53 protein-coding genes (1 of these 53 cut by a window edge) are annotated in these 56,104 nt (G+C 72.8%); 25 read left to right on the top strand and 28 right to left on the bottom strand.

Annotated elements, in window-relative coordinates:
• The 3 genes from AB0K80_RS32170 to AB0K80_RS32160 form a co-directional block, all read left to right on the top strand.
• Positions 1-322, top strand: partial view of an NAD-dependent succinate-semialdehyde dehydrogenase gene (locus AB0K80_RS32170; protein ID WP_365675791.1) — the final stretch only. Its footprint begins 1,166 nt before the window's first position; 322 of the gene's 1,488 nt are visible here — the last part of the coding sequence; its start codon lies beyond the left edge, outside the window; it ends in the stop codon at positions 320-322.
• 152 nt (positions 323-474) lie between these two features.
• The gene (locus AB0K80_RS32165; RefSeq protein ID WP_365675790.1) at positions 475-1,824 is read left to right on the top strand and encodes an aspartate aminotransferase family protein; all 1,350 of its coding nucleotides are present in this window, start codon (positions 475-477) and stop codon (positions 1,822-1,824) included.
• 23 nt (positions 1,825-1,847) lie between these two features.
• Positions 1,848-2,927: a phosphotransferase gene (locus tag AB0K80_RS32160; RefSeq protein WP_365675788.1), complete on the top strand. Its 1,080-nt coding sequence runs from the start codon at positions 1,848-1,850 to the stop codon at positions 2,925-2,927.
• A 269-nt stretch (positions 2,928-3,196) separates the two neighbouring features.
• On the opposite strand, the gene AB0K80_RS32155 is transcribed toward AB0K80_RS32160, so the two are convergent.
• The 3 genes from AB0K80_RS32155 to AB0K80_RS32145 are packed head-to-tail and all read right to left on the bottom strand — an operon-like array spanning position 3,197 to position 6,593.
• Complete coding sequence (locus AB0K80_RS32155) at positions 3,197-3,943, bottom strand: succinate dehydrogenase/fumarate reductase iron-sulfur subunit (RefSeq protein ID WP_365675786.1); 747 nt, start codon at positions 3,941-3,943, stop codon at positions 3,197-3,199.
• Positions 3,940-5,889: a fumarate reductase/succinate dehydrogenase flavoprotein subunit gene (locus AB0K80_RS32150; RefSeq protein ID WP_365675785.1), complete on the bottom strand. Its 1,950-nt coding sequence runs from the start codon at positions 5,887-5,889 to the stop codon at positions 3,940-3,942. Before AB0K80_RS32150 ends, AB0K80_RS32155 begins: the two co-directional genes overlap by 4 nt.
• Positions 5,889-6,593: a succinate dehydrogenase gene (locus AB0K80_RS32145; RefSeq protein ID WP_365675783.1), complete on the bottom strand. Its 705-nt coding sequence runs from the start codon at positions 6,591-6,593 to the stop codon at positions 5,889-5,891. Before AB0K80_RS32145 ends, AB0K80_RS32150 begins: the two co-directional genes overlap by 1 nt.
• Before the next feature lie 83 nt (positions 6,594-6,676).
• Here AB0K80_RS32145 and AB0K80_RS32140 point away from each other — a divergent pair, with 83 nt between their 5' ends.
• The gene (locus AB0K80_RS32140) at positions 6,677-7,561 is read left to right on the top strand and encodes a LysR substrate-binding domain-containing protein (RefSeq protein WP_365675797.1); all 885 of its coding nucleotides are present in this window, start codon (positions 6,677-6,679) and stop codon (positions 7,559-7,561) included.
• A gap of 18 nt (positions 7,562-7,579) precedes the next feature.
• Here AB0K80_RS32140 and AB0K80_RS32135 read toward each other — a convergent pair whose 3' ends face one another.
• The gene (locus AB0K80_RS32135; protein ID WP_365675781.1) at positions 7,580-8,323 is read right to left on the bottom strand and encodes a flavodoxin family protein; all 744 of its coding nucleotides are present in this window, start codon (positions 8,321-8,323) and stop codon (positions 7,580-7,582) included.
• A 125-nt stretch (positions 8,324-8,448) separates the two neighbouring features.
• On the opposite strand from AB0K80_RS32135, the gene AB0K80_RS32130 reads away from it, so the two are divergent.
• Positions 8,449-9,450 (top strand): NAD-dependent epimerase/dehydratase family protein, encoded by a 1,002-nt coding sequence (locus AB0K80_RS32130; RefSeq protein ID WP_365675780.1) that lies wholly within the window; start codon positions 8,449-8,451, stop codon positions 9,448-9,450.
• A 21-nt stretch (positions 9,451-9,471) separates the two neighbouring features.
• Here AB0K80_RS32130 and AB0K80_RS32125 read toward each other — a convergent pair whose 3' ends face one another.
• Together AB0K80_RS32125 and AB0K80_RS32120 are read right to left on the bottom strand one after the other, a co-directional pair.
• Positions 9,472-10,584, bottom strand: a complete 1,113-nt coding sequence (locus AB0K80_RS32125) for a HAMP domain-containing sensor histidine kinase (protein WP_365675778.1) — start codon at positions 10,582-10,584, stop codon at positions 9,472-9,474.
• Positions 10,585-10,586: 2 nt separating this feature from the next.
• Complete coding sequence (locus AB0K80_RS32120) at positions 10,587-11,321, bottom strand: response regulator transcription factor (RefSeq protein WP_365675776.1); 735 nt, start codon at positions 11,319-11,321, stop codon at positions 10,587-10,589.
• 115 nt (positions 11,322-11,436) lie between these two features.
• Here AB0K80_RS32120 and AB0K80_RS32115 point away from each other — a divergent pair, with 115 nt between their 5' ends.
• The 3 genes from AB0K80_RS32115 to AB0K80_RS32105 are packed head-to-tail and all read left to right on the top strand — an operon-like array spanning position 11,437 to position 13,582.
• The gene (locus AB0K80_RS32115; protein ID WP_365675774.1) at positions 11,437-12,126 is read left to right on the top strand and encodes a glycosyltransferase family 2 protein; all 690 of its coding nucleotides are present in this window, start codon (positions 11,437-11,439) and stop codon (positions 12,124-12,126) included.
• A 5-nt stretch (positions 12,127-12,131) separates the two neighbouring features.
• The gene (locus tag AB0K80_RS32110; protein ID WP_365675772.1) at positions 12,132-12,821 is read left to right on the top strand and encodes a DUF2064 domain-containing protein; all 690 of its coding nucleotides are present in this window, start codon (positions 12,132-12,134) and stop codon (positions 12,819-12,821) included.
• Entirely contained in the window at positions 12,818-13,582 is a 765-nt protein-coding gene (locus AB0K80_RS32105; RefSeq protein ID WP_365675770.1) for a class I SAM-dependent methyltransferase, read from the top strand. The genes AB0K80_RS32110 and AB0K80_RS32105 overlap by 4 nt, the downstream gene beginning before the upstream one ends.
• Before the next feature lie 316 nt (positions 13,583-13,898).
• Here AB0K80_RS32105 and AB0K80_RS32100 read toward each other — a convergent pair whose 3' ends face one another.
• Complete coding sequence (locus tag AB0K80_RS32100; RefSeq protein ID WP_365675769.1) at positions 13,899-15,128, bottom strand: molybdopterin-dependent oxidoreductase; 1,230 nt, start codon at positions 15,126-15,128, stop codon at positions 13,899-13,901.
• 114 nt (positions 15,129-15,242) lie between these two features.
• On the opposite strand from AB0K80_RS32100, the gene AB0K80_RS32095 reads away from it, so the two are divergent.
• Both AB0K80_RS32095 and AB0K80_RS32090 read left to right on the top strand, forming a co-directional pair.
• Positions 15,243-16,571 (top strand): hypothetical protein, encoded by a 1,329-nt coding sequence (locus AB0K80_RS32095; RefSeq protein WP_365675767.1) that lies wholly within the window; start codon positions 15,243-15,245, stop codon positions 16,569-16,571.
• A gap of 153 nt (positions 16,572-16,724) precedes the next feature.
• Positions 16,725-17,054 carry a TfoX/Sxy family protein gene (locus AB0K80_RS32090; RefSeq protein ID WP_365675765.1) on the top strand — a complete coding sequence of 110 codons (330 nt, stop codon included), beginning with the start codon at positions 16,725-16,727 and terminating at the stop codon, positions 17,052-17,054.
• 22 nt (positions 17,055-17,076) lie between these two features.
• Here AB0K80_RS32090 and AB0K80_RS32085 read toward each other — a convergent pair whose 3' ends face one another.
• From AB0K80_RS32085 to AB0K80_RS32075, 3 genes are all read right to left on the bottom strand, one after another.
• Positions 17,077-19,218, bottom strand: a complete 2,142-nt coding sequence (locus AB0K80_RS32085) for an EAL domain-containing protein (RefSeq protein ID WP_365675763.1) — start codon at positions 19,216-19,218, stop codon at positions 17,077-17,079.
• Complete coding sequence (locus AB0K80_RS32080) at positions 19,215-20,027, bottom strand: SAM-dependent methyltransferase (RefSeq protein WP_365675761.1); 813 nt, start codon at positions 20,025-20,027, stop codon at positions 19,215-19,217. Before AB0K80_RS32080 ends, AB0K80_RS32085 begins: the two co-directional genes overlap by 4 nt.
• A 246-nt stretch (positions 20,028-20,273) precedes the next feature.
• A complete protein-coding gene (locus AB0K80_RS32075) occupies positions 20,274-21,254 on the bottom strand; it encodes an SCO0930 family lipoprotein (RefSeq protein ID WP_365675759.1) in 981 nt (326 codons plus the stop codon).
• Positions 21,255-21,723: 469 nt separating this feature from the next.
• On the opposite strand from AB0K80_RS32075, the gene AB0K80_RS32070 reads away from it, so the two are divergent.
• Positions 21,724-22,185, top strand: a complete 462-nt coding sequence (locus tag AB0K80_RS32070) for a hypothetical protein (protein ID WP_365675757.1) — start codon at positions 21,724-21,726, stop codon at positions 22,183-22,185.
• An 18-nt stretch (positions 22,186-22,203) separates the two neighbouring features.
• Entirely contained in the window at positions 22,204-22,968 is a 765-nt protein-coding gene (locus AB0K80_RS32065; protein WP_365675755.1) for a hypothetical protein, read from the top strand.
• A 54-nt stretch (positions 22,969-23,022) separates the two neighbouring features.
• Here the strand turns inward: AB0K80_RS32065 and AB0K80_RS32060 are convergent, their stop codons facing one another.
• Positions 23,023-23,427: a hypothetical protein gene (locus AB0K80_RS32060; RefSeq protein ID WP_365675795.1), complete on the bottom strand. Its 405-nt coding sequence runs from the start codon at positions 23,425-23,427 to the stop codon at positions 23,023-23,025.
• 739 nt (positions 23,428-24,166) lie between these two features.
• Here AB0K80_RS32060 and AB0K80_RS32055 point away from each other — a divergent pair.
• A complete protein-coding gene (locus AB0K80_RS32055; RefSeq protein WP_365675753.1) occupies positions 24,167-24,844 on the top strand; it encodes a class F sortase in 678 nt (225 codons plus the stop codon).
• A gap of 31 nt (positions 24,845-24,875) precedes the next feature.
• Here the strand turns inward: AB0K80_RS32055 and AB0K80_RS32050 are convergent, their stop codons facing one another.
• The gene (locus tag AB0K80_RS32050; protein ID WP_365675751.1) at positions 24,876-25,712 is read right to left on the bottom strand and encodes a polysaccharide deacetylase family protein; all 837 of its coding nucleotides are present in this window, start codon (positions 25,710-25,712) and stop codon (positions 24,876-24,878) included.
• A 342-nt stretch (positions 25,713-26,054) separates the two neighbouring features.
• Between AB0K80_RS32050 and AB0K80_RS32045 the strand changes: the two genes are divergently transcribed.
• Entirely contained in the window at positions 26,055-26,516 is a 462-nt protein-coding gene (locus tag AB0K80_RS32045; RefSeq protein WP_365675749.1) for a universal stress protein, read from the top strand.
• Between the two features lie 34 nt (positions 26,517-26,550).
• On the opposite strand, the gene AB0K80_RS32040 is transcribed toward AB0K80_RS32045, so the two are convergent.
• A complete protein-coding gene (locus tag AB0K80_RS32040; RefSeq protein ID WP_365675747.1) occupies positions 26,551-27,366 on the bottom strand; it encodes an alpha/beta hydrolase in 816 nt (271 codons plus the stop codon).
• Between the two features lie 59 nt (positions 27,367-27,425).
• On the opposite strand from AB0K80_RS32040, the gene AB0K80_RS32035 reads away from it, so the two are divergent.
• Positions 27,426-27,899 carry a MarR family transcriptional regulator gene (locus AB0K80_RS32035; RefSeq protein WP_365675745.1) on the top strand — a complete coding sequence of 158 codons (474 nt, stop codon included), beginning with the start codon at positions 27,426-27,428 and terminating at the stop codon, positions 27,897-27,899.
• Between the two features lie 67 nt (positions 27,900-27,966).
• On the opposite strand, the gene AB0K80_RS32030 is transcribed toward AB0K80_RS32035, so the two are convergent.
• Positions 27,967-29,130, bottom strand: coding sequence for a CapA family protein (locus AB0K80_RS32030; RefSeq protein WP_365675743.1), 1,164 nt, complete (start codon positions 29,128-29,130; stop codon positions 27,967-27,969).
• 270 nt (positions 29,131-29,400) lie between these two features.
• Here AB0K80_RS32030 and AB0K80_RS32025 point away from each other — a divergent pair, with 270 nt between their 5' ends.
• The 3 genes from AB0K80_RS32025 (at position 29,401) to AB0K80_RS32015 (ending at position 31,433) form a co-directional block, all read left to right on the top strand.
• Positions 29,401-29,946 (top strand): sigma-70 family RNA polymerase sigma factor, encoded by a 546-nt coding sequence (locus AB0K80_RS32025; RefSeq protein ID WP_365675741.1) that lies wholly within the window; start codon positions 29,401-29,403, stop codon positions 29,944-29,946.
• Positions 29,947-30,081: 135 nt separating this feature from the next.
• The gene (locus tag AB0K80_RS32020; RefSeq protein ID WP_365675739.1) at positions 30,082-30,597 is read left to right on the top strand and encodes a hypothetical protein; all 516 of its coding nucleotides are present in this window, start codon (positions 30,082-30,084) and stop codon (positions 30,595-30,597) included.
• 176 nt (positions 30,598-30,773) lie between these two features.
• Positions 30,774-31,433, top strand: coding sequence for a zf-HC2 domain-containing protein (locus AB0K80_RS32015; RefSeq protein ID WP_365675737.1), 660 nt, complete (start codon positions 30,774-30,776; stop codon positions 31,431-31,433).
• Between the two features lie 3 nt (positions 31,434-31,436).
• On the opposite strand, the gene AB0K80_RS32010 is transcribed toward AB0K80_RS32015, so the two are convergent.
• The 3 genes from AB0K80_RS32010 to AB0K80_RS32000 are packed head-to-tail and all read right to left on the bottom strand — an operon-like array spanning position 31,437 to position 34,946.
• On the bottom strand, positions 31,437-31,925 hold the full coding sequence (locus AB0K80_RS32010) for a hypothetical protein (RefSeq protein WP_365675735.1): 489 nt from the start codon (positions 31,923-31,925) through the stop codon (positions 31,437-31,439).
• Positions 31,926-31,935: 10 nt separating this feature from the next.
• On the bottom strand, positions 31,936-32,799 hold the full coding sequence (locus AB0K80_RS32005) for a DNA-formamidopyrimidine glycosylase family protein (protein ID WP_365675733.1): 864 nt from the start codon (positions 32,797-32,799) through the stop codon (positions 31,936-31,938).
• A 41-nt stretch (positions 32,800-32,840) separates the two neighbouring features.
• Complete coding sequence (locus tag AB0K80_RS32000) at positions 32,841-34,946, bottom strand: SpoIIE family protein phosphatase (protein WP_365675732.1); 2,106 nt, start codon at positions 34,944-34,946, stop codon at positions 32,841-32,843.
• Between the two features lie 174 nt (positions 34,947-35,120).
• Here AB0K80_RS32000 and AB0K80_RS31995 point away from each other — a divergent pair, with 174 nt between their 5' ends.
• Complete coding sequence (locus AB0K80_RS31995; RefSeq protein ID WP_365675731.1) at positions 35,121-36,542, top strand: lipase maturation factor family protein; 1,422 nt, start codon at positions 35,121-35,123, stop codon at positions 36,540-36,542.
• Here the strand turns inward: AB0K80_RS31995 and AB0K80_RS31990 are convergent.
• Genes AB0K80_RS31990 through AB0K80_RS31975 form a run of 4 tightly spaced genes read right to left on the bottom strand, consistent with a single transcriptional unit; the run spans position 36,530 to position 40,444 of the window.
• On the bottom strand, positions 36,530-37,363 hold the full coding sequence (locus tag AB0K80_RS31990) for an amidohydrolase family protein (protein ID WP_365675730.1): 834 nt from the start codon (positions 37,361-37,363) through the stop codon (positions 36,530-36,532). The two genes, AB0K80_RS31995 and AB0K80_RS31990, sit on opposite strands and share 13 nt — an antisense overlap.
• On the bottom strand, positions 37,360-38,346 hold the full coding sequence (locus AB0K80_RS31985) for an aldo/keto reductase (RefSeq protein WP_365675729.1): 987 nt from the start codon (positions 38,344-38,346) through the stop codon (positions 37,360-37,362). Before AB0K80_RS31985 ends, AB0K80_RS31990 begins: the two co-directional genes overlap by 4 nt.
• Entirely contained in the window at positions 38,343-39,098 is a 756-nt protein-coding gene (locus AB0K80_RS31980; protein WP_365675728.1) for an SDR family oxidoreductase, read from the bottom strand. Before AB0K80_RS31980 ends, AB0K80_RS31985 begins: the two co-directional genes overlap by 4 nt.
• Positions 39,095-40,444, bottom strand: coding sequence for an enolase C-terminal domain-like protein (locus tag AB0K80_RS31975; RefSeq protein ID WP_365675726.1), 1,350 nt, complete (start codon positions 40,442-40,444; stop codon positions 39,095-39,097). Before AB0K80_RS31975 ends, AB0K80_RS31980 begins: the two co-directional genes overlap by 4 nt.
• Before the next feature lie 169 nt (positions 40,445-40,613).
• Between AB0K80_RS31975 and AB0K80_RS31970 the strand changes: the two genes are divergently transcribed.
• The 4 genes from AB0K80_RS31970 to AB0K80_RS31955 all read left to right on the top strand — a co-directional run bounded on the left by AB0K80_RS31970 (position 40,614) and on the right by AB0K80_RS31955 (position 44,521).
• Positions 40,614-41,348, top strand: coding sequence for a FadR/GntR family transcriptional regulator (locus AB0K80_RS31970; protein WP_365675724.1), 735 nt, complete (start codon positions 40,614-40,616; stop codon positions 41,346-41,348).
• 55 nt (positions 41,349-41,403) lie between these two features.
• Entirely contained in the window at positions 41,404-42,447 is a 1,044-nt protein-coding gene (locus AB0K80_RS31965) for an alpha/beta fold hydrolase (RefSeq protein ID WP_365675722.1), read from the top strand.
• Between the two features lie 117 nt (positions 42,448-42,564).
• Complete coding sequence (locus AB0K80_RS31960; protein WP_365675720.1) at positions 42,565-43,908, top strand: amidase; 1,344 nt, start codon at positions 42,565-42,567, stop codon at positions 43,906-43,908.
• 199 nt (positions 43,909-44,107) lie between these two features.
• Positions 44,108-44,521, top strand: a complete 414-nt coding sequence (locus AB0K80_RS31955; RefSeq protein WP_365675719.1) for a VOC family protein — start codon at positions 44,108-44,110, stop codon at positions 44,519-44,521.
• A gap of 6 nt (positions 44,522-44,527) precedes the next feature.
• Here AB0K80_RS31955 and AB0K80_RS31950 read toward each other — a convergent pair whose 3' ends face one another.
• The gene (locus AB0K80_RS31950) at positions 44,528-44,701 is read right to left on the bottom strand and encodes a hypothetical protein (protein WP_365675717.1); all 174 of its coding nucleotides are present in this window, start codon (positions 44,699-44,701) and stop codon (positions 44,528-44,530) included.
• 464 nt (positions 44,702-45,165) lie between these two features.
• Between AB0K80_RS31950 and AB0K80_RS31945 the strand changes: the two genes are divergently transcribed.
• A complete protein-coding gene (locus tag AB0K80_RS31945; protein ID WP_365675715.1) occupies positions 45,166-45,600 on the top strand; it encodes a hypothetical protein in 435 nt (144 codons plus the stop codon).
• A 45-nt stretch (positions 45,601-45,645) separates the two neighbouring features.
• Here the strand turns inward: AB0K80_RS31945 and AB0K80_RS31940 are convergent, their stop codons facing one another.
• The 6 genes from AB0K80_RS31940 to AB0K80_RS31915 all read right to left on the bottom strand — a co-directional run bounded on the left by AB0K80_RS31940 (position 45,646) and on the right by AB0K80_RS31915 (position 54,800).
• Positions 45,646-47,139, bottom strand: a complete 1,494-nt coding sequence (locus tag AB0K80_RS31940; protein ID WP_365675714.1) for an SDR family NAD(P)-dependent oxidoreductase — start codon at positions 47,137-47,139, stop codon at positions 45,646-45,648.
• Between the two features lie 104 nt (positions 47,140-47,243).
• Positions 47,244-48,647, bottom strand: coding sequence for a wax ester/triacylglycerol synthase family O-acyltransferase (locus AB0K80_RS31935; protein ID WP_365675713.1), 1,404 nt, complete (start codon positions 48,645-48,647; stop codon positions 47,244-47,246).
• A gap of 146 nt (positions 48,648-48,793) precedes the next feature.
• On the bottom strand, positions 48,794-51,415 hold the full coding sequence (locus AB0K80_RS31930) for a PA14 domain-containing protein (protein WP_365675711.1): 2,622 nt from the start codon (positions 51,413-51,415) through the stop codon (positions 48,794-48,796).
• A gap of 181 nt (positions 51,416-51,596) precedes the next feature.
• Positions 51,597-52,817 (bottom strand): glucose-1-phosphate adenylyltransferase, encoded by a 1,221-nt coding sequence (gene glgC, locus AB0K80_RS31925; RefSeq protein ID WP_365675710.1) that lies wholly within the window; start codon positions 52,815-52,817, stop codon positions 51,597-51,599.
• 50 nt (positions 52,818-52,867) lie between these two features.
• Positions 52,868-54,019 carry a glycogen synthase gene (gene glgA / locus AB0K80_RS31920; RefSeq protein WP_365675708.1) on the bottom strand — a complete coding sequence of 384 codons (1,152 nt, stop codon included), beginning with the start codon at positions 54,017-54,019 and terminating at the stop codon, positions 52,868-52,870.
• A gap of 40 nt (positions 54,020-54,059) precedes the next feature.
• Positions 54,060-54,800 (bottom strand): (2Fe-2S)-binding protein, encoded by a 741-nt coding sequence (locus tag AB0K80_RS31915; RefSeq protein ID WP_365675793.1) that lies wholly within the window; start codon positions 54,798-54,800, stop codon positions 54,060-54,062.
• Between the two features lie 228 nt (positions 54,801-55,028).
• Between AB0K80_RS31915 and AB0K80_RS31910 the strand changes: the two genes are divergently transcribed.
• On the top strand, positions 55,029-56,104 hold a 1,076-nt coding region (locus AB0K80_RS31910), incomplete at its 3' end, for a DMT family transporter (RefSeq protein WP_365675706.1).

The raw sequence follows: 56,104 nt of genomic DNA, 5'->3' as shown, positions 1-56,104 counted from the left end.
CGACCTCGCCCGCAGCGAGATCTTCGGACCCATCGCCGCCATCCAGCGCTTCTCCCACCAGGACGAGGCCATAGCACGCGCCAACGACACCGAGTACGGCCTGGCCGGCTACGTCTTCACCGAGAACCTCGACCGCGCCTTCGACGTGGCCGACCAACTGGCCACCGGCATGGTCGGTATCAACCAGGGCGTCCCGTCGAACGCGGCCGCACCGTTCGGCGGCGTCAAGCAGTCAGGCCTCGGACGCGAGGGCAGCAGCGAAGGACTCGAAGAGTACGAGGAGATCCGCTACTACAACCTCGCCCTGCGCCCCACCGGTTGACCGACGTTCGGGCCAGACGACCGCATCAGATCGCATCGCTGTTGCCCAACGACGAGCATTACCAGTTTCAGGCTGGAACTGAAATAAATTGTGGTAGGGTTGCCGCCGAGGAAGTGAGCAACCCCGGAAAAAGACTGAAGGTGTGCCTGCCGATGACTTCGACACTGAGCCGGGCACTCGCCCACTACCCCAACCGGTTCGACCCCGGGGTGCTGAGCGAACTACCCGAGCACCTCCAAAAGACCATCCAGCGGCGGAACAAGGTCCTGGGCCCTGGGTACACCCTGATCTACAGGGAGCCGGTCGAGTTCGTCTCCGGTCACGGAGCCCATCTGATCGACCGGGACGGCAACGACTACCTCGACGCCTACAACAACGTCCCCTGCGTCGGCCACGCCCACCCCCACGTGGCCGAGGCCGTCGCCCGCCAGATGAAGGCGGTCAACACCAACACGCGCTACGTCCAGGAAGCCCTGGTCGACTACGCGGAGCGGCTGCTCGCGACCTTCCCCGAGGAGCTGTCGAAGCTGAGCATCGCGTGCAGCGGCTCGGAGGCGAACGACCTGGCGGTGCGGGTGGCGAGGTTCCACACGGGCGGCGAGGGCATCATCGTCACCCGCTGGGCCTACCACGGCCTCACCCGCGAGGTCGCGAGCTTCTCGCCGACTCTGGGCAAGGGATCACCGCTGGGCCCGAACGTACGGCTGATCGACCCGCCGGACCCGCGTCTGGCCGCGCCGGGGACCACGCTCGCCGAGCACATGCGCCGGCAGGTGAGAGGCGCGATCGAGGACCTGGAGCGCCACGGTTACCGGCTCGCGGCGCTGATCACCGACTGCGCGTACTCCAGCGACGGCATCTTCACCGACCCCGTCGACTACATGCGGGGCGTCGTGGAGGAGGTGCACGCGGCCGGTGGTGTCTACATCGCGGACGAGGTGCAGTCCGGGTTCGCCCGGCTCGGGGAGTCGATGTGGGGGTTCACTCGCCACGGCGTGCTGCCGGACATCGTGACCATGGGCAAACCGATGGGCAACGGCCTGCCGATCTCGGGTGTGGTCTTCCGCCCCGAGGTCTGCGAGGAGTTCGGACGCAACGTCCGCTACTTCAACACCTTCGGCGGCAGCTCGATCCCCGTGGCCGCCGGGGCCGCGGTGCTGGACGTCTTCGAGAAGGAGAACGTGCAGCAGCGCGTCCTGGAGAACGGCAACGCTCTGCGCGCGGGCCTGCGGGAGATCACGAAGGACTCCCCGTACGTGGCCGAGGTCCGCGGCGCGGGTCTGTACGTCGGCGTGGAGATCGTCAAGGACCGGGAGACCCTCGAGCCCGACCGGGCACGTGCCGAAGACGTCATCAACGACATGCGCGATCGCCGGATCCTGATCAGCGGCACGGGCACGGCGGCGAACACACTGAAGATCCGTCCTCCGCTGGCCTTCGACTCCGCCGACGTGACGCGATTCCTGGACACTTTCGCCGAGGTCGCGAAAAACCGCCTGTGACAGGCCAGCCCAAGGGAGTGACCGTGAACACCTCACCGGTTGCGAGTTATGCTCAGCGCCTCCTCAAGGAGAGCGGCCTGACGTCGTCCCACGAGCCCATCGACGCGATGCCGGTGAGCGTTCTTCTTGACGAGCACTACCGCCTCACCGGGCGCTTGGGGCGGCTGGCGACCGAGAAGGACGACACGTTCAGGCTCAGGACCGACGCGGGCGACTACCTCGTGAAGGTCTCACCGCCGGACGAGGCGGAGGCGGTCGTCGGTCTCCAGACCGCCGTCATGCGCTTCCTCGAAAGCGCCGCCCCGCAGTTGCCGGTCCAGCGGGTGAGGCTGACCGTCGGCGGGGACGACAGCGTGACCATCCGGCTGAACGACGGCAGGACTCGCATCCTGCGGGTGTTCGACTTCGTCGAAGGCCAGGTCCTGGCCGATGCGAACCCGGACGCGGAACGGCTCGCCGAGGCGGGCGAGATGCTGGGGCTGATCGACGTGGCGCTCAGGCCGTTCACGCACCCGGCGGACCGACGAGGTCTGGCATGGGACCTCCGGCATTTCCACCGGATGACCGAACTGGCCGAGCACACGCCGAGCCCCGAGCACCGCCGGCTGGCCCAATCGGTCTTCAGGCTCTTCGGTCAAAACGTCGTTCCGAGGCTGAATGATCTCGAAACGCACGTGATCCACGGCGACTTCAGCCCCTACAACATCGTGGTGGACCCCAAAAGCGATCACTTCGTCACCGGAGTCATCGACTTCGGCGACACGGTGCGCAGTGCGGTGATCTTCGACCCCGCCGTCCCCATGGCGAACCTGCTCGGCCGCACACCCGATCATCCCTGGCGGGACGCCTGCGCCTTCGCCGCCGGGTACCAACGCAGGAAACCGATCCAGGCCTCGGAACTCCCCCTTCTCCCGGTTGCCTCGTTGGCGCGACTCACCCTGCGTGCGCTGATCACCAACTGGCGTGCCAAGCGCGCACCCGAACGGCGCGAGTACCTGCTCGACCACGCCAAGGACGATTGGATCAATATCGAGCGTTCCTTGACCGTGAGCCTGGACGACGTGATCGAGCGCCTCAGGGAAACCCGTCACGGGCATCGCTGAGAAGCCACCCGGCTGCGGGATCACTTTCGCCGTCCCGAGCACTCCCGCGTCTATCCGGGGTGTTCGACGTGGCGGCCGATCCGTTCAGCCCGCCGCAGGCGATCGAGGCCGCCGTCCGGCCTGACCGGTCCGCATCCGGGCGGCGGGTGATCTGGCGGGGCGCCCGGGTGAGGCTGGGGTACTGCTGAATGTGTGGGCGCGGGGAGAGCGAGACGGGACCGGGATGAGCACCCCTCCCGGTCCCGCCCGTCCGCACCCGTTGCGAACGTCTACCTGGCCACCTTCCGCGTGGCCCGCAGCCACTCCCTGTTCATGCGGGTGATGGAGCTCAGCGGGATGCCCTTCGGGCAGGCGGTGGCGCACTCACCGGCCAGCGTGCACCCGCCGAACCCCTCCTCGTCCATCTGCGCCACCATGTCCAGCACGCGGGTCTCCCGCTCGGGCGCCCCCTGCGGCAGCACATTGAGGTGGTTGATCTTCGCCGAGGTGAACAGCATCGCCGCCCCGTTGGGGCAGGCGGCGACACACGCCCCGCAGCCGATGCACTCGGCGTGCTCGAAGGCGACGTCGGCGTCCGGCTTGGGCACCGGCGTGGCGTGCGCCTCGGGCGCGGAACCGGTGGGCGCGGTGATGTAGCCGCCGGCCTGGATGATCCGGTCGAACGCGGACCGGTCGACGACCAGGTCCTTGATCACCGGGAATGCGGCAGCCCGCCACGGCTCGATGTCGATGGTGTCGCCGTCCCGGAAGGACCGCATGTGCAGCTGGCAGGTGGTGGTGCGCTCGGGCCCGTGCGCCTCCCCGTTGATGACGAGCGAGCACGCACCGCAGATGCCCTCACGGCAGTCGTGGTCGAAGGCGACGGGCTCCTCGCCCTGGAGGATGAGCCGCTCGTTGAGGGTGTCGAGCATCTCCAGGAACGACATGTCGGGCGAGACGCCGTCCACCTCGTACGTGGACATGGCACCGTCGGCGTCGGCGTTCTTCTGCCGCCAGACGCGCAGGGTGAGCTTCATGCGTAGCTCCGCTGGGTGGGGTGGACGTACTCGAAGACCAGGTCTTCCCTGTGCAGGACGGGCGCCTGGCCGGTGCCGGTGAACTCCCACGCGGCGGCGTAGGCGAACGCGTCGTCCTTGCGGGCGGCCTCGCCGTCCGGGGTCTGGGACTCCTCGCGGAAGTGGCCGCCGCAGGACTCGGTGCGGTGCAGCGCGTCGAGGCACATCAGCTCGGCGAGCTCCAGGTAGTCGACGATGCGGTTGGCCTTCTCCAGCGACTGGTTGAACTCCTCGCCGGTGCCGGGCACCTTGATGCGCCGCCAGAACTCCTCGCGGATCTGCGGGATGCGCTCCAGGGCCTTGCGCAGGCCGGAGTCGCTGCGGGCCATGCCGCACAACTCCCACATCAGCTCGCCGAGTTCGCGGTGGAAGGAGTCGGGGGTGCGGTCGCCGTCGACGGACAGCAGCAGGTGGAGGCGGTCCTCGGTCTCGGCGAGCGCCTCCTGGACGACCGGGTGGTCGTCGGTGACCTCGTCGCCCCGCGGGGTGCGGGCGAGGTAGTCGGTGAGGGTGGCCGGCAGGACGAAGTAGCCGTCGGCCAGGCCCTGCATCAGGGCACTGGCCCCGAGCCGGTTGGCGCCGTGGTCGGAGAAGTTGGCCTCGCCGATCGCGAACAGGCCCGGGACGGTGGTCTGCAGGTCGTAGTCGACCCACAGGCCGCCCATCGTGTAGTGCACGGCGGGGTAGATCCGCATCGGCACCTCGTACGGATCCTCGTCGGTGATCCGCTGGTACATCTCGAAGAGGTTGCCGTACTTGGCCTGCACGGCGTCCCGGCCCATGCGCCGGACGGCGTCGGCGAAGTCCAGGTACACGCCCTGCCCGCCCGGGCCCACTCCCCTGCCCTCGTCGCAGACGTTCTTCGCGGCGCGGGAGGCGATGTCACGGGGCACCAGGTTGCCGAAGGACGGGTAGAGGCGCTCCAGGTAGTAGTCGCGCTCGTCCTCGGGGATCTCGTTCGGCGGGCGGGTGTCGCCCTTGGCCCTGGGCACCCAGATCCGGCCGTCGTTGCGCAGCGACTCGCTCATCAGCGTCAGCTTCGACTGGTGGTCGCCGGTGCGCGGGATGCAGGTGGGGTGGATCTGTGTGAAGCAGGGGTTGGCGAACCAGGCGCCGCGCCGGTGCGCCCGCCAGATGGCGGTCGCGTTGGAGTTCATGGCGTTGGTCGACAGGTAGAAGACGTTGCCGTAGCCGCCGGTGGCCAGGACGACGGCGTCCGCGAAGCAGGTGGAGATCTTCCCGGTGACCAGGTCCCGGGCGACGATGCCGCGGGCCCGCCCGTCGACGACGATCAGGTCGAGCATCTCGGTGCGCGGATGCATCTCCACGTTCCCGGCGGCGATCTGCCGGCTGAGCGCCTGGTAGGCGCCCAGCAGCAGTTGCTGGCCCGTCTGGCCGCGGGCGTAGAAGGTGCGCGAGACCTGCACACCGCCGAAGGAGCGGGTGTCGAGCAGCCCGCCGTACTCCCGCGCGAAGGGCACGCCCTGGGCCACGCACTGGTCGATGATCTCGACGGAGATCTGGGCGAGCCGGTGCACGTTGGACTCGCGGGCCCGGAAGTCGCCGCCCTTGACGGTGTCGTAGAACAGCCGGTGGATGGAGTCGCCGTCGTTGCGGTAGTTCTTCGCGGCGTTGATGCCGCCCTGCGCGGCGATGGAGTGGGCGCGGCGCGGGGAGTCCTGGTAGCAGAACTGGATGACCTTGTAGCCCTGTTCGGCCAGGGTCGCGCCCGCGGAGCCGCCCGCCAGCCCGGTGCCGACGACGATGACGGTGTGCTTGCGCCGGTTGGCCGGGTTGACCAGTTTGGCCTCGAAGCGGCGCTTGTCCCAGCGTTCGTGGATCGGCCCGGAGGGGGCCTTGGTGTCGGCGACGGGCTCGCCGACCGTGTAGTGCGTGTACGCGGTCATCAGCTCACCACTCCGGTCATGACGCCCACGGGCACGGCGATGAAGCCGGCCGTGAGCAGCAGCGCGAGGACGTCGGCAGCGGTCCTCAGGGCGCGGTCGCGCCTGCGGCTGCCGACGCCGAGGGTCTGGGCGGCGCTCCAGAAGCCGTGCCGGATGTGCAGGCCGAGCGCGAGCATCGCGAGGATGTAGACGACGTTGCCGTACCAGGTGGAGAAGGTGCCGACGACGTTCTGGTACGGGTGGCCGGGCCGGAAGCCCGGGTGCACGGTGCCGGTGGTCAGGTCCAGGAGGTGCCAGACGACGAACAGGCCGAGGATGACGCCGCCCCAGCGCATGGTGCGCGTGGCGTAACCGGCGCGGGGCTTCTTGTGCACGTACTTGCTGGGCCGGGCCCGGATGTCGCGGCGGCTGAGCTGGTACGCGGACACCCCGTGGGCGACGACCGCGGCGGCCAGCACCACCCGGACGACCCACAGCGTCCACTCCTGGTGCATGAACGGCTCGCCGACGGTGCGCAGCCAGTGGGCGTAGTGGTCGAACTCGCCCTGTCCGAAGAAGATCTTCAGGTTGCCGAGCATGTGGACGACGAGGTACAGCAGCATGATCAGGCCGCTGACCGCCATGACGGTCTTCTTGCCGACGGTGGAGTCCCACACGGTGCGTGCCATGGACGGCCGTCGGTCCGTCCGCGTTGCCAGAGCCATGTCGCCCACGCTAGGACGGCTCACCGCGATCGGTCCAAGACATGGCCCAGCTCGTTTCGATAGTCGCCGGCTATGCTGAGGGGGTGCAGTTCCAGCAGCTCCAGTACTTCGTGGCGGTCGCCGAGACCCGGCACTTCACCCGGGCCGCGGAGCTGGTGCATGTCGCCCAGCCATCCCTGTCGCAGCAGATCAGGGCTCTGGAGAGGGAGCTCGGCGCCGACCTGTTCCTGCGGGCGCGCGGCAACATCACCCTCACGGATGCCGGTGAGGCCCTGCTCCCGCTGGCCCGGCGGATCCTGGCCGACGCGGACACGGCCCGCCACGAGGTGCAGGAGCTGGTGCAGCTGCGCCGGGGCCGGGTACGTCTCGGCGCCACACCCAGCCTGTGCACCGGCCTGCTGCCGGACGTGCTGCGCGCCTTCCACGACCGCTACCCCGGCATCCGGCTGCTGATCGAGGAGGGCGGCTCCCACGACCTGGTACGTCACCTGGCCCGCGGCGCGCTGGACCTGGCCCTGGTGGTGCTGCCCCTGCCGACCCCCTCACCCGCCCTGACGACCGTGGAACTCCTGCGTGAGGACCTGGTGGTGGTCTCCTCCCCCGACGCCCCGCGCCCCGGCCGGGGCTGGCGCACGGTCCGCATCGCCGACCTGGAGGGCGAGCGCCTGGTGATGTTCCGGCACGGCTACGACCTGCGCGAACTGACGGTCGCCGCATGCCGCGCCGAGGGCTTCGAACCGGACTTCGCGGTGGAGGGCGGGGAGATGGACGCGGTACTGGGCTTCGTCCGCGCGGGGCTGGGCGTCGCGGTGGTACCGCGCATGGTGGCGGCCCGTTCCGGGCGCGGCCTGCGGGTCACCCCCCTGGCCCGGCCGGGACTGCACCGCACGATCGCGCTGGCCCACCGCAGCGACGTGGCACCGCCGCGGGCCGCGCGGGAGCTCCAACGCATGCTGCTGGAGCGCTGAACCCGCCGGCAGGCAAGGTCACCGGTGCTCGGGGTTGTCCGCACCCGGGCGGCAGCCGGCGTCCCACTGCGAGCGCTGGTTGCCGTACGCGGGGACGCCTCCGGCTCGCTTCAGCAGGGCGGCCAGGTGCATCAGGTTCCAGGTCATGAAGCTGGTGTTGCGGTTGGTGAAGTCGTTCTCCGGGCCGCCCGAGCCCGGATCGAGGTACGAGGGTCCGGGGCCGGCCGCGCCGATCCAGCCGGCGTCCGCCTGGGGCGGGATCGTGTAGCCGAGGTGCTGGAGGCTGTAGAGGACGTTCATCGCGCAGTGCTTCACACCGTCCTCGTTGCCGGTGATCAGACAGCCGCCGACCCGGCCGTAGTAGGCGTACTGCCCCTGGGAGTTGAGGAGGCTGGAGCAGGCGTAGAGACGCTCGATCACCTTCTTGGTCACGGAGCTGTTGTCGCCGAGCCAGATCGGCCCGGCGATGACCAGGATGTCCGCGGCCATCACCCGCTCGTACAGCGCCGGCCACTCGTCCGTCGCGAAGCCGTGCTCGGTCATGTCCGGGTAGACACCGGGGGCGATGTCGTGGTCGACGGCGCGGATCTCCGAGGTGGTGACCCCGCACGACATCATGATCGCCGCGCTCTTGTCGATCAGACCCTGGGTGTGACTGAGCTGCGGGGACGGCTTGAGCGTGCAGTTGACGTACAGGGCGGTCAGATCGTCGTAGCGGTACGCGGACTCGGCGCGGGACGCGGCGGAGGGTGAGACTGTCATGAGGGCAGCATCTCGCGCGATGTCCGGTTTGTCCCGCCCTGACGCTCCCGCGCGGGTCTTACGGAGTCATGACGTACGGGGCGTGGTACTGCGGTGCGGCGACGGTGCGGACCTAGCGTGGCCGTATGCGTGTACTGGTCACCGGCGGTGCCGGGTTCATCGGGTCCCATGTCGTCACCGCACTGCGGCAGCGCGGTCACGAGCCGCTCGTGTTCGACGTGCGGGAGGATCCCGGCGCCGACGTCCGTGACCCGGCGGCCGTCACACATGCCCTGTCCGGTGTGGACGCCGTGTGTCATCAGGCCGCGACGGTCGGGCTCGGCGACGGGGTCGCCGACGCGGCGGAGTACGTCTCGCACAACGACCTGGGCACGGCGGTGCTGCTCGCCGCCATGGCGGACGCGGGCGTGGGGCGTCTCGTGCTGGCCGGGTCGATGGTCGTCTACGGAGAGGGGCGCTACACGTGCCCGCGGCACGGCGTCGTACGGCCCGGGCCGCGGGCCGTCGCCGACCTCGGCGCGGGCCGGTTCGAACCCGTCTGCCCGGTGTGCGGGCAGGACCTCTCCCCGGGGCTGGTCGCCGAGGACGCTCCGGCCGATCCCCGCAACGTGTACGCCACGACCAAGCTCGCCCAGGAGCACCTGGCCGCCGCCTGGGCCCGCTGCACCGGCGGTTCGGCCGTGTCGCTGCGCTACCACAACGTCTACGGACCCGGTATGCCGCGCGACACCCCCTACGCCGGTGTCGCCTCCTTCTTCCGTTCGGCGCTTGCGCGGGGCGAGGCTCCGCGCGTGTTCGAGGACGGGCTGCAGCGCAGGGACTTCGTGCACGTCCGGGATGTGGCCGCCGCCAACGTGGCGGCGCTGGAGGCGCAGGCCGCCCCGGGTGTGCTCACGGCGTACAACACCGGCAGCGGTGACCCGCACACCGTCGGCGAGATGGCCCGGGCGCTGGCCGCCGCGTACGGCGGGCCCGACCCCGTCGTCACCGGCGAGTACCGGCTCGGGGACGTACGGCACATCACTGCGGACTCCTCGCGGCTGCGGGCGGAGCTGGGGTGGAAGCCGGAGGTCGGCTTCGAAGAAGGCATGGCGCAGTTCGCGCGGGCCGGGATGCGCGCGGCATAGGACCGGTGGCGCTGCCCGCGATCAGGAAGCGGCGGCGGGCAGCACCACCTCGAAACGGCAGCCGCCGGGAATGTTGCGTACGGTGGCCCGGCCCTGGTGCGCCTCCACGATTCCCCGGACGATGGCAAGGCCCAGCCCCGCGCCCGCCGGGGGCGTCCGGGCGTGCGTGCCGCGCCAGCCGGTGTCGAAGACACGCGGCAGGTCCTCCTCGGGGATGCCGCCGCAGCCGTCCGTCACCGACAGCACCACGCCCTCGGTGGAACGCTCCGCCGCGATGGCGACCGTGCCGTCGGCCGGTGTCCGGCGGATGGCGTTGACCAGCAGGTTGCCCAGCACCCGGCTCATCTCCTTGCCGTCCACCTCCACCGGCACCGGCTCGATGCGGCCGCCCACCAGCCGCACCCCGTGCTCCCGGGCCACCGGACCGGCTCCCGCCAGCGCGTCGCCGACCAGGTCGTACAACGACATCCGGGTGGGGGTCAGGGGAAGCGTGCCGGCGTGGATGCGGGAGAGTTCGAACAGGTCGCCGACCATGTCGTTGAGACGTTCGACCTCGGTGCGTATCTGCTTCAGATAGCGGTCGGGATCGGCGGCGACGCCGTCCTCCAGAGCCTCGGACATGGCGCGCAGACCGGCCAGCGGGGTGCGCAGATCGTGTGAGATCCAGGCGACGAGTTCGCGCCGGGACGCCTCCAGCGCGCGTTCCCGCTCACGGGATTCGGCGAGTCTGGCGCTGGTGGTCGCCAACTCGCGGCTGAGGTGGTCGAGTTCCGCGGTCGTCGGTCCGTCGGGAGCGGCGAAGGACCCGCCGTCGCCGAAGGAACGCGCGGCCACGGCGAGCGCGCGGCTGCGCGCGACGACCCAGCGGCCCAGCAACAGCGCGGTGACCAGGGAGACGACCGCCGCCATGGCGACGACCGTCGTGACGACGGTCAGGTCGTGCGGGGACAGGAACATCGCCCAGGCGACGGCGAGGGTGCCCGCGAGCATCGCGACGACACCGACCGCCGCGACCACGGCGAGCGATGCGGTGAGCGAACGGCGCCGGATCAGGCGCAGGACGCACGCTCCGGCCAGCCCGGTGGCGGCGGCACCGGCGAAGGCGTACAGAGCGATCAGCAGGGTGTCGCGCATGGTCAGCCCTCCCCGCCCGTGGGGTCGAAGCGGTAGCCCACGCCCCACACGGTCTGGATCAGGCGGGGCCGGGCCGGATCGTCCTCGACCTTGCCGCGCAGGCGGCGGACATGGACCGTGACCGTCGACAGGTCGCCGAAGTCCCACCCCCACACCTCGCGCATGAGGTCCTCGCGGCCGCAGGCCCGCCCGGGGTTGCGCAGGAAGAAGGACAGCAGGTCGAACTCCCTGAGTGTGAGGGCGAGTTCGGCACCGTTCTTGGTGGCCCGCCGGGCCGCCGGGTCGACGGTCAGTCCGGCCGCCGTGAGCCGGCCCTGCCCCGCGGCGGGCCTGCTGCGGCGCAGCACCGACTCCACGCGCAGGACGAGTTCGCGCGGGCTGAAGGGCTTGGTGACGTAGTCGTCGGCGCCGACCTCCAGGCCCAGGACGCGGTCGTCCTCGTCGCCTCGGGCGGTGAGCATGATGACCGGCACAGGACCGTGACCGCGGATCCGCCGGCACACCTCCAGGCCGTCCATGCCGGGCAGCATCAGGTCGAGCACGACCAGGTCCGGCCGGTGCGCGGCGGCACGGGTGAGGGCCGTCGGGCCGTCGTCGGCACGGTCGACGGCGTACCCGGCGCGGTCCAGATACCCGGCGACGACCTCGGCGACCGTCGGATCGTCGTCCACGACCAGGATCCGGGGGGATCCGTCGGCGCCTTGCGCGCCGCGGGGCTCGTACGGTTGTCGCTGCATGCCCCCAGCCTGGCACCGCACCCCCGCCGGTGCCGCGCCCGGCTGCGGCCTGCGCGTGCGACGTCCGCGTTTCGTAAGGAGCGGCGGTCCGATACGCCCGATTCGCGTTCGTAGGGTGAGGACCGTGACGACGACACCTTCGGACGTCGACGTGGTGCTGCCCTGCCTGAACGAGGCCGAGGCCCTTCCCTGGGTGCTCGACCGGATCCCGCCGGGCTGGCGCGCGCTCGTCGTCGACAACGGTTCCACCGACGCTTCCGCCCAGGTCGCCCGCGCACGGGGGGCGACCGTCGTGCACGAGCCACGCCGGGGTTTCGGCGCGGCCTGCCAAGCCGGGCTGGCCGCCGCCACCGCCGACATCGTGTGCTTCTGCGACTGCGACGCCTCTCTCGACCCGTCGCTCCTCGTCCCCTTCGTCCGCGAGGTCAGGGACGGCGAGGCCGACCTGGTCCTCGGACGGCGGCGCCCGCAGGGCCGGGGCGCGTGGCCCGCGCACGCCCGCGCCGGGAATGTGGCGCTGGCGCGGATGCTGCGCCGCCGCACCGGGCTGCGCCTGCACGACCTCGGTCCCCTGCGCGCCGCCCGGCGCGAGCCGCTGCTCGCCCTCGGCCTGACCGACCGGCGCAGCGGCTATCCGCTGCAGATGGTCGTCCGCGCGGCCGACGCCGGCTGGCGGATCACCGAGCACGACGTGCCGTACCTTCCGCGCGCCGGCTCCTCGAAGGTGACGGGCACCTGGCGCGGCACCTGGCAGGCGGTGCGCGACATGAGCCGTGTCCTGGCCGACGGCAGGGCCGTGCGATGACCGCGATGACCACACTTCTCGTCATCGCCAAGGAGCCGCGGCCCGGACGTGTGAAGACCCGGCTCACCCCGCCGTTCACCCCGGAGGAGGCTGCGGAGCTCGCCGCGGCAGCGCTCGAGGACACCCTGAGGGCGGTCGCGGGCGCACCGGCGCACCGCCGGGTGCTGGTGCTCGACGGTGAACCCGGCCCTTGGCTCCCGCCCGGCTTCGACGTCGTGCCGCAGTGCCAGGGCGGTCTCGACGAGCGGCTCGCGGATGCGTTCGCCCGGTGCGCCGGGCCCGCCCTGCTGATCGGCATGGACACCCCCCAGGTGACACCTGACCTGCTGGACGTCGACTTCGCCGGCTGCGACGCGTACTTCGGGGCGGCGCAGGACGGTGGCTTCTGGGCGCTGGGGATGGCGGAGCCCGACCCCGGCCTGCTGCGGGGCGTGCCGATGTCGACGGCGACGACGGGGGCCGTTCAGCGGCAACGACTCCACGCCGCCGGGCTGCGCGTGGGTGAACTGCCGTGTCTGCGGGACGTCGACACCGCCGCCGACGCCCACGCCGTCGCGGCTCTGACCCCGCGGGGGCGCTTCGCGGCTCGCCTGGCGCGATGCGCGGCGGTGACGGGGCCGGATGCGCGGCAGGCCGCCGCGGGTCACTCGCCGTCGGCCGCCCGGCCGGCCCCGGGCCCGGGCGGCAGCCGATGAGCGCCCCGCCCGCCACCGCCCTCCCCTGGGCGACCGCGGGCCCCTACGACGCCGCCCTGCGCGCCGGCCACGGCCCGCTGTTTTTGCGCCGTGCCGACGGCTGGCTGCTGCCGCTGGAGGTGGAACGCTGGTGCGCCCGGGCCGACGCGGCCGACCGGAACGTGCTGAACCGGTGCGAGGGGACCGTGCTGGACGTGGGATGCGGGCCCGGCAGGCTGGTGGCGGAACTCGCCGCGCGGGGCCGGGCCGTCCTCGGCATCGACCTCAGTGCGGCCGCCGTCGACCACACCGTGCGGCTCGGGGGTCAGGCGCTGCGGCGCTCGGTCTTCGCACCGCTGCCCGGCGAGGGCCGGTGGGGCACCGTCCTGCTCATGGACGGCAACATCGGCATCGGCGGCGAGCCCCAGGCCCTGCTGGACCGGGTGGCCGGGCTGCTGCGCCCCGGTGGCCTGCTGATCGCCGAGACCGCCCCGGTGGAGGTCGACGAACGCGCCCAGGTGCAGATCGTCGACCTCGCCGGCACCGGCCGGAGCGATGCCCTCTTCCCCTGGGCGCGGCTCGGCACACGGGCGTTGTTGCGGTACGCGCGGGGCTGGCGGCGGGCCGGTCAGTGGACGGCCGGCGGACGGCGCTTCGTCGCCCTGCGCACCCCCAGCAGCCGCAGCGTCAACACCAGCGCCGAGCAGCCGAAGAGAGCGGCGGTGATCAGCAGCCAGCGGCCGAGGAACACATCGGCGGGCAGTCCGGTGGCGGACCGGTAGCGCCGCTCCACCATGCCGCTGATCAGCGGGAACCACACGAGCAGGAGCAGGCAGGACAGGGCCGCCGGTACGCGCACGTACGGCACCCACTCCCGGCGTCCTACTGCGCCGAGCCCCCGTACGACCGTCCGGTCCAAGGCCGCGTACAGGGGCAGCAGCACGAGGTCGTGCAGCAGCGCGGCGCCCACGAGCCACAGCGCCACGCCGAACCAGTCACCGGCCAGCAGCCGCACACCCGCGTAGGCGGCGAGGGCGAAGGAGCAGGCGAGCAGCAGCAGACGGAAAGGACTTCCGGCCGGGATCCGCCGCCGGCGCATCACAGGTCTCCGAACGTCAGACGGGCCACCCACTTGGTGTTCAGCACCCCGGGAGCCGCGGGCACGATGATCCGCGCCGGGTAACCGTGGTCGGGGGACAGCTCCTCGCCGTTGACGTACAGGGCGAGCAGCGAGCGGGGGTCGGCGACCTGGTTGGCGCGCAGCGCCGCGTGGCGGAAAGCGCCGTGCCGCTGCAGGGACTGCACGAACACGTCCGGCGGGTCGGTGTCGTACCCGACGAGCGCCGCGAGGTCACGCAGCCGCACCCCGCGCCACCACTGATCCGACGTCGACCAGCCCTCCACGCAGGCGATGGGCAACGCCGCGCTGTGCAAGGGCAGTCCGGCGAGCTGAGCCCGGCTGAGACGGACGGTGCCCGTACGTCCCGTCACGGAGAGTCGCCAGGCGTCCTGGCCGGTCTCCGCCGCGCCGATCCCGGCGTACGCGGCGGTCTTGTTGATCTGGAAGCCGTTCGGGCCCCTGCCGGGGTCAGCGCCGTGCGGTGCGAGCAGGGCGGTGCGCCGCAACGGGCCGTCCACGGTCTGTCCCACCGTCGTCGTGAACAGCAGCAGTGAGCCACCTCCGACGAACCACAGGGCGCCGCGCCGGGAGACGGTGGGTTCGGCGGGGCGCGGTGTCACCAGGTCGTTCCTCGCCTGCCGGACGTGCCGCAGGTTGCGCAGCGCCGTGGGCGTCTTCAGCAGCGCGTGGGCGGCGAAGGCCGCGAAGAACACCCATGCGCCGTAGAAGTGCAGCCGGTAGAAGGAGCCGGGGAAGACGTAGTCGAGCTGGACGTTGAGCACCCCGGTCACGAACTCGAAGAGCCCGCCGCCGACCAGGAGCAGCAGGGAGATCCGCTCCAGGGCGTGCGTGAGCGAGCGGGCGGGCGGCAGCGCGAACAACCGCGGCACCACGGACCACAGTTTGGCGAGCAGGACGGGGATGAGGGTGATGCCGAGCGTGACGTGGACGCCCTGGTCGAGCCGGTACAGCCAGTGCGGGTGCGTCGGCCAGGCGAAGAGGTAGAAGCCGAGGAGCCCCTTGTCCGGGGTCTTGTCGTTCACCGGCGACAGGTCGGGATTGTAGGCCGCGTAGGAGACCAGGCCCGTCACGAACAGCACCGTGATGCCGAGCAGCAGGACGAGGCCCAGCACCGAGGTGAACCAGGGACCGCGCAGAGGGCTGCGCCAGAAGGCGGGCGAAGAGGGAAGCCGTGGATCGTCTCGCATGGCCCGACCGTAGGCCCCGAATGCCCCGCGAGAGGGGGCGCGATGCATGACGAAACGCTGACGTCCGGCCCGGTACCGGGTCCGCGCCCGCCCGGTCCGCCTAGCGTTCCGGGCGTGACCCGCTCCCTCCGCCGTGATCTGTACGCCGTCGGGGCGGCAGCCGCCCTGGTGGCGGCCGCCGTTCTGGTCGGCCGCCACATCCAGAACCGTCATCACACGCTCTTCGTCCACTGGCCCCCGCTGCTGGCGTCCTGGGAACCCCATGGGGGCCCCGGCACTCCGGCGGCCGTCCTGGTGGCGATCGCCACCGTGGCGTACGGCCCCACCGTCGCGGCCCGTGTGTCCTGGCGGGCTCTGCTCCCCCTGGCGTGGGGCGCGGCCATGGCGTGGGTCTACTCCCTCGCGCTGATCGACGGCCCGCAGCGGGGCATCGCGCGCAGGCTCACCACCCGCCACGAGTATCTCCAGGTCATCGACCGCTTCCACGACATCCCGGCGGGGTTGCGGGACTTCACCCAGCACATCCTCCTGCACTCGCCCGACAACTGGCCCGCCCACGTCGCCGGCCACCCACCCGCCGCCACGCTCACCTTCGTCCTGCTCGACCGGGTCGGGCTGCGGGGCGGAGGCTGGGCCGGGGTGTGGTGCGTGACGGTCGGGACGACGGGCTGTGTGGCCGTGCTCGTCGCGATCCGTGCCCTGGCCGGTGAGGCGCTGGCGCGCAGAGCGGCTCCCTTCCTCGTCCTGGCCCCGGCCGCCGTGTGGATGGGCACCTCGGCCGACGCGTACTTCGCGGCGGTCGCGGCGTGGGCGGTGGCGCTGCTGGCACGGGCGGCCACGGGGCGGTCCCTGTGGTGCGCGGGCGCCTGCGGGCTGCTGTTCGGCCTGACCTGCTACCTGTCGTACGGCCTCACCCTGGTGGCCCTGATCGCGGCGGCGGCAGTGATACTCGGCCGTCACGGGTTCCGGGAGCGCCCTGCCCTGCTGGTGCCGCTGCTCGCCGGGCTGGCCGTGGTCCCGTCGGCGTTCGCACTCGCCGGGTTCGACTGGTGGGAGGCGTACCGGCTGCTGGTCACCCGCTACCACCAGGGTGCGGGCGGCGTGCGTCCCTACGGTTACTGGGTGTGGGCCAACCTGGCCTGCGCGGTGTTCATCACGGGTGTGGCGACGGTGGCGGGGCTGCGGCGCACCGGTGGGCTGCTGGTCCGGCACCGCGGCGAGGTCGCCGAGAGGCGCCTCGCGCTGCTGGTGTCCGCCGCCTTCCTCGCCCTGCTGGCCGCCGACCTGTCCGGCATGAGCAAGGCGGAGACGGAACGCATCTGGCTGCCTTTCGCGCTCTGGCTGCTTCCGTCGTGCGCCCTCCTCACCCACCCCCGCGTCTGGCTCGCCGCCCAGGCCACACTCGCCCTTCTCCTCAACCATCTGCTGTTCACCGGCTGGTGACCGCTGTCGATCCGGCGGAGAATCGGGCCATGACGACCGACGTGACGACCGGGCGCGTCATCGCCCTGCCGCCCGAACGCGTGGCCGGCCCGGTGCCCGGGCACGTCACCCACCCCTCCCAGCCCCGTCCACGCAGGCAGGGGTGAGACGACCTTGGCCTACGACGAGGGACTCGCGCAGCGGATCCGGGAGCGCTGGGCGGCGGAGCCGGACGTCACGGAGAAGCGCATGTTCGGCGGGGTCGCGTTCCTGTACCGGGGCAACATGGCCGTCGGGGTCACCGGCGGCGACCTCATGGTCAGGGTCGGCCCGGACGCGGCCGACGCGGCGCTCGCCCGGCCGGGGGCGCGCGTCTTCGACATGACGGGCCGCCCGATGCGGGGCTGGGTCGTGGTCGACGGCGCCGCGGTCGCGGAGGACGACTCGCTCGGCGCATGGCTGGAGGAGTCACGCGCCTTCGCCGCGAGCCTGCCGCCCAAGTGACCCACCCCCACCTGGGCATCGCTCACCCCGTCGCGTCCACCAGAGCCAGTTGGTGCAGCCGCTCCGGCGGTCCCGGCCGGGCGTAGTACCAGCCCTGGGCCGTGTCGCAGCCCAGTATCCGCAGCTGTTCGGCCTGCGCGCCCGTCTCCACGCCCTCGACCGTGACCGCGAGGTCGAGGCTGTGGGCCAGCGACACGATCCCCTCGACGATCTTGAGGTCGACGGGGTCGGCGGGGAACTGCTGCATGCTCTGCGTGAAGGAACGGTCCAGCTTGAGGACACTGACCGGCAGCCGGCGCAGATTGGCCAGGTTGGAGTAGCCCGTGCCGAAGTCGTCCAGCGCGATGTCGACGCCCATCTCGGCGAGCCTGCGCAGGGGCTTGAGCAGGTCGTCGTCCGCGCCGATCAGCGCCGACTCCGTCACCTCCAGGCACAGCGCGTCGGGGGCGACGCCCGCGCGCTCCAGGATGTCGACCGTGTCCTGCACCAGCCCGGGGTGGGTGAGCTGGCAGGGCGAGAGGTTGACGTTGATGCGCAGCGGACCGGCGTCCTGCTCGCCGTTGAGCTCCCGCCACGCGCGGGCCTGGCGCACCGACTCCTCCAGCACCCACCGCCCCAGCGGAACGATCAGTCCGGTGTGCTCGGCGAGCGGGATGAACCGGTCCGGGCCGAGCACCCCGTGCTGCGGGTGCAGCCACCGCACCAGGGCCTCCGCGCCGCGCACACTGCCGTCGCCGAGGTGCACCAGCGGCTGGTACTCGATGAAGAACTCGCCCCGCTCCAGAGCCGTCGGCAGCGCCGTGGTCAGCCCGTGCCGGGTGATGGCGCGGGCGTCGGCCTCCGGGTCGGCCAGTTCGAAGCGGTTGCCGCCCGCCGACTTGGCCCGGTACATGGTGATGTCGGCGCTGCGCAGCACCTCCGCGGGGCTGCGCTCCCCGGCCGGCCCCTCGACGATGCCGATGCTGCCGCGCACGGTCAGCTCGCGGCCGTCGATGCTGATCGGCGCGAGCAGCGCGTTCATGATGCGGCCGGCCAGTTCGTCCACCGTGCGCTGCGTGTCCGGGCCGGTCGTCAGTGCCACGAACTCGTCGCCGCCGAGCCGCGCGACCATCTCCCCGGGCGCGGTCGCGCACGCCTGGAGCCGGTCGGCGACCTCGACGAGCAGCCGGTCGCCGGCGGAGTGGCCGAGGCTGTCGTTGACGGTCTTGAACCCGTCCAGGTCGAGGTAGCACAGGCCGAAGCGCTGCCCTTCCCCGGCGCCCAGTGCCTTCTCCAGGCGCTCGAAGAAGAAGGTGCGGTTCGGCAGGCCGGTCAGCGCGTCGTGCGTGGCCTCGTAGCGCAGCCGCAGGTTGAGCAGCCGCCGCTCGGTGGTGTCCTCCATCAAGGCCAGCTGGTACTGCGGGTTGCCGTCGGGGTCGCGCAGCAGGGACACCGTCAGATTGGTCCACAGGACCGTTCCGTCGGGGCGGTAGAACGCCTTCTCCACGTGGTAGTGCTCGCGTTCGCCGCGCACGAGTTCCTCGTAGAGCCGCCACGTCTGGGGCGCGTCGTCGGGGTGGGTCCACTCGCGGACGTTGCGGCTGCGCAGCGCCTGCTCGGTCAGGCCGAACATGCGCAGCAGCGCGCCGTTGACCTGGAGGATGTTGCCGTCCAGGTCGGCCATGCCGATGCCTATGGCCGCGCCCTCGAACACCGCGCGGAACCGGGCCTCGCTGGCGTGCAGCGCCTGCGCCACCACCCCCTGCGCCTGGAGGGCGGCCCGGGCGATGGACTCCTGCTCGGCCAGCGTCCGCCGGCGCAGCGCCCCGGCGTACCCGGCGGCCATCGCGTGCTGGAGCCGGGCGCAGCGCGCCCGCAGGTCCTCGGCGTGGCCGTCACCGCCGCAGTAGAGCACCAGGTAGGCGTCGACGCAGTCCAGGGTGCGGCTGAGCGCCTCCGGGTCGGTGCAGTGCGCGGCCACCAGCGCGGCGCCCACGGCCCGGCCCTCGGCGGCGTCGAAGGCCCTGGCCGTGAGCGCCCGGCTCAACCGCCGGGCCAGCGGCAGCAGCTGGGCCTCGAACTCCGGCCGGGTCGACGACGTGGAGGTGACGGGGTACACCGCCCGGCTCCAGATCGTCGCGAACCTGCGCAGTCTGTCCTCCGGCCCGTCCGGTTCCGCGATCACGCCGTACGCCCCACGCCCGCGAACCCGGAGAACGCGTACGGATCCTCGTCCTGCGGCGTGGTCTCGGGCCGCCACAGCGGCGGCGGCACCAGTCCCGGTTCCACCATGTCGTACCCCTCGAAGAACCGTGCGATGTCCTCGCGCGAGCGCATGATCAGCGGGTTGCGGATGTCCTTGTACACGTCCACCGCGCCCGCGGCCCGTTCCGGCGGCAGCGGGATGCCCTCGTACGAGGCGTGCGTGAGCACGAGCAGGCTGCCGGGCGCGAGCGCGTCGCGCAGTTCGGCCACCGCCCGGTACGGATCGTCGGCGTCCTCCACGAAGTGCAGTATGGCAACGAGGAGCAGCGCCACCGGCCGATTCAGGTCGAGCAGCCGCTCCACCTGGGGGCTGCCGAGGATCTCCTGGGGCTTGCGCAGGTCGGCCGCGACGATGTCCGCGGCGTCGTTGCCCTCCAGGACCGCCTGGCTGTGCGCGACGGCCACCGGGTCGTGGTCGACGTACACCACGCGGGCGCCGGGGCTGGCCGCCTGGGCGACCTCGTGGACGTTGCCGAAGGTCGGGATGCCGGAGCCGACGTCCAGGAACTGGGTGATGCCCTCGCCGGCCGCGAAGCGCACCGCGCGGCGCATGAACGCCCGGTTCGCCTGCATGATCTTGGGGAGTCCCGGCATGAACTCCAGGGCCTTGCGGGCCGCTTCCCGGTCGACCTCGAAGTTGTGCGAACCGCCCAGGTAGTAGTCGTACATCCGGGAAACGCTCGGCACCGTGATGTCGATGCTGCGTGGGGCCCAGGCGGGACGCTCCATCTATCTCTCCGAAGGCGTAGGCGATCCGGTGTTCGAGCAGAGGCTACTGATCGCCCGCCAACCGAGCGACCCGAAACGGAAATTGACCATCCGTTCCCGGTCACTGCCTGCGGCACGTGCCGCGTCGATACCCCCAGAGTTCAGGTGAAGCACGGCAAACCGGTCCGCCCCTGCCGCGGGGAGCGGAAGGGGCGGACCGGTGGCCGGCGTCGCCGGGTGGACGAGGGGATCAACCCTGGGGAGGTGTCACTGCTTCTCCGACGCGCCGACCGGCTTCCCGTCGGGACGCACGGCGTACCACGTGCCGCCGACGCCCTGGCCGTTGGTGTCACCGGGGGCCTTGTCCCCGGCGAAGGTGTAGATGGGCCAGCAGTTGATGGTCTGCTGGTCGCCCCTGCCGTCCTGGCGGGCGAAGTTCATGAACCCCTTCTTCTGGATGCCCTTGGTGTCCGCGAAGTCCACCGGCTCCACCGCCGGCCACTTCTCCAGGCAGGCACCGGTGCAGTTGGAGATGGGCTTCGGCCAGGCCTCGTCCTTCATGAACCGGTAGACCGTCATGCCGTTCTTGTCGACGACGATCTCACCGAGCTTGGGGTCCTTGCGGGTGGACAGCGCGGGCAGCTCCCCGACCGCCTCGGCTCCGCCACCGCCGCCCTGGGCCTTCTTACCGTCGGGCGCCAGCGCGTACCACTTGCCGCCCACGCCCTGGCCCTTGGTGTCGCCTGCGTTGACGTCCTTGGCGTAGCGGTACGCCGGCCAGCCGCCGATGGTCAGCTGCTTGGTGCCGTCGGCGCGGGTGACCGAGCCGAGCAGCGACTTGTCGATGCCCTCGCCGGCCGTGACGTCGTCCGCGGGCACCGGAGGCCAGGTCTTGGCGCAGTCACCGTCACAGTTGGACTTCGGCGGTTCCGCGGTGTCCTGGTCGAACCGGTACAGGGTGAGACCGAGGCTGTCGGTCACCACCTTGCCGATCTCGGCGTTGGTGGAGACGGCCAGCTTGCCGGCGGGGGCGGCCGGGCTGGACGGGCTCGCGGAACTCTGGCCGGCCGTGCCGCCCGTCACCCCGTTGGCTCCGGTGCCGATGCTTCCGTAGTCCCCCGGCGCGGCCGTGGCGCCCACATTCTGGCTGCTCGCCGGTGGCGTGGTTTCCTGACCGCACGCCGTCGTCAGCGCCAGCACCGCCGCAGCGCTCGCCACGAGTGAGGCGCTCCGCCAGGAGGTCTTCATCGTCAACTCCCCATAATTCTTAGGGTGTTGCAGCGCCCTGCTGCGCCGCCGCACGACCATGGGTACGCACGGGGGGTGGGGTTGTGTTCAACGACCCCGCATTTTTCTTTTCGGCGCCTGCGGGCCGGCCCCCTCCGGTCGCACGCGTGTACGCACCGCACGGCACGCAGGCGAGTCCCGATCAAACCGCCGGTGCGCGCCTGTCCCTCCTTCGGGCCATTCCTCCCGGCACCCGGGCCCGTCTCGCCCGGTCAGGGACCATGATCCTCGTCGTGCATGGACCCCTACCGACCCATTCCGGCCGTGCCACACGGGCGTTGGCCGTGCTGGCGCTGGCGCTGGCGTGGGCGCTCGCCGGCGCACCGGCCGAGCCGGCGCAGGCCACCGCCTGCGCGTACGCCTCGACCGGGCCGGGCGGCACGGAGGCGGTGGCGGTCGCCGGCCCGCTGACCTGGCCACCGCCCCCGGCATGCCAGACGCCCACGCCGACCCCTGCCCCGACGCCGAGTCCGACACCGACGCCTCCCCCACCGCCCCCGCCGGAACCGACGCCGACGCCCACCCCGCCCCCGCCGCTACCGCCACCGCCACCGCCACCGCCACCGCCCGAACCGAAACCCACCCTGCGGCCGGAACCACCCGCTCCGCCGCCACCTCCGGCTCCTCGGCCGGGGGCACCCCGTCCGCGGCCGGCGCCCGTACGGACTCCGCCGCCACCGGTTCCGGCGCCCCCACCGGCTCCGGCACCCGCACCGCCGGCCGGCCCGGCGCCGCGCGCGTCCGCGACGCCCGTGCACTATCCGCCCTACCGCGCGGCACCGCGCCGGCAGCCCGCGAACAGTGCCCCCTCTCCGCTCGTCTTCGTCCTGCTCATCACCACGCCCGCGGTGGTCGCCGCCGCCGCGCTGCGGCCGCGCTGACCACGCCGTGACAGTTCTGGAGGCACCTCTTGCCGGAATGGCTTGTTCTCACCCTCGCGATGCTGGCCGCCTGTGCGGTGGTGGTCGTCATCACCGTCCTTCGGCACCGCAGGGCGCCCGACGACGAGGATCCCAGCGAGACCCCGGACGTCATCGAGTACATCACCATGTGGATCGGCGTCCTGTACGCCATCGTCCTGGGCCTGGCCATCGCCGGTGTCTGGGAGGCCCGGGGCGCGGCCCAGGAGCATGTGCAGGCGGAGGCGGCCGCGCTGCACGAGATCTCCGAACGGGTACGGGTGTATCCGGCCGGGGTCCGCGACCGCATCCGGGACGATGTCGACGCCTACGTCGGACACGTCGTCACCAAGGAGTGGCAGGCCATGGCCGACACCGGCCGGATCACCGAACGCGGTACCGCACTGCTCGACCGCGTCCGCCAGGACGTCACCGACTACCGGCCGAAGACGGACTTCGAGGCCCAGGCCTACCAGCCCCTCGTCGACCAGGTGACCGCCGCGGACCAGGCCCGCATCGCCCGGGCGGAGTCGGCCGAGCCGACCATGCCGGGCGTGGTGTGGTTCGGACTGATCACCGGGGCCGTGGTCACGGTGGGCATGCTGTTCGCGCTCCAGATCCGGCGCACGCCGCGCGAGCTGATCCTGGCCGGGCTGTTCTCGGCGCTGATCGCCTTCCTGCTCTTCCTCATCTGGGACTTCGACGCGCCCTACAGCCGCGGGATCACCGCGTCGGCGGACCCCTTCCTGCGGCTGTTCCCGCACCTCAGGGGCTGAACACCGCATACGGCGGCCCGGGGTGCTCGCAAGCAGCCCGGGCCGGCCGTCGTTTCAGATGCGCTTCTCGGCGCGGCGCCGCATCCAGAACACACCGCCGCCGATCACCGCGGCCGCCACCAGGCCGCCGCCGATGGCGATGTCGGCCGGCGTCGCCCCGCTGGTGCTGCTGCCGCCGAGGCCGCCGCGCACACCGCCGATGACGGTGAAGGCGGCCGGGCGGGTCAGGGTCCTGCCGTCGCAGTTGACCGTGATGTCGTACGTGCCGGGGCGGGCGTCGGCGTTGACGGTGGCGGTGCCCCGGGCCGTGTCGTTGGCGCCCCGGATCGGCGTGAGGTTCGTCGTCGGGAACGCGGTGGAGGTCGCCGTACCGCCGTGCCGGCAGCCGTCGACCGTGATGGTCAGCTGGCCGCCGCGGGCCACGACACCGGGCAGGGCGACGATGTTGCTCGGGCCCACGGCGCTGTTCCCGTTGCCGCCGGAGTTGCCGTTGTTGCCGCCCTGGCCGCCGTTGCCGCCCTGGCCGCCATTGCCGCCCTGGCCGCCATTGCCGCCCTGGCCGCCATTGCCGCCCTGGCCGCCATTGCCTCCCTGACCGCCATGGAAACCGCCATCGCCGCCCTGGCCGCCGTTGCCCCCCTGGCCACCATTGCCGCCCTGGCCGCCGAAGCCGTTGCCGCCCCCGTTTCGGCCTCCGTTGCCGTCGCCGCCGAAGCCGCCGCCGTTGGCGTTGGAGGCGATGCCGGGGCCGCCGTCGTTGCTGGTGCTGGTTCCGGGGACGCCGTCCCACGCGACGGCCGTGGGGGCGGCGAGCCCGAGGACGGCGATCGCGGCGCCGGCGGCCGCCAGGGCACGAGAGTTGCGCATGAGATCCTCCGCGGAAGACGCCCCGGGACCCGTCCCCGGTCGATCGGCGAGAAAGCGCCTCCCAGAAAGACCCTCAGGCGCCCTTCAGCACCGCGCACTTCGGCACTCGTCCGTCCTGGTGAGAGGACACGCCGCGCACTCCCCGCGCCGCCGGACATCGCCGCAGGTCACGCCCCGTCGGAAAATTCCCCGCGGCGGCAACTCGGATGGCGCACCACCCCATGGCGGGCCACCCGTTCGCCCGCTGCCCGTCGCCGGTCGGGCGCTTCGCGCTTAGCGTTCTGGTATGCGCGAATGACACGGCGACGGCCGTGTCGAGAGGGGATGGCGAATGTCTGCGTCCGAGCTGCCCGGACCGGTCGTGGCCGACGAGGAGGCGCGGCCCAGGAAGCGCGCCCCCTGGGGCGTGATAGCGCTTGTTCTGCTGACCGGCCTCGCGCTCATCCGCAACGGTTCCGGGGAGTTCGACGTGGGCCCGCCCCAGCCGGCCAGCGCCGCCGCGGCGGACAGCCCGGTCGCCGGCGCCACCTTCGCCCCGGCGGTGCAGCCGCTGCCGTACGCCGTGCCGGACCGGGTCCGGATCCCGGCGATCCAGGTCGACGCGCCGATCGTGCCCGTCGGCCTGGACGCGGACGGCTGGGTCGCCGCACCGCCGGCGGAGGACCCGAACCTGGCCGGCTGGTTCACCGGCGCCGTCTCCCCCGGTGAGAAGGGCACCGCGGTCGTCGTCGGCCATGTCGACAACCTCCAGGGACCTGCGGTGTTCTACGGACTCGGGGCCCTCAAGAAAGGAAACCGCGTCGAGGTCGCCCGCAAGGACGGCAAGACGGCCGTCTTCGAGATCTACGGCATCGAGGTCTTCGCCAAGGACGACTTCCCCGGGGACCGGGTCTACGGTTCCAAGGGTGCGCCCGAACTGCGCGTCATCACCTGCGGAGGCGGTTTCTCCAAGCAGGGCGGCTACACGGGCAACGTCGTCGCCTTCGCCCGCCTGGTCGAGGTCCGCTGAGGACCCCTCGACCAGGCGGGCCGGCCCGGGGTCAGGCGGGATGCCGTCTGGGAACGCTGAGGTGGTAGCCGGCGTCCAGCAGCCGCGGCAGGTAGCGGCGCAGGGCCAGAACACTCTGGGAACGGTTGCCTCCTCCGTCGTGCGAGAGCACCACGACACCGGGGGCGGCGCCGTTCTCCACCCGGTGCACGATGGTGCCGGTGCCCGGGCTGGTCCAGTCGAGCGTGTCGACCGTCCAGGCCAGCGGCTCCATGCCGAGTTCGCTGCCGAGTTGGAAGGCGGCGCGGTTCCAGGCCCCGTAGGGCGCGCGGAACCACGCGGGGCGTTCGCCGTACGCCTTCTCGATGATGTCGCAGGTGCGTTCCATCTCGGTGCGGATCCGGCCGCGACTGAGCCGGGTGAGCATGGGGTGGGACCAGGTGTGGTTGCCGACCACGTGCCCCTCGTCGGCCATCCGGGCCAGCAGGCCCCGGTTCTCGGCGGCCATCCCCCCGCACACGAAGAACATGGCCCGCACGTCGTAGTGCGCCAGCGTGTCCAGGATGGCCGGGGTGTAGCGGCGGTCGGGGCCGTCGTCGAAGGTCAGCACCATCGTCCGGCCGCGTCCGGACACGCGCAGCAGCGGTGCGCGCCGTACAGGGGGCCTGCCGGGCACGGTGCGCGGGGGTCCGTATCCGGTGACGGGCTGGAGGCGGTACGCGGAGGCCGCGAGCGGGCGGCGCGTCTGGGCGCCCGCCGCGGGGCCGGCCGGGCGGGCCGGCTCCTCCCCCGTGCCCACCGCGAGCACTCCGGCGGTGCCGGCCGCCCCGGCGGCGACGACACCGGCGAGCAACGCGCGGCGCCGCGTGAGCAACTGATCCTTCTGCATGACTCATCAGTCGCCCGGCGGGAGGCCGACGCACCTGAGCAACACCGGGGCGGCGGCATGAATTCACCTGTACGGCTCAGCCGTTCGGGTCAGAGGCTGCGGCGCACGCACCGGTCGGACGGAGCGGCGGCGCTCGGGCCGGTCAGGCGGATCGGCGGCGCTCGGCCCCGTCCCCTCCGGCGGGGCCGAGCGCCGCCAGCACGGGCAGGGCCCGGTGAGTGAGTGCCGGGTCCTGCCCGCCGTTCGAGTGCCCTGTTTCGCGGATCTTGCGCATGAACGATCCGGACCGGTGGCCCCGGGGCGCGAGGAACGCCCGGCCGGGCCGTCCGATAGCCTCGCGGCGTGACGGAACAGCACGCCCAGCAGTTCGAACGCGGCACGGACGGACCGAAGGTCATCGTGGTCGGGGTGGACGGCTCCGACTCGTCCCTGCGGGCCGCGGCCTACGCGGGCGGCCTGGCCCGTCGTCAGGGGGCGCTGCTCGCCGTGGTGTACGTGCAGCCGGTACTGGCGGCGGGTGCGGCCCTGGGCGCGCCGGTCGCCGACGCGACCGAGCAGATCGCCGAGGACATCGTCCAGGAGATCCGGGAGGCGGCCGAGCGGGTCAAGGGCATATTCGACGTGCGCTGGGAGTTCCACACGTTCCGCGGCGACCCCTACAACGGCCTGGTGACGGCCGCCGACGAGCTCAGGGCGGACGCGGTGGTGGTGGGCGCCTCCGAGCAGGCCGGGCACCGCATCGTCGGCTCCGTCGCGGTCCGCCTGGTGAAGGCGGGACGCTGGCCGGTGACGGTGGTGCCGTGACCGGCCGCACCCGTGGCCGTCGCGGTGCGCCGCGCTAGAGGCCGCGCAGGAAGTTCGCGACAAGCGCGTTGTACACGTCCGGGCGTTCCATGTTCGGGTAGTGGGCGGTTGCGTCGACCGTGACGGAGCGGCCTGCGACGACCTCGCGGGCGAGCCGTTCGCCCATGCGGAGGTGGTCGTCGCTGTCGATCCCGCCGTGCACGACGAGCACTGGCACCTCGATCCCCGCGATCCGCTCCCAGGTGTCGCGCACCGGCACGCGGTGGTCCGGTTCGCCGCCGGTGTGCTTGCCGAGCGTGCCCAGGGCCATCTCGCGCTGCAGGCGCACGAGTTCGGGGTCCACGTCGGCGAGGGTGCGATGCGGGCCGGGCAGGAACCGCAGGAACGCCTCCAGCCAGGCGTCCACGTCACCGGCGGCCAGCGCCCTCTCCCAGTCGGCCAGCACCGAGGTGGTCCACGGGTCCTGGAAGTCCGGCTCGCTGGTCCCCGCGCCGGAGACCACGAGGGCGCGTACGAGGCCGGGATGCTCAAGCGCGGTGTCCACGGCGGTCCCCGCCCCCATCGACAGCCCGACGAGCACCGCGGAACCGATGCGGAGGTGGCGCAGCAGGGCGGCCACGTCGTCTGCCGGCCGGAAGGGCCGGGTCGCGTTGGAGGACGCGCCGTGGCCGCGGGCGTCCGGGACGAGGACGCGGTGGCTCCTGGCGAACTCGGGCACCTGCCCGTCCCACATGCGGTGGTCCAGGAAGCCGCCGTGGAGCAGGACCAGGGCAGGGCCGCTGCCGGTGTCGCGGTAGGCGATCGTGCCGTCGTCGAGCGGCAGGTGGTGGAGGTCCGAGGCTACTGACATGACAACCAAGGTGTCATGCCTGGCGGCGAGTTGACAACCAAGGTGTCATAATGAGCCGGATGACCGACACATCCGAGCCACTGGCCCCCGACGTCCTCGCCGACCGGCTCACCGAGGTGTTCGCCCTGGTCGGCCCGCTCTACCGGAAGGTGCAGCGCAAGGTCGAGCAGGCCGAGCCGATCGAGGGGCTCTCCGTAGGCGTCCGCGCGGTGCTGGACCTGCTGCACCGGCACGGGCCCATGACAGTGCCGCAGATGGGCCGCGCCCAGGCGCTCAGCCGCCAGTTCGTGCAGCGCATGGTCAACGACGCGGCCGAGCGGGGCCTGGTCGAGAGCATCCCCAACCCCGCGCACCGGCGCTCCTTGCTGATCCGTACGACGGCCGCGGGCGAGGCGGCGATCACCGCCGTGCTCGCCAGGGAGCACGCACTGCTGCGCCAGGTCGGCGGAGACCTGACGGACGCCGAGGTGTCGGCCTGCCTGCGCGTGCTCGGCGAGATGCTGCGGCTCTTCGACCACGTGGACGTGAACTGACCGCCCCGCACCTTCGGCCCGCCCGCCCGCACCTTCGGTCTGACCGCACCTCCCGTCACCCCGGCCGCTACTCCCCCATCACCAGCCCGTCCTTCGCCGCGCCCCTGCTGAGCACCACATCCCGGATCCGGTCGCGTACGGCGGTCACGTCGGCGCCCTGCGCGAGCGCCTGGTTGAGGTTGACCACCCGGCCCGCGTCCACGTCGAACCACTGCGGCACGAACTCGGCCTTGGTCACCTGCCAGCGCCCGCCGGCCCGGGCCGGCGGGGCGAAGGTGAAGCGGCCGAGCGTGGACTGGTTGCCGCGCGGGTCCTGGGCGCCCTGGTGGTTGACCATCGCGCCCGCGATCTGGTCGCCCATGCCGTAGACCACCCAGGTGCCGTTGACCTTCTCGTACGCCTGCGGGACGTGGGCGTGGGTGCCGAGGATGAGGTCGATGTCGGGTCGGCCCCCGGTGCGGGCGGCGGTGAGCCGGCGCGCCAGGGTGAGCTGCTGCTCGTCCGGCGCGTCCTGCCACTCCGTGCCCCAGTGCACGGAGACGACGACCACGTCGGCACCCGCCCGGCGCGCGATCCGCGCGTCCGTGAGGATCCTGGCCTCGTCGATGAGGTTGACGGCCCAGGGCCGGCCGGCCGGCAGCGGGTAGCCGTTGGTGCCGTAGGTGTAGGAGAGGTGGGCGACCTTCGCGGCGCCCGCACGCAGCAGCGTGACGGTGTACGCCTCCTGCTCGGTGCGGGCCGAACCGCTGTGCCGGACGCCCGCGCGGTCGAGGGCGTCCAGGGTGCGCTGGATGCCGTCGGCGCCGTCGTCCAGGGTGTGGTTGGAGGCGGTCGAGCAGCCGTCGTATCCGGTGGCGGCCAGTGCCTGGGCCACCTCGGGCGGGGACTTGAAGGCGGGGTAGCCGCTGTAGTCGCCGTCCGCGCCGTACACCGTCTCCATGTGGCACAGGGCGAGGTCGGCGCGGGAGACCACGGGGCGGACGCCGGAGAGCATCGGGCGGAAGTCGTAGCCGGTGCCGCCCGCGTCGAACCGGGCCCGGTCGATGATCGAGCTGTGCGGGAGGACGTCGCCGGAGGCGACCAGGGTGAAGCCGCCGACAGGCGTGGCGGAGGTGGCGGGCGGTGCCGGACGCCTGGAGTCGGGCCGGGCGTGCCGGTGGGCCTGGCAGGCGGCGCCCGCCGCGAGGACGACGGTGAGGGCCAGGGCCAGCTGACGGCTGCGTGTGATCATCCCGTTCACCCCGTTGTGGTCGCAGAGACACAGTAAGTCGTATTTACACACAAACAGGAAAGAAGTCACAGGGCGTCACATCCGGCTCCGACACGCTCATTAGCCCGTCCGGTGCGCTCCGTGCTCTCGCGTGCGCTCCCGTGCGCTGCCGTGCGGCACGGCGGGCCGCGCCGACCGTTCGTCGAACCGTTCGCCGACGCGATCGACCGTCCGCCGCACAGCCGGGTACGTGGCCTGTGCCACAGCGACGCCCTGCGGTGCCATACGGCCATGACGGCCGGAACCACTCTGATGAACGGGACGACCGCCGAGCACGAGCTCGCCGCACTCCAGCGCGAGCACGGCCGGCCCCTCTTCGCGCTCCTGCTCCGGCTCTGCGACGGTGACCGGCAGCGCGCGGAGGACCTGCTCCAGGAGACCCTCGTGCGCGCCTGGCAGCACCCCGAGGCCCTGCGCGCCGACGACTTCGACTCCGTGCGGCCCTGGCTGATGACCGTGGGCCGGCGGCTCGCGATCGACGCCCGGCGGGCCCGGCAGGCCCGGCCCGCGGAGGTCGGCGACGCGGTGCTGGAGCACGCGCGGGTGATCTGCGACCACGCCGAGCGGGCCGCGGCGATGCTGGATGTCCGGGAGGCTGTGAAGACACTCACTCCCGAACACCGTGAAGTCCTGGTGCTCGTGTACTTCCAGGGGGCGAGTGTGGCGGAAGCGGCGCAGACCCTCGGGATACCGCCCGGTACCGTGAAGTCCCGCGCGTACTACGCGCTGCGCGCCCTGCGCCGGGTCCTGCCGGGTTACGCCGCCGACCTGCGGTGAAACCGACAGCCGAGTCAAACCTCCGTAAAGCGCCTTGCCGCTGACCCCGGTTGAGTAATCGGCTGTCCTCATCCGTGTTCCGGACTGGGACCCGGGGTCGGGCGACGCGCACGTACCGGAGGAAGGCAGGAAGGGATGCTGCACAGAGGTCACGAGGGCACGGACGGCACCGGCGACGGTGAACTGGCCGTCCCCATGGCGTGGTTGTACGCCGAGTACATCGCCGAGGAACTGCTGCGGAGCGGCGATCTGATGCCGCCGACGTCCTTCGAGTTCCGCGCCGGGCGCGACGCCCTGGCGCTGACGATCTTCCTCGCCGACACCGACGGGGAGCTGTCCGGCATCCGGGTGGTCACCCAGCTGGAGACCTGGCTGTCGCTGACGGCGTACGACCAGCCGTGGCAGGAGTGGGTGCGCGAGCGGCTGGACGAGCTGGCCGCCGACGCGGCGGCGTCGGGCCGGCCCGCACCGGACCTGGCGCTGGCCGAGGCGGCCTGGCGCTGGCTGCAGGAGACCGAGCTGCTCGCGCCCGACCTGAACGCGGTGCCGGGCGGCGGCCCGGTGACCGGCGAGGACGAGGGACCGAAGGTGTGGACACCGGCCTGGCAGCTCGGGCTGCCGCTGGGGCATCTCGCCATCCATCTCTTCTGAGGGGCGCGGCGCGGAACCGGATGCAGATTTCTTGCATCCGGACCAATCCGCGGGCCGCACCGCTCCGAATCCTCTGGTTGCGATTCGGCATACGCCTTGAGTGATTCCGCCGCCTGGTACGTACCGGTGGGAGCAAGGAGTAACCCCACCCGCACCCAACGGCACGAGGATTCGGCATGAGGTCCCTGGAAAGGCATCACGACGTCGGCGCCTACGCGCTCGGCGTGCTGGACGAGGTGGAGGCCTTCCGCTTCGAGGACCACCTCATGGAGTGCCCGCGCTGCGCGGCAGAGGTGACCGAACTCGGGCCGACGACACGGCAGTTGATGCTGTACCGGCGGGCCACGCCGCGCTTCGTGCACCCCATGGCACAGCCCGGCTCGAGGATGCTGGACCGGCTGCTGGCCGAGGTGGCGTCCCGGCAGCGGGCCGGTCGCAGGCGGCTGCTGTTCGCCCTGGCCGCGTCGGTGGTGTTCGCGGTGGGCGCACCCACCGTCGCGATCATGGCGAGCGAGAGTGAGGCCCCCGTGCGGATCGCCGCCGGCGACGCCCGGTCGGGGGTGTGGGCGCAGGTCACCACGGAGGAAGAGGCCTGGGGCAGCCAGGTCGAGCTCAAGATCAGGGACGGTGCCGGTCCACGCGCCTGCCACCTGGTGATCATCGGCCACGACGGCTCGGAGGAGACGGTGACCAGCTGGAGCGCCCCCGGACACGACGCCCAGGAGCACACCATGATGAGCGGTTCGGCCAAGCATCCCGACGAGATCGCCCGCTATGAGGTCCGCACCGCGGACGGCCGGCCGCTGGTGACGCTGGAGCCGCCGACGGGGCAGTGACGATCAGCGCGTCCCGCGCGGCGGCCGCGGTCCGGCCCGGCGGTAGGTCACCTCGAAGTCGACCGCCCAGGCGGTGCCGTCGGCCGACCGTTCCCAGCGCCCGTCGATCGTGTCGCCGTCCGCCGCGAGACGCGCCGTGAACCGCTGGTGGAAGCCGGGCGCGGCGCGCCACTGCCGCCACACCCCGTCGCTCAGGCTCGTCCGGTACACCCGGGCGACGCCCCGGCCGTCGGCGTACAGCGTCGTGAACTCGCCCGAGGTGTCGTCGTAGCCGGTCACGGAGGCGGTGGGGAACGGTGCGTGGGTGGCCCAGTCACCGGGCAGGGCGGTGCCGGGGCCCACGTCCGCGCGCTGGACGAGGAAGGCACCGCCCTCCAGCCACGCGAACGCGGTCCGCACCGGTCCCAGGCCCGGGCCGGGCGCCCACAGGTCCCAGGTGCCCACGAGCACGTCCAGGCGGCGCAGGGCGGGGTGGGGTGCCGGGTGCCGCATCGTCGTCGCCTCACTTCAGCAGCCGGGACAGTCTGCGGTCCGCGAGCGGCTTGCCGCCCGTCTGGCAGGTCGGGCAGTACTGGAGGGAGGAGTCGCTGAAGGAGACCTCCCGGACGGTGTCCCCGCACACCGGGCAGGGCTCGCCGGTGCGGCCGTGGACGCGCAGCCCGGACTTCTTCTCGGCCTTCAGGCGCCCGGCCGCCAGGCCCCGGGAGCGCTCCACGGCCTCCGTCAGCGTCTCGCGCAGCGCCCCGTACAGGCGGGTGGTCTCCTCCGGCGTCAGGGACGCGGCCAGCTTGAACGGGGACATCCTCGCCGCGTGCAGAATCTCGTCGCTGTAGGCGTTGCCGACGCCCGCGATCAGGCTCTGGTCGCGCAGCGCGCCCTTGAGCTGCCGTCGCTCGCCCGCCAGGAGTGCGGCGAAGCGCTCCTCGTCGAAGTCGCCGGCCAGCGGGTCGGGGCCCAGGTGCGCGATGCCCGGCACCTGCCGCGGGTCCGGTACGACGTACACCGCGAGCCGCTTCTGGGTGCCCGCCTCGGTCAGGTCGAAGCCCGCGCCGGTCTCCAAGGCCACGCGCAGCGCGAGCGGGCCCTTGCCGGGGCGGGGCGGGCCGTCCGGGAGACGGTCCTTCCAGTGCAGCCAGCCCGCCCGGGCCAGGTGGGTGACGAAGTGGGGGCCGCCGGCGGTCTCGAGGTCGAGGAACTTGCCGTGCCGGTGCACGGCGACGACCTCACGGCCTTCGAGAGCCGTGAGCGGGGGGTCGTACGTCTTCAGGACACTGATCGCCACGGGCAGCACCCGGATGATCTCGTGGCCGACGAGGTGCTCGGTGAGGAAGTCCTTCAGCGCCTCGACCTCGGGGAGTTCCGGCATACGTCCAGGGTGCCACCCGGCACCGGCAGCGGCCCCCGGGCTCAGCCGGTCTCGTCCGGCGTGCCGGCGCCCAGCGCCACGAACTCGCACCACACGCACTTGCCGCCGCCCCGGGCCTCCACGCCCCACCGGTCCGTGAGCAGGTCCACCAGCAGCAGGCCCCGCCCGGACACGCCCGACTCGCCCGCCTCCCGGCGGCGCGGCAGGGCGCTGGAGGAGTCCTCGACCTCCACGCGCAGCCGGCGTTCGGAGCCGGTGAGGACCCGGAGGGTGACGACCGCGGAGCCCTCGGTGTGCATCAGGGCGTTGGTGATCAGCTCGTCGGCGACCAGCTCGATCTCGTCGGCCCGGTCCGCCGCGCCCCAGGCGGCGACCGCGGCCCGGATCATGTGCCGGGCCTCGACGAGGGCCTCGGGGTCGCCGGGGGCGACATGCTGCTGGAGCCGGCCGCCGGGCTGTGGGGTGTGCGGCGTGCGGCGGCGCAGCAGGAGCAGGGCCACGTCGTCGTCGCCGCCGCGCTCCGCGGCCACCTCGATGAGCAGGTCGGCGAGGTCCCGTACGTCGTGGGGGCCGGCGGCGATGAGCGCGGTGAGGGTCTTCATGCCGTCGTCGAGGTCGGCGCCGGGCTGCTCGACCAGGCCGTCGGTGCACAGCAGCAAGGTGGCGCCCGGGTCCAGCTCGATGGTGCCGACCGGGTAGTCCAGACGTCCGAACTCCGCGGACAGCCCGAGCGGCAGCCCGCCCGGGACCGGCAGGCGGCGGCAGGAGCCGTCGGCGAGCCGCACCAGCGGGTCGATGTGCCCGGCCCGGACCACCTGCACCACTCCGGTGGCCAGGTCGGCCTCGGCGTACAGGCAGGTCGCGAAGCGGTCGGTGTCGAGCTCGTGGAGGAAGACGGAGGCGCGGGCCATCACGGTGGCCGGCGGGTGGCCCTCGGCTGCGTAGGCGCGCAGCACGATGCGCAGCTGGCCCATGACGGAGGCGGCGTGCGTGTCGTGGCCCTGGACGTCGCCGATGACGGCTCCTACCCGGCCGCCGGGCAGCGGGATGAGGTCGTACCAGTCGCCGCCGATGTCCCGGCCGAGGGAGCCGCTGACGGTGGCGGAGCGGTAGCGCACGGCGACGTCCGCGCCGGGCACGCTGGGGATGGTGCGCGGCAGCATGGCCCGCTGGAGGCTGTGCGCCAGGTCGCTCTCCTGCTCGTAGAGCATGGCCCGCTGCAGGCTCTGCGCGATGCTGCTGCCCAGGGCGAGGATGACGTTGCGGTCGTCGGGCGAGAAGCCGTGCCGGTCGCTGTAGAGCAGGCCGATCGCGCCGATCGGGCGGGCCTGGGCGATCAGCGGCAGATAGGCGGCCGCGGTGATGTTCAGGTGGGTGATGTGCGGCCAGAGGATGGGGTAGTTCCGCGCGAACTCCTCGGGTGACTCGATGAAGCGCGGGGTGAGGGTCCGTACGACCTCGCTCATCGGGTACGGCTCGTCGATGCGCGTGATGCGGGTGCCGGGGACGAAGCTGTTCTCGGGCCCGTCGGCGACCAGCCGGATGCGGCCCGCCTCCACCAGGCCCATGACGAGGCTGGTGGCGCCGAGCCGGGTCAGGCCGTGGGTGTCGCGCAGGACCTCGATGACGTCGTCCACGGTGCGGGCGTGGGCGAGGGCGGCCGTGGTGAGCTCGACGACGTTGGTCTGCATGCGGCGGGCCTCGTCCAGGGCGGCCTGCTCGCGCCGGCCCTCGGCCTCGGCGAGCTCCTGGGTGGCGTCCCGCACGATGCCGATGATGCGCCGGGGCCGGCCGGTGTCGTCGCGCCGGATGTAACCCTGGGCGTGGGTCCAGCGCAGGGTGCCGTCGCGGAGGCGGACCCGGAAGTAGGCCCCGTAGTTCTCGCTGCCGTCCTTCAGCGCCTGGGAGACCACGGTGTCCAGGCGCATGGCCTCGCCGCGCGGGACCCGTGCCGCGAGGGTCTCGGGGTGGCCGTCGTACTCGTCGGGGCGCACGTCGAAGACCTCGTGGGCCCGGGCGTCCATCTGCAGGAGGCCGGTGTCCAGGTCCCAGTCGAAACTGCCCATGCGATTGAGCGCCAGGATCGGATCCGGGTGGGCGGGCCAGTCGTCCGGGAGTGACAGGGCGCTCGCTCCCCGATCAGCCATGGGCCCACCTTGCCAGGATTGGTCCGATTCTTCGACCGGTGTGCGGGTGTGCACTCGGTCATCAGTTGTTCAAGACGCCTCAGGGGCGCCCGAGGATGCGCGTGCGGGGGACGGGGTAGCCGTGGAGTCCGTGAAGGCGTCCGGCCCGCCACACTGGAGGGAGGGGTGAACGGCGTGGAGTGGTTCACCGCATCCGGCTACTGGGTGACCCGGCTGGTGTTCCAGCGGGGCCTGGCCGCACTGTACCTCGTGGCGTTCCTGACGGCGGCGGTGCAGTTCCGGGCGCTCATCGGGGAGCGCGGCATGCTGCCGGTGCCCCGGTTCGTCGCTCGGGTGCCGTTCCGGCGGGCGCCGAGCCTGTTCCAGCTGCACTACTCCGACCGGTTCTTCGCCGCGTGCGCCTGGACGGGCTGCGCGGTGTCGGCGGCGCTCGCCGCCGGGCTGGACGCGCTGCTGCCCCTGTGGGGCGCCATGCTGCTGTGGCTGGTGCCGTGGGTGCTGTACCTGTCGATCGTCAACGTCGGGCAGACCTGGTACTCCTTCGGCTGGGAGTCGCTGCTGCTGGAGGTCGGCTTCCTCGCCGTCTTCCTCGGCAACGACGAGGTGGCGCCGCCGGTCGTGGTGCTGTTCCTGCTGCGCTGGATCCTGTTCCGCGTCGAGTTCGGCGCGGGGCTGATCAAGATGCGCGGCGACGCGTGCTGGCGGAACCTGACCTGCCTGGACCACCACCACGAGACCCAGCCGATGCCGGGTCCGCTGAGCTGGTTCTTCCACCACCTGCCCAAGCCCCTGCACCGGGTGGAGGTCGCCGCGAACCACGTCACGCAGCTGGTCGTGCCGTTCCTGCTGTTCACTCCGCAGCCGGTCGCCACGGCCGCCGCCGTGCTCATGGTCGTCACCCAGCTGTGGCTGGTGCTGTCCGGCAACTTCTCCTGGCTGAACTGGATCACCATCGTGCTGGGCCTGTCGGCCGTGCGGTTCCCGGCCGATCCGCCGAGCGTGCCGGACGCGCCCCTGTGGTACGTGGTCGTGGTCCTGGCGGTGTGCGCGCTGCTGGCGGTCCTGAGCTACCACCCGGTGCGCAACATGCTCTCCCGCCGCCAGGTGATGAACCGCTCCTTCGACCCGCTGCACCTGGTCAACACCTACGGCGCGTTCGGCAGCGTCAGCCGGGTCCGCTACGAGGTGGTCATCGAGGGCACGGCGGAGGAGGTGCCGCGCGAGGACTCCGACTGGCGGGAGTACGAGTTCAAGGGCAAGCCGGGCGATCCGGGCCGCTGGCCGCGCCAGTACGCGCCGTACCACCTGCGGCTGGACTGGCTGATGTGGTTCGCCGCCCTCTCCCCCGGCTACGCCGGGCCGTGGTTCGGTGCCCTGGTGGAGCGGCTGCTGGAGAACGACCGCGACACGCTGAGGCTGCTGCGCCGCTCCCCGTTCCCGCCGGACCGGCCCCCGCGCTACATCCGCGCCCGTCTCTTCCGCTACCGGTACACGACCTGGCAGGAGCTGCGCCGGACGGGCGCGTGCTGGGAGCGGACGTACGTACGGGAGTACCTGCCGCCGACCCGGCTGGCCGGGGTGGCTCACAGGTCGTAGACGCGGGCGGCGGTGGTCTCGAAGATCCGCGGGTGCGTCCCGGCGGGGACCAGCCGGCGCGCGGTGGCGAGGACCTCCGCGTAGGAGGCCGCCGGCGTGCACACCGGCCAGTCCGAGCCGTACATCAGCCGGCCGGGGCCGAAGGCCTCCAGCACGGTGTCGGCGTAGGGGCGCAGGTCCTGGACGGTCCAGGAGGCCGGGTCGGCCTCGGTGACCAGGCCCGAGAGCTTGCAGACGGTGTTCGGCAGGGCGGCCAGCGCCCGGACGTGCGAGGCCCAGGGCTCGGTCCGGCCGGAGGCGACGGGCGGCTTGCCCAGGTGGTCGAGGACGAACGTGAGCCCGGGCAGGGCGGCGGCCGCCCGGGCGCAGGCGGGCAGCTGGTGCGGCAGCACGACCAGGTCGTACACCAGTCCGGCCCCGGCGACGGCGGCCAGGCCCCGCCGTACGTCCGGCCGCAGCAGCCACTCGGGGTCCTGCTCGCCCTGCACCTGGTGGCGGATGCCCTTGAGGTACCGGCCGCCGGGGAGTTCCCGCAGCCGGGCGAGCTCGTCGGCGACGTCCGGGCGGGTGAGGTCGGTCCAGCCGACCACGCCCGCGATCAGCCGGTGCGTCTCGGCCAGGGCCAGCAGCTCCGGGGTCTCCTCGGGCACGGTGACCGTCTGGACCAGGACGGTACGGGCGACACCCGCGGCCCTCGCCGCGGGTTCGAGGTCCGCCATCGTGAAGTCGCGCCGCAGCGGCTGGAGTTCCGGGCCGCGGATCCAGGCCTGGTCCCGCACGGACAGGTCCCACACGTGGTGGTGCGCGTCGACGACGCTCACGCCGGTTCCCCGGCGGGCACGGGGGCCTCGGCGGGCAGCAGTCCCTTGGCGCGCAGCTCCTGCCAGAAGGCGGCGGGCACGCGGACCTTGAACTGGTGGGCGCAGTCGCGCACTTCGTGCGCCGAGCGGGCGCCGACCAGGACGCTGGCGACGGCCGGGTGGGCGGCGCAGAAGGCCAGGGCGGCGGCGCGCAGGGTGGTGCCGTGCCGGTCGGCGACCGCCTTCAGGCGCAGGGCGCGGTGCAGCAGCTCGGTGGGGGCCGCCGTGTAGTTGTACGTCGCCCCGGGCCTCGGGTCGGCGAGCAGGCCCGAGTTGAAGGCGCCGCCGATGACGACGGACACCCCGCGCTCGTGCGCCGCGGGCAGCAGCCCGGTCAGGGCGCTCTGGTCGAGCAGGGTGTAGCGGCCGGCGCACAGCACCACGTCGACGTCGGTGTCGCGGACGAAGCGGGTGAGCATCTCGGCCTGGTTCATGCCCGCTCCGATGGCGCCGACCACGCCCTCGGAGCGCAGCTTCTCCAGGGCTGGGTAGCCCTCCCGGAAGGCCGCTTCGCCGTGCTGGTCGGGGTCGTGGAGGTAGACGACGTCGACGCGGTCCAGGCCGAGCCGCTCCAGGCTGGCTTCCAGGGTGCGGCGGATGCCGTCGGCGCTGAAGTCCCACACGCGGCGGTGGGTGGCGGGCACCGCGAAACCGTTGGCCAGGTCGTCGCCGCCCTGGTCGGCGGGTTCCAGGCGGCGGCCGACCTTGGTGGAGAGCGTGTAGGCCGAGCGCGGGTGGCGGCGCAGGACGGCGCCGAGGCGGCGTTCGGACAGGCCGAGGCCGTAGTGCGGCGCGGTGTCGAAGTAGCGGATGCCGCGCTGCCAGGCGGCCTCCACGGCGTCGCGCGCCTGCTCCTCGCTGACCTCGGTGTACAGGTTGCCGATGGCGCCGGCGCCGAAGGACAGGGCGCTGACCTCGACGCCGCTGCGGCCGAGCCGGTTCACCGGGCCACCGGCCGCGGCCTGAGGCCCTGCATGCCGCCGTCGACCGCGAGGGCCGTGCCGGTGGTGGCGCCGGACAGCGGACTGGCCAGGTAGGCGATGGCCCCGGCGACCTCGGCGGCGGTGACGAGGCGGCCGGTGGGCTGCCGGGCCTGGAGGGCGGCGCGTTCGGCGTCCGGGTCGTCGGCCGCGTCGAGCAGCCGGCCGACCCAGGGGGTGTCGACGGTGCCGGGGTTGACGCAGTTGACGCGGATGCCCTCGCGGAGGTGGTCGGCGGCCATCGCCAGGGTCAGGGAGTACACGGCGCCCTTGGTGGCGCTGTACAGGGCGCGTTGCGGCAGGCCCGCGGTGGCGGCGACGGAGCAGGTGTTCACGATCGCCGCGTGGGAGGAGCCGCGCAGCGCGGGCAGGCAGGCCCGGGCGGTGCGGACCATGCCGAGGACGTTGACGTCGAAGACCCGGTGCCACTCGTCGTCGGGGTTGTCCTCGACGGTGCCCTGGGCGCCGATTCCGGCGTTGTTGACCAGCACGTCCAGGCCGCCGAGTTCGGCGACGGCGGCGGCCACGGCCGCGCGGACGGAGCTGTCGTCGGTGACGTCGGCGCGGTACGCGAGCAGGGGCTTGCCGACCGCTGACGGATCCAGGTCGAGGACGGCGACCTGGGCGCCGCGCTCGGCCAGCAGGTCGGCGGTGGCCCGGCCGATGCCGGAGGCACCGCCGGTCACCAGGGCTCTGAGGCCCTCGAAGTCGCTCATTGCGCCTGCCCTTCCTTCCGCTCGGGGCCGGCGGCCCAGTAGGCGCCGCCGGGGTAGGTGTACCGCGCGATCGACTCGGGCCGCATGGCCGCCGAGAAGCCCGGCGCGGTGGGTGCCGTGTAGTGACCTTCGCGGATCACCACCGGGTCGAGGAAGTGGTCGTGCAGATGGTCGACGTATTCGATCACGCGGTCCCGCACGGTTCCGGACAGGGCCACGTAGTCGAACATCGACAGGTGCTGGACGAGTTCGCACAGGCCGACCCCGCCGGCGTGCGGGCAGACCGGGACGCCGAAGCGGGCCGCGAGCAGCAGGATCGCGAGGTTCTCCGGGACGCCGCCGACGCGGGCCGCGTCGATCTGGACGAAGTCGACGGCGCCGGCCTGGAGCAGCTGCTTGAACACGATGCGGTTGGGGACGTGTTCGCCGGTGGCCACCTTCACCGGGGCGACGGCCCGGCGGATCGTGGCGTGGCCGAGGATGTCGTCCGGGCTGGTGGGCTCCTCGATCCAGTACGGGTCGAACTCGGCGAGCGCCTTCGTCCAGCGGATCGCCTCCTGCACGTCCCAGCGCTGGTTGGCGTCGATCGCCAGGCGCACGTCCGGGCCGACGGCGGCGCGGGCGGCCCGGCAGCGGCGGATGTCGTCGTCGAGGTCGGCGCCGACCTTCAGCTTGATCTGGCGGAAGCCGTCGGCGACGGCCCGCGCGGCGAGCCGGGTGAGCTTGTCGTCGTCGTAGCCGAGCCAGCCGGGCGAGGTGGTGTAGGCGGGGTAGCCGCGCTCCAGCAGCCGGGCCGTGCGCTCCCCGGCTCCCTGCCGGCCCTGTCTGAGGAGGGTGAGCGCCTCTTCGGGCGTGAGCGCGTCCGTGAGGTACCGGAAGTCGATCTGCCGGACGAGCCACTCGGGGTCGGCCTCGGCGAGCAGCCGCCACAGCGGCTTGCCGGCGCGCTTGGCGGCCAGGTCCCACACGGCGTTGACGACCGCGCCGATCGCCATGTGCAGCACGCCCTTCTCGGGCCCGAGCCAGCGCAGCTGGCTGTCGCCGGCCAGGTCGCGGCTGAGGGTGGACGGGTCGGCGCACAGCTCGGCCACGGACCGTCCGACCACGTGTCCGCGCAGCGCCTGGATCGCGGCGACCTGCACGTCGTTGCCCCGCCCGATGGTGAAGGCGAAGCCGTGCCCTTCGTGACCGTCGGAGGCGTCGGTGCGCAGCACCACGTACGCGGCCGAGTAGTCGGGGTCCGGGTTCATCGCGTCCGAGCCGTCGAGCTCGCGCGAGGTCGGGAACCGGATGTCGTAGGTGTCGACCGCGGTGACACGCGCGCCGGTCTCAGGGGTCGCGGACACGGGGAGCCTTTCGGTCAAAGGGGTGACTGCCGCATACTTATCAGACCACTTGCCGCCGACAACAGTCTGCGCCGCGACCCTACGCGGTCAGAAGCCCACTTTTCGCTCGAGAGTGGTCCGACCATCCCGGTAGCTAGACTGCGGCGCACCGGCGAGCAGGAGGAACGGCGTGCACGAGACCCCGGCGGACGACACGGGCGCGGGGACCGCGCCCACGGCCCACAAGGGCACGGTGACCCAGCGCGCCATCGACCAGATCAAGGCGATGATCGCCGAGGGGCGGCTGGAGCCGGGCCAGCGGCTGCCCACCGAGCGGGACCTGGCGGCGCAGCTGGGCATCTCCCGCAGTTCGATGCGGGAGGCGATCCGCGCGCTCACCGTCCTCGGGGTGCTCCAGGCACGGCACGGCTCGGGCATCTACGTCACCCGGCTCGAGGCGGGCGATCTGCTGGAGACCTTCGGCGTGGTGGCCGACCTGTCGCGGGGCCCGCGCTTGGTCGAGCTGCTCGAGGTGCGGCGAGTCCTGGAGGCGACGGCGACCGCGCTGGCCGCCGCCCGCATCACCCCGGCGCAGCTGGCCGAGGTCGGAAAGCACCTGGCGGCGATGAACGCCACCGACGATCCGGAGGAGATCCTCGCCCACGACCTGGCCTTCCACCGCGAGATCGCGGCGGCCGCCGGGAACGACACCATGGCCGCGATCCTGGAGGGCCTGTCCTCCCGTACGTTCCGCGCCCGGGTCTGGCGCGGTCACCAGGAGGAGGGTGCCTTCGAGCGCACCCGCCGCCAGCACGCCGCGATCCACCGGGCCCTGGTGGCCCGCGACCCGGAGGCGGCCCGGGCGGCGGCGGCCGCGCACGTCGGCGAGGTGGAGCAGTGGCTGCGGGAGCAGGTCGGCGAGTAGCTCCCGCCCCGCCGGGAGGGTGTCACCGGCCGCCGTGCGGCGGGACAATGGGCGCATGCGGCCTCGGTGCACCGCCCGCGCCCTCGCCGGACTGCTGCTGGCCGCCGTGGCCGGCTGCGGCGGCGGTGCGGACCGTGCCGCGCCGACGCCGGCCCCCGCTTCGGCCCCGGCCTCGGCCGGCTCCGAGCACCCCCGTCCCAGCGCGACGCCCTCGCCCACCCGGACGGCGGCCGGCCCGGTCTCGATCCCCGCCCTGATCCGGCGTGAGCACCACGGCTCCGGCCTGCGGCTCGGCACCGTACTCGCCCGGACCTCCGCCTACACGCGGTACGCGGTCACGTACGAGGCGAACGGGCTGACGATCTCCGGGATCATGAACATCCCCGAGGGCGAGGGCCCCTTCCCGGCCCTGGTCCTCGCGCACGGGTACATCGACCCGGACACCTACGTCAGCGGCCAGGGCATGCCCCGCGAACAGGACCGGCTGGCCCGCGAGGGCTACGTCGTCCTGCACACCGACTACCGCAACCACGCCGGCTCCGACAAGGACCCCGGCAACGACGTCGGCCTGCGCCTCGGCTACACCGAGGACGTCATCGGCGCGGTGCTGGCGCTGCGCTCCTCGGGGCGTGCGGAGATCGACGCCGACCGGATCGGCCTGCTGGGCCGGTCGATGGGCGGCGGGGTCGTGTACAACACCCTCGTCGTCGCGCCCGGCCTGGTCGACGCGGCGGTGGTCTTCGCGCCGGTGAGCGCGCGCCCGTACGAGAACGTCGAGCGCTTCCAGCGCCGCGAGGGCGACCCGCTCGCCGAAGAGATCGAGGCCCGGCACGGCACCCCCGAGGACAACCCGGCCTTCTGGCGGGAGGTCTCGCCCCTGACCTACGTCGACCGCGTCACCGAGCCCCTGCTGATCCACCACGGCACCGCCGACGACACCTGCCCCCTGGCCTGGTCCCGGCGGACCGCCGCCGCGTTCGAGGCGGCCGGCAAGGACGTCGAGCTGCGCACGTACCCGGGGGAAGGACACACCTTCGGTCCCCGCTGGGCGGACGCGATGGACGCCACGACGGCCTTCCTCGGCCGGCACCTGCGCTGAGCCCGCGGCGAGGATCACCGGCACCGCTCTCGACGCGGGAGCGTTCCGCGGGCACAGTTCTCCCTACGTACCGGCCAGTACGCCCTGGCCCCCCGCACCGCACCTGAGGAGCCCGCCGTGACCTACTGGGTCGGCCGCCCCGCCGCCGAGACAGCCGCCGCCGTCCGCGAGAAGCGGGTCACCCCGCGGGAGGTGGTCGCCGAGCACCTCGCCCGCATCGAGCGGCTCGACGGCCGGATCGGGGCCTTCCGTACGGTGCGCGCGAAGGCGGCCCTGGCCGAGGCCGACGAGGTGGCCGCCCGCAGCGACCTCGCCCAACTGCCGCTGGCGGGTGTGCCCGTGGCGGTGAAGGACAACCTGGCCGTGCGCGGCGAGGCGACCCGCCACGGCAGCGCGGCCACCCCGGACACCCCCGCCGCCGAGGACCACGTCACCGTGGCCCGGCTGCGGGCCGCGGGCGCGGTCGTGGTCGGCCTGACGAACGTGCCGGAACTGTGCGTGTTCGGCACGACCGAGGGCGCTTTCGGCACCGCCCGCAACCCGTGGGACCCGGCCCGCACGGCGGGCGGTTCGTCGGGCGGCAGCGCGGCCGCGGTCGCCGCCGGGATGGTGCCGATCGCGCTGGGCAACGACGGCATGGGCTCCCTGCGCATCCCGGCCGCCAACTGCGGCCTGGTCACCCTCAAACCGGGCCGGGGGGTGATACCGGCGGGCATCGGCGAGGGCGACTGGTTCGGCATGGCCGAGAACGGCCCTCTGGCCACCACGGTCGAGGACACCCGCCTGATGTTCGCGGTGCTGGCCGGCACCGAGGTCTCACGCCCCTGCCCGCCCGGACCGCTGAAGGTCGCCCTGTCCCTGCGCAGTCCCCTGGCCGGCATCACCGTCAGCCGGCCGTACGCGGCGGCGGCCCGGGCGGCGGCCGGGGTGCTGATGAAGGCGGGGCACGAGGTGCGGCGCGCCGACCCGCCCTACCCGATGTCGCTCGGCACCACCGCGCTGGCGCACTGGACGGCGGGCACGGCCATCGACGCGCAGGGCCTGGACCGGCACCGGCTGACCCGCCGCACCCGGACGCACGCCGCCGTGGGCCGGCGCCTGGTCCGCACGGTGCGCACCGGGCAGAGCCGAGAGCTGCTGCGCAGACGGCTGGAGCCGTTCTTCGCCCAGTACGACGTGCTGCTCACGCCCGCGCTGGCGCGCCGCGCCCCGCAGGCCGCGCCCTGGCACGAACGGGGCTGGCTGCGCAACGTCGTGGCCAACTCGGCCTACTCGCCGCTGACTCCGCCGTGGAACCTGACCGGCTGGCCCGCGATGTCCCTCCCGTGCGGCACCCTGCCCTCCGGCGCCCCCTGCGCGGTGCAGCTGGTGGGGCGCCCGGGATCCGAGGCCCGACTGCTCGAGCTGGCGGCGCAGTTGGAGCAGCGCAATCCGTGGCCGCGGACCGCTCCCCTTGGATGAGGGCGGCCGAAAGTCGCCGTTGTCATGATCGCCGGCCGGCCACTAGGGTCGGCCGGGTGACTGCCGGGTCGGCCATGGGCCACGCACGAGTGAGGCACCCGGCCTCGGCGTGAGCCCGGGGCGGGGCAGAGCTCCGCCGTTCCTCTCCGCGTCTTCCCCCCTCCCTGACGGAACCCAAGACCCGGAGACCGGCATCCGTATGCCCCAGCACGCAGTCGACCTGCCCACCAGCACCGTCCACCTCGACCACACCGCCGTGTACGCCACGGACCGCCGGCTGTCGGCGCAGTTCCTCGCCACGGTCCTCGGCCTGGAGGTCGGCGCCCCGTTCGGCCCGTTCCTGCCCGTGGACCTGGGCAACGGCGTGACGCTCGACTTCTACGAGCAGCGTGGCGAGCCGATCCAGCCGCAGCACTACGCGTTCCTCGTGCCCGAGGACCGGTTCGACGCGATGATCGCCCGGCTGGAGGCGGTGGGGGTCACCTACTACGCCGACCCCCACCACACCGAACCGGGCCGCGTCAACCGTCTGTTCGGCGGTCGCGGCGCCTACTTCGGCGACCCGGACGGCCACAACATGGAGATCATGACCCGGCCCTACGTCCGGCCGTAGGGAGGGTCAGTCCACGCTGGGCAGGATGTGGGGCTCGGCGAGGTCTTCCTCGTAGCCGGCCAGGCGGATGGGGGCGGACCGCGCCCACACGTCGAGACTGCCGAGTTCCCCGGGCCTGCGGCCCGCGCGCTCCGTGCGTTCCTTGGGGCGGTCCTCGCGATTCGTCTTCTCCGGTGTCACCGCGCACTCCTTATGTGTCGGTCACCCTCGGGACAGATCGGCCCAGTGTCCGGTCTGGTGCCTGGCGTCCGCTCGGGTCTGTGTCAAAAGGCAGGTCGGACGCGGTGGCGCCGGCAACTCGTGGGAGACCGGGCCGATGTGAACCGGCTCGTCCCATGACGGACCGTGGGTGTGGGTGGGACCCCGTGTGCTGTCCGTCCGCTCCAGGTTAACCAAATGAGCGGGGGTCCGCTCGATGGCGCTGAAAACAAGGGGTAACGATCGCGCGTCAGTCCGTGGACGACCCGTCACCTTATGATCCTCTTTGTTACATGACGAGCATGAGGTGCATCACTCGTTCGGAGTACCGAGGCGCGGCGGTCTTCCGCGGTGTGGCCGTGCAGTTCAGGTGCCGTTGGCCGGGCCGAAAGCTCGTCATGCTCTGCTGCCCCCTGGCAACGGCTGTCTCGCGGGAGGACTGACGCATGCAGCTGCGCAGCGTCGAGGAGTTGATGGACCTGCTGTACGCCTGCCGGGGCACCGTCGCCGTCCCGGACGGCGGCGGCGCACCGGTCGACCTGCACGACCACGCCCTGCGCACCGCGGCGCTGCTGCGCCGCGGCCGGCCCGCCGACAAGGAGCTCCAGGTGGCGGGCCTGGTACGGCCCGTCGGCCGGCTGCTGTGGCCCGGCGACCCGGCCGACCGCGCGGAGCGTGCCGGCGAGGCCGTACGGGGCCTGCTCGGCGAGCGGGTGGCGGCCCTGCTGCGCGGCCACCCGGCCGACGACGACCTGCTCACCCTCCGTCAGGCGGACGAGGAGGCCCGCACCGCCGCGTTCGAGGCCGGGGTGCTGGAGGACTGGCGCACGGTGCTGGTCCTGCTGGCGGCCCGCGCCGCACGCCTCGGGGCGATGGACTGACGCCAGGTCAGCGGACCGCCGGCCGGTCCAGGCCGAGCCCCGGCGTCACCACTTGCCCGGGGCGTAGTCCTTCAGGAAGACGCCGTACAGGTCCTCGCCCGCCTCGCCGCGCACGATCGGGTCGTAGACGCGGGCCGCGCCGTCGACCAGGTCCAGCGGGGCGTGGAAGCCGGCCTCGGCGAGGCGGACCTTGTCGGGGTGGGGGCGCTCGTCGGTGATCCAGCCGGTGTCGACGGCCGTCATCAGGATGCGGTCCTTGTCGAACATCTCCTGGGCGCTGGTGCGCGTGAGCATGTTCAGGGCGGCCTTGGCCATGTTGGTGTGCGGGTGGCCGGCGCCCTTGTAGCCGCGGGCGAAGACGCCCTCCATGGCGGAGACGTTGACGATGTAGGTACGACGGGCCTGCGACGCCGCCATGGCCGGGCGCAGACGGCTGATGAGGATGAACGGGGCGGTGGAGTTGCACAGCTGGACCTCCAGCAGCTCCACCGGGGTGACCTCGTCGACCGTCTGGACCCAGCTGTTGGTGTCGTGCAGGTCGGGGACGAGTCCGCCCGCGTCGATGGCCGTACCGGCGGCGATGCGCTCCAGGGAGGCCGAGCCGGAGACGAGGGCGAGGTCGGTGACGTCCTGGGCGGTCAGCGCGCCGCTCCCGGCGACCGGCAGTTCGGCGACCGCGCCGGAGCCGAAGGTGCCGATCACCTCGGCGGCGGGCAGTTCCCCGGCGGGCAGCGGGCCGGACTCGGCGGCCAGCAGCTCGCTGTAGGCCTGCGGGGAGCGCCGTACGGTCTGGGCCGCGTTGTTGATCAGGATGTCCAGCGGGCCCGCGGCGGCCACCGAGTCGGCGAGGGCGACGACCTGGGCGGGGTCGCGCAGGTCGATGCCGACGATCTTCAGGCGGTGGATCCACTCGTCGCTGTCGGGCTGGGCCTTGAAGCGGCGGATGGCGTCGTTCGGGAAGCGGGTGGTGATGGTGGTGTGGGCGCCGTCGCGCAGCAGCCGGAGCGCGATGTACATGCCGATCTTGGCGCGGCCGCCGGTGAGCAGGGCCCGCTTGCCGGTCAGGTCGGTGCGGGCGTCGCGCTTGGCCCGGTTCTCGGCGGCGCACTTCTGGCAGAGCTGGTGGTAGAAGTAGTCGACCTCGACGTAGCGCGTCTTGCAGATGTAGCAGGAGCGGGGCCGCTGGAGGATGCCCGCGATCCGGCCCGGCTCGACCTTGGAGGAGGGCAGGATGCCCTCGGTCTCGTCGTCGATGCGCTCGGCGGACCCGGTGGCGGTGGCTTCGGTGACCGCCCGGTCGTGGGCGGTCTTGGCGGCCCGGCGCTCCTGGCGGCGGCGCTGCTTGACCGAGCGGTAGATGTGCGAGGTCGCCCTGCGCACCTTGATCGCGTCGGGGTGGTCGACGTCCAGCTTGTCGAGCTCCTCGAGCACGCTGAGGCAGACGGCCAGCCGCTCCGGGTCGATGCCGGGCCCGTACGACGGACCGGTCGCCTCGTCCGTGGCCTGCGTGGCCTGCGGGCCGTCCTGTGTCACCGTCATCGCCGCTGCGTTTCCCTGCTGTGCGTCGCGGCGCTCCTTCTCGCGCCCGCTTTCGAACGCGGAAGTCTACGGAGCGCCGGGCCGCACCGCCAAACCCGTTCCGGTCAGGGATCGCAGGCGTCGATCAGCGCCGCCACCTCCTCGGTCACGGCGGCCGCGAGCCGGTCGAGGTCCGGCACGGCCTCCCCGTCGGCGACCAGCCCGTAGTGGACCTGACCGCGGTACGTCGAGACCGCCACGGCCAGCGAGTGGCCGGGGGCCAGCGGGGCCAGCGGGAACACCGCGGTGAGCGGGTGCCCGCCGAGCTTCATGCCGAAGCCGGGCAGCGGCACGCTGGTGACCAGGATGTCGAACCAGAGGCGGGCGGCCTGGCCGACCAGCGGTCCGCCGAGCCGGTGGCCGAGCGCCGGGACGTGGTCGGCGAGCAGGGCGACGGCCCCGGCGCCCCGGTTGGGGCCCGCGTCCTTGTTACGGTCCATGGCGGTGCGGACGGTGTGCAGCCGGCCGAGCGGGTCGGGATCGCCGACCGGAAGCCGTATCAGGTAGCCGGAGAGCCGGTTGCCCTGCGGGTGCGCGGTGCGCGGGCGGCGCTTGGAGACGGGGATCAGGGCGCGGGGTGCCACGCCCTCGCTGCCGTCGCCGCGTGCGTCGAGCCAGCGGCGCAGGGCGCCGGCGACGACCGCGATCAGGACGTCGTTGACGGTGCCGCCCTCGCTCTTGCGGACCCGGTGCACGTCGTCGAGGTCGACGATCACGCCGGCGGTGCGGCGGGTGCCGCTGGGTTCGCAGCCGAGCGCGGGCGTGGAGCGCACGTCCAGGGAGGAGCGGGCGACGCAGGCGCCGATGTCCAGAGCCCGGCCCACGTCGGACAGGGCGCCGCGGACCCGGTCGGGCAGCGTGCGCACGTCGGGCAGCAGGCCGCGGGTCGGGGCGGCGGGGCGGGGCCGGGGCGTGGGCAGGTCCATCGGGTCCAGGACGGCGGCGGCCAGGGTCAGCGCGCGCAGCCCGTCGGCAAGGGCGTGGTGGAACTTGAAGAGCACGGCGAAGCAGGTCCCGTCCTCCCCGGGCAGCACATGGGCCTCCCACGGCGGCCGCTCCCGCTCCAGCGGGCGTTCCATGAGGCGGCCGGCCTCGGCCTGGAAGTCGGCGGCCGGGGCGTGCAGCCGCACGTGGTGGACGGGATCGAAGTCCGGGTCGGCCTCGCGGGCCGCGCCGCCGAAGGCGAGCGGCTGCCGCAGGGCGGCGGCCAGCGGCTGACGGAGCACCGAGAAGGGCCGCTTGAGCGCCGTGAGCGGCTGCTGGAGGTCCAGCGGCTGCCACACGTCCCGGATCCGCATGCGCAGTCCGGGGACGGCGGCCGCCCGGGCGGCCAGGAGGTCCGCCGCGTGGGCGCCCGCGGCGGACGAGTGCGCGGCGAAGATCCCGAGCGCGCCGAGGTGCATGGGGTGCTCGGCGGACTCCATGTGCCAGAACGCCAGGTCCAAAGGAGCGAGCAGGTCGGAAGTCAAGGGCTTGCCTCGCGTCGACGACGGGTGAGCCAGCAGTCAATCGCCCTCGGCCGATTACGGTCAAGTACGATCTCGCTACAGGCAGTTAACAGCAGATTAAGTCCCGCCCCGGGAAAAAGGGGGCGGGACTCATGGTGCATATGAGGTCACTTCACCACAGGTTGCGCCGCAGGGCATCCGGTGGGAGTCACCCGGGAGGCGTCATGAATCAGGGCCCGGTGGGCGTCCCTGACCCGTGCCACGTCCGGTTTGAGCACCTCGCGGTCGTACGTCAGCAGGCCGTTCAGCTCGCCCTCGACGTCCGCGATCTGGGTGTAGACGGCGCCGTTGCCGCCCCGGCAGGCCAGGGCGCGCACCTCGTCGAGCCTGGCCAGGTAGTCGTCGGTGTAGGTGGCCGGGTCGACGTCGACGTACGACTGCTGCACCGACCAGGCGTGTCCGGGCACCGCCAGGCCCAGGCCGCCGTACTCGCCGCTGACCAGGGCACGCCGGCCGTCGGGGCGGGGCGGCAGGGCGGGGCTGGGGTAGCCGTGCTCGTCCATGAGGTCGCCGGTGCCGCCGTCGGCCCCCAGGTTGAGGCCGGACTGGCCGTTGACCAGCCGGGTCGGGTCCCAGGCCTTGGCCTGCTCGGCGATCCGGCCCACGTCGTACTGGCCCCACCCCTCGTTGAAGGTCACCCACATGACGACCGACGGGCTGCTGACGTGCTCGTCGATCATCTCCTTCAGCTCCCGCTCGTAGCGCTTGCGGGCCTCGGCGTCCGGGTTCACCCCGGCCGTCATCGCGGGCATGTCCTGCCACACCAGCAGGCCCAGCCGGTCCGCCCAGTAGAACCAGCGGTCGGGCTCGACCTTGATGTGCTTGCGCACGGCGTTGTAGCCGAGCCTCTTGTGCGTTTCCAGGTCGAAGGCCAGCGCCTCGTCGGTGGGCGCGGTGTGCAGGCCGTCGGGCCAGAAGCCCTGGTCGAGGGTGGCCATCATGAACACCGGTGTGCCGTTGAGGAGGGTGCGCGGTACGCCGTTCACACGCTCGACCGAGATCGAGCGCATCCCGAAGTAGCTGCCGACCCGGTCGGCGCCGACGGTGACCTCCAGGTCGTACAGGAACGGGTCGTCGGGCGACCACAGGTGCGGCTGACGCAGGGTCAGGGTGAGGGGCCGGCCGGTGCGCCCGCTCGCCGTGGCCACCCTGCGGTCTCCGGCGTACGCCGTCGCCGTGACCGGTACGCCGTCGCGGACACCGCGCGGTTCGACGGTCAGCGTGCCCGCCCGGACGTCGGGCGTGAGCTTGAGGGAGTCCACGTGGTCGCGGGCGACCGGCTCCATCCACACCGTCTGCCAGATGCCGGAGGACGGGGTGTACCAGATGCCGCTGGGGTCGAGCCGCTGTTTGCCGAGCGGCGGGTTCTCGCCGCCGGCCGCATCGGTGGGGTCGTACACGCCGACGATCAGTTCCTGGGTGCGGCCCGGCACGAGCGCGTCGGTGATGTCGGCGCCGAACTTGTCGTAGCCGCCCTCGTGCGTGGCGACCTTCGTGCCGTTGACGTGGACCTCGGCCCGCCAGTCGACCGCCCCGAAGTTCAGGCGCAGCCGCCTGTCCTGGCCGATGCGCCAGTCGGCGGGGACGGTGAAGGTACGGCGGTACCACATGCGGTCCTCGTGCCGCTGGATGCCGGAGAGCTGGGACTCCACCGGGTACGGCACGAGGATGCGCTCCTTCAGGGTCCGGCCGACGGGCGGCGCCTCGCCCGCCTCGGCGGCGGCGAACTGCCAGCGGCCGTTGAGGCTGCGCCACTGGCCCCGGGTCAGCTGCGGACGCGGGTACTCGGGATGGGCGTTGTCCGGACCGACCTCGTCGGCCCACCGGGTGCGCAGTTCGTACGTGGAGCGGTTGGGGCCGCTGGCCCAGAACGCCTTGACAACGTTGCCGTCGGCGCGGGTCAGGCCGCCGTCGCTGTCGTAGCGGACGTCGGCGGTGCCGCGGGCGGTGCCGGTCCTGTTGCCGACGACGGGTTCGCCGAGCGCGACCAGCAGGGCCGTGGGGTCGGCCGGGTCCAGGCGGGCGGATCCGAGCGGCCAGGCGGCGCCGCCGATCACCGCGTGGAGGTGGTCCGTCAGCCCGGCCGGGGGCGCGGCCAGGCGCTGGGCGAAGTCCAGTTTCAGGGTGCGGCCGTCGGACAGCACGGTGGTCGTGGCCGGGCCGTCGTAGTCGAAGCCCTCGGGGAGGCGGAACGCGGACTGCGGCACGGGCTGCTTGGCGCCGCCGGGCGGGGTCCAGCGCAGGTGGAGGTGGGAGCCGCCGTAGTGCTCGAAGTACTCGACCCTGATGTCGTAGGGCCGCCCGGCGGTCAGCTCGACGGGCTCGGCGCTCTGTTCGCGGTCCCAGTCGTCGACCCAGTGGTCGATGAGGAGCCGGCCGTCGATCCACAGGCGGAAACCGTTGTCGCCGATGAGGGAGAAGGTGTGGGGTCCGCTGCGCTCCGGGACGATGCGGCCGGTCCAGCGGACGCTGACGTCGTCCGGGCGTCCGGTGGTGAAGGTCAGGCGCGGCTCCAGGGTGTCGAAGTCGAGCCGCGGGTCGACGGTGGTGGCCTTCAGCGTGTGGAAGTCGAAGATGCCGGGGGCGGAGTGGGTGTAGTACTCGCCCTTGAGGCCGCGGACCTCGTCGGGGCCGTCCGCCGCCGGGGCGGGTGCCGCGGTCAGGCCGGTGAGGCCGAGGAGCGCGGCGAGGAGTAACGCGAGCCGTCGGCTCAGGCGTCTGGTGTGCACGGAGACCTCCATAACAACGTTGTCATGGAACAGCAGTTGGCCATGAGACCACGGATCGCAGGTGAGGTCCAGGTACAGACCAAGCCAGTCCGGAAGTCTCCGCAAGGGCATGGGGAAGACCCCGGTCCTGCACGGACCGGGGCCTTGGACGCGCTCCCGGGGAGCTCGGCCGGCGCGGACCCTACGGGACCTGCTGCCCCTTGCCCAGGGCGATCACCCCGCCCTTGGAGACCGTGTACAGCTCCGCGTCCCGCTCCGGGTTGACGCCGATCGTCGCGCCGGGCGGCACCTCGACGTTCTTGTCGAGGATGGCGCCGCGCACCACCGCGCCCCGGCCGATGTGGACGTTGTCGTGCAGCACCGAGCCCTGCACCACGGCTCCCGGGTCGACCACGACCCCCGGCGACAGCACCGACCGGGTGACCTGCCCGCGGATCAGGCAGCCCGCGCTGATGATCGACTCGCTGGCGATGCCGCCGGCGTTGAAGCGGGCCGGGGAGAGCTGGTTGGAGTGGGTGTAGATCGGCCACTGCCGGTTGAACAGGTTGAAGGCGGGCCGCTCGGCGATGAGGTCCATGTGGGCGTCGTAGTACGCGTCGAGGGTCCCGACGTCCCGCCAGTAGCCCTGGTCGCGAGTGGTCTCGCCGGGCACGTGGTTGGCGCTGAAGTCGTACAGGGCGGCCTCGCCCCGGTCGGTGAGCTGGGGCAGGATCGAGCCGCCCATGTCGTGCACCGAGCGCTCGTCCTCGGCGTCCCGCTGGAGCGCCTCGATCAGGGCCTTGGTGGTGAAGATGTAGTTGCCCATGGAGGCGAAGACGCAGTCGGGGTCGTCGGCCAGACCGGGCGGGTCGGCGGGCTTCTCCAGGAAGCGCTCGACCGTCTGGCCGTCCGAGCCGGGCGTGATCACGCCGAACGCGGAGGACTCGGCGCGCGGCACGCGGATCCCGGCCACCGTGACGCCCGCGCCGCTCTCGATGTGCTGGGCGAGCATCTGGCGCGGGTCCATGCGGTAGACGTGGTCGGCGCCGAACACGGCGACGTACTCGGGGCGTTCGTCGTAGATCAGGTTCAGCGACTGCAGGATCGCGTCGGCGCTGCCCAGGTACCAGCGCGGGCCGAGGCGCTGCTGGGCCGGGACCGGCGTGACGTAGTTGCCGAGCAGGCTCGACATCCGCCAGGTGGTGGTGATGTGCCGGTCCAGCGAGTGCGACTTGTACTGCGTCAGCACGCAGATCCGCAGGATGTCGCCGTTGACCAGGTTGGACAGCACGAAGTCCACCAGGCGGTACGTGCCGCCGAAGGTGACCGCTGGTTTGGCACGGTCCGCCGTCAGCGGCATCAGGCGTTTGCCCTCGCCGCCCGCCAGCACGATTCCCAGGACCGAAGGACCACCACGACGCATGGCCGCTCCCCTCACGCCGATTTCCCCATGCCTGCCCCGAGCCGGGCGGACTAAGCCTGTTTGAGGATCTCCTCATAGAGCCGGACCGTACGGCGGGCCACCGCGTCCCAGCCGAACTCGCCGACCGCCCGCTGCCGCCCGGCCTCGCCCATCCGCCGGGCGCCCTCGGGATCACCGATCACCTGGTCCAGGGCCTGTGCGAGGCCCGTCTCGAAGGCGTCGTCCACGGGCACGAGCAGCCCTGTCCTGCCGTGGTCCACGACCTCAGGGATGCCGCCGACCCGCGAGGCCACCACGGGCGTGCCGCAGGCCATCGCCTCCAGGTTGACGATGCCGAGCGGCTCGTACACCGAGGGGCACACGAACACCGCGGCGTGGGTGAGCAGCTGGATCACCTCCGGGCGCGGCAGCATCTGCGGGATCCAGTGCACGCCCTCGCGGACCCGGCTCAGCTCCTGGTAGAGCTGCCGGAACTCCTGGTCGATCTCCGGGGTGTCGGGGGCGCCCGCGCACAGCACGACCTGCGCGGCCGGATCGATGTCCCGCACGGCGCGCAGCAGGTGCGGCACGCCCTTCTGGCGGGTGATGCGGCCGACGAACAGCACGTAGGGACGGGAGCGGTCCAGGCCGATCCGGTCCAGCGCGTCGGTGCCGTGGTCGGGCCGGTACAGGGTGGTGTCGATGCCGTTGTGCACGACGTGCACGCGGTCCGGGTCCAGCGCCGGGTAGCAGCCGAGGATGTCGTCCCGCATGGCGCCGGAGACGGCGATCACGGCGTCCGCCGCCTCGATCGCGGTCCGCTCGGCCCAGCTGGACAGCGCGTACCCGCCGCCGAGCTGCTCGGCCTTCCAGGGGCGCAGCGGCTCCAGCGAGTGGGCGGTCATCACGTGCGGCACGCCGTACAGGAGCTTGGCGAGGTGGCCGCCGAGGTTGGCGTACCAGGTGTGGGAGTGGACCAGCTCGCGGTCCTGCAGCCCGGCCGCCATCGCCAGGTCCACGGAGAAGGTGCGCAGCGCGTCGTTGGCGCCGTCGAGCGCCGGCCAGGGCCGGTGCCGCAGCACCCCGTCGGCTCTGCCCTCGCCCCAGCAGTGCACCTCCAGGTCCACCAGGGGCCCGAGCTCGCGGGCGAGGAACTCGACGTGGACACCCGCGCCGCCGTACACATCCGGGGGGTACTCCCGGGTCAGCAGTCCCACTCGCACCCGGAACCCCCTGACTGAAGTGGCCGTTTCCCTTTCATGGTCACCCAGATGTGGCTTGTGGGGAAGAGCGCGGGGGTCGTGGGAAGCAACAGTCGCCGCACACGCCCCCGCCGGGCACGCGGTAGTACAGGCAGCAGCTGCGGCGCCGGAAGGCGGTGCCGGCCAGGGTTCCGGTGCCCGTGAGCAGGGGGTGGGCGAGGAGGTCCGCGGTCAGGGAGCGGGCCCGGGCCGCGAGGTCCGTACGGCCGTTCCGGCGCGCCCAGCGCTCCAGCTCCCGGCCCGCGCCCGCCAGCGCCGAGGCGGCGTTGCCGCGCAGCAGGCCGGGCGCGAGCCGGTGCCGGGTGCGCAGGGCGGCGGCCAGGGGTTCGAGATGGCCGTGCAGGACGGTGTCCGCGACAGTGGCGGCGTTCCCGGGCAGGGAGCGGACCTGGGACAGCCACAGGTCGTCCGGGGCGCTGCCGTCGGGATTCCAGTGCAGCAACCGCCCGTCCAGGTCGGGGACGTGCCCGTACAGGGCGGCGCAGCCCAGCGCCACGGACCACAGCCGGGCGGCGAGCCCCTGCTGGGCCACGGAGGCGGCGACCCGCGCCTCGGGGGCGCGCAGGGCCGCGGCGACCTTGCGGACGCGGCAGGACAAGGGGTCCTGCTGGACATCCCCTGCCGTGCCGTCGTACACCTGGGAGAGGAGAATGAAGGGGCCGCGCGCCGTGGGCGCGGCCGTACGCAACACGAAGAAGCCGCCCAGCGGGCGGAGTGCGGAGAGGCCGGGATCGAGGTCCACGAGGAGCAGTAGTACCAAGGCCCCTAGGGGATGTGCCCGGAGGGTGTCCCTCCAGAGGTGACCATCCAGGGGATGAGAGGGCTCCCGGCGTACTCCATCGGCAGTACGACCCATTGAGTGCTCAGGGACGACGACGGGAAGACCCTGGCACGGCATCGTGTTGGACATGAGATCCGACCGTTCGCCGCGCCGGGCCCCGGGCCCCCGCCCCGCGCAGAGGAGCAGCCGATGAGCGCCCTCGCGTTGTCCGTCCTGCTGTCACCGGTGTCCGCGGTCGCGTACGCGGGCGGAGCGATCGTGCAGGAGCGGGTCGCGGTGTCCTCGCCGGACGGGCAGTACGCGCCGCTGCGCCGGCCGAGCTGGTGGCTCTCCCTCGCGCTCAACGGTCTCGGCGGTCTGCTGCACGTGGTGGCGCTCGCGTACGGTCCGCTGAGCGTGGTCCAGCCGCTGGGCGCCCTGACGATCGTCTTCGCCCTGCCCATGGCCGCGCTGTTCGTCGGCCGCCGCGCGGGGTCCACGGCCTGGCGGGGCGCGATCATGGCGACGGTGGGTCTCGCGGGGCTGCTGTCCCTGGTCGGTGCGTCCGGCACGCAGTCGCTGGGCACCGCCCAGCGGGTGGCCGTCGGCCTGGTCGCCGCCGGCGCGGTCGTGGCGCTGATGATCGCGGGCCGGGCCGCGCACCGGCACCCGGCCGTGCGCAGCGTCCTGCTCGCGACGGCGTCCGGCATCGCCTTCGGCATGTCGTCGGTGTTCACCAAGACGGTCACGGTCGACTGGATCGGCGGCATGTCGGCCTCCGACCTGCCCTCGCTGGCCGCGATCGCCGTGTTCGCCGTGGCGGGCGTGCTGCTGTCCCAGGCCTCCTACCAGGGCGCCGGCCTCGCCGCGCCCCTGGCGACCCTCACGGTCGTGAACCCGGTGGTGGCGGCGGTGGTCGGTATCACGATGTTCGACGAGACCTTCCGCTACGGCGTGACCGGCACCGCGCTCGCCCTGAGCTGCGGGGTGGTGGCGGCCGGCGGCCTGATCCTGCTGACGACGGAACGCCTCGCACAGGAGCGGTCGGTGGGTCCGGAGGCTTCGGGGGCGGCGGGGGCCGGGGGGCGCGACGGGGTCGGTGCCGAGGCTGCGGCGGTGCGGGGGGAGACGGTGCTTGTCGCGCACGGGGCGGCCGGTGGCCGGGTGGAGGCGGCGGACGCCGGGGACGGCGCGCAGGCGGCTGCGCTCGTGCAGGAACACGCCCTGCTCGTCGCACCGGACGTGGCCGGCGGACAGGCCGAGGCGGCGAGCGGAGGACCTCGGGC

The organism is Streptomyces sp. NPDC052682 (assembly GCF_040678435.1).
In the GTDB taxonomy this organism is placed as follows: Bacteria; Actinomycetota; Actinomycetes; order Streptomycetales; family Streptomycetaceae; genus Streptomyces.
Note: the sequence above shows the minus strand (reverse complement) of the source record. Positions and strands in the feature narration are given on the sequence as shown.

Bases quoted from the DNA above. Each gene is read 5' to 3' on its own strand.
- AB0K80_RS32165 (WP_365675790.1), top strand. From the start codon at position 475: ATGACTTCGACACTGAGCCGGGCACTCGCCCACTACCCCAACCGGTTC.
- AB0K80_RS32155 (WP_365675786.1), bottom strand. From the start codon at position 3,943: ATGAAGCTCACCCTGCGCGTCTGGCGGCAGAAGAACGCCGACGCCGAC.
- AB0K80_RS32150 (WP_365675785.1), bottom strand. From the start codon at position 5,889: ATGACCGCGTACACGCACTACACGGTCGGCGAGCCCGTCGCCGACACC.
- AB0K80_RS32145 (WP_365675783.1), bottom strand. From the start codon at position 6,593: ATGGCTCTGGCAACGCGGACGGACCGACGGCCGTCCATGGCACGCACC.
- AB0K80_RS32135 (WP_365675781.1), bottom strand. From the start codon at position 8,323: ATGACAGTCTCACCCTCCGCCGCGTCCCGCGCCGAGTCCGCGTACCGC.
- AB0K80_RS32130 (WP_365675780.1), top strand. From the start codon at position 8,449: ATGCGTGTACTGGTCACCGGCGGTGCCGGGTTCATCGGGTCCCATGTC.
- AB0K80_RS32125 (WP_365675778.1), bottom strand. From the start codon at position 10,584: ATGCGCGACACCCTGCTGATCGCTCTGTACGCCTTCGCCGGTGCCGCC.
- AB0K80_RS32120 (WP_365675776.1), bottom strand. From the start codon at position 11,321: ATGCAGCGACAACCGTACGAGCCCCGCGGCGCGCAAGGCGCCGACGGA.
- AB0K80_RS32110 (WP_365675772.1), top strand. From the start codon at position 12,132: ATGACCACACTTCTCGTCATCGCCAAGGAGCCGCGGCCCGGACGTGTG.
- AB0K80_RS32105 (WP_365675770.1), top strand. From the start codon at position 12,818: ATGAGCGCCCCGCCCGCCACCGCCCTCCCCTGGGCGACCGCGGGCCCC.
- AB0K80_RS32100 (WP_365675769.1), bottom strand. From the start codon at position 15,128: ATGCGAGACGATCCACGGCTTCCCTCTTCGCCCGCCTTCTGGCGCAGC.
- AB0K80_RS32080 (WP_365675761.1), bottom strand. From the start codon at position 20,027: ATGGAGCGTCCCGCCTGGGCCCCACGCAGCATCGACATCACGGTGCCG.
- AB0K80_RS32075 (WP_365675759.1), bottom strand. From the start codon at position 21,254: ATGAAGACCTCCTGGCGGAGCGCCTCACTCGTGGCGAGCGCTGCGGCG.
- AB0K80_RS32070 (WP_365675757.1), top strand. From the start codon at position 21,724: ATGCCAGACGCCCACGCCGACCCCTGCCCCGACGCCGAGTCCGACACC.
- AB0K80_RS32055 (WP_365675753.1), top strand. From the start codon at position 24,167: ATGTCTGCGTCCGAGCTGCCCGGACCGGTCGTGGCCGACGAGGAGGCG.
- AB0K80_RS32050 (WP_365675751.1), bottom strand. From the start codon at position 25,712: ATGCAGAAGGATCAGTTGCTCACGCGGCGCCGCGCGTTGCTCGCCGGT.
- AB0K80_RS32040 (WP_365675747.1), bottom strand. From the start codon at position 27,366: ATGTCAGTAGCCTCGGACCTCCACCACCTGCCGCTCGACGACGGCACG.
- AB0K80_RS32035 (WP_365675745.1), top strand. From the start codon at position 27,426: ATGACCGACACATCCGAGCCACTGGCCCCCGACGTCCTCGCCGACCGG.
- AB0K80_RS32030 (WP_365675743.1), bottom strand. From the start codon at position 29,130: ATGATCACACGCAGCCGTCAGCTGGCCCTGGCCCTCACCGTCGTCCTC.
- AB0K80_RS32025 (WP_365675741.1), top strand. From the start codon at position 29,401: ATGACGGCCGGAACCACTCTGATGAACGGGACGACCGCCGAGCACGAG.
- AB0K80_RS32020 (WP_365675739.1), top strand. From the start codon at position 30,082: ATGCTGCACAGAGGTCACGAGGGCACGGACGGCACCGGCGACGGTGAA.
- AB0K80_RS32015 (WP_365675737.1), top strand. From the start codon at position 30,774: ATGAGGTCCCTGGAAAGGCATCACGACGTCGGCGCCTACGCGCTCGGC.
- AB0K80_RS32010 (WP_365675735.1), bottom strand. From the start codon at position 31,925: ATGCGGCACCCGGCACCCCACCCCGCCCTGCGCCGCCTGGACGTGCTC.
- AB0K80_RS32005 (WP_365675733.1), bottom strand. From the start codon at position 32,799: ATGCCGGAACTCCCCGAGGTCGAGGCGCTGAAGGACTTCCTCACCGAG.
- AB0K80_RS32000 (WP_365675732.1), bottom strand. From the start codon at position 34,946: ATGGCTGATCGGGGAGCGAGCGCCCTGTCACTCCCGGACGACTGGCCC.
- AB0K80_RS31980 (WP_365675728.1), bottom strand. From the start codon at position 39,098: ATGAGCGACTTCGAGGGCCTCAGAGCCCTGGTGACCGGCGGTGCCTCC.
- AB0K80_RS31965 (WP_365675722.1), top strand. From the start codon at position 41,404: ATGCGGCCTCGGTGCACCGCCCGCGCCCTCGCCGGACTGCTGCTGGCC.
- AB0K80_RS31955 (WP_365675719.1), top strand. From the start codon at position 44,108: ATGCCCCAGCACGCAGTCGACCTGCCCACCAGCACCGTCCACCTCGAC.
- AB0K80_RS31945 (WP_365675715.1), top strand. From the start codon at position 45,166: ATGCAGCTGCGCAGCGTCGAGGAGTTGATGGACCTGCTGTACGCCTGC.
- AB0K80_RS31940 (WP_365675714.1), bottom strand. From the start codon at position 47,139: ATGACGGTGACACAGGACGGCCCGCAGGCCACGCAGGCCACGGACGAG.
- glgC (WP_365675710.1), bottom strand. From the start codon at position 52,817: ATGCGTCGTGGTGGTCCTTCGGTCCTGGGAATCGTGCTGGCGGGCGGC.